Genomic DNA, 57,671 nt, shown 5'->3' on the forward strand with positions numbered 1-57,671 from the left:
TCAAGGGGGTCAATTTGGATTGGCGCAAAGGGGTCTTTTTCCTTTGGCGAACCTTATCAAATTAACTCGGCTAAGGGGAACTTTTTAGATTGGCGAAGAGGGGTCAATTTGAAGCGGTTTATCCAACATTATAGCGATTACACAGAAATTGAAGAAAAATTGAGATTAAAAGGGTTTTCGAATGATGTTGAATCTGGGGTGATTTGTAGATATAAAGTAAAGGGAGTTGTTGTTGATGTGATGCCAACTGCTGAAGATATTCTGGGCTTTGCAAATAAGTGGTATGTTGAAGGGTATAAGTATGCTATGGAGCATGTGATAAATGAAAACTATAAGATTAATATTTTTAGTCCTCCTTATTTTTTAGCAACGAAGCTGGAAGCATTTAAAGATAGAGGAAAAAATGATGGCAGGTGGAGTACTGATTTTGAAGATATTGTTTACGTTCTTAATGACAGAAGTAAAATTTGGTTGGAAATAGTAGGGGCGGAACACAATGTAAAATCATACCTTTTAAACGAGTTTAAGACCTTAGCTGAAAATAAATACATTGATGAGTGGATTAGCTCACATTTAGGCTATGGCGAGCAAGAAAGGACTTACCACATTATCGGCTCAATAAATGAACTCTTAGCGAAAAATTAAGCTGATTATGGAAGTCTACTATGTTTTATGAGATTTACGCTTAATATTTCAGGTTAAAAAATCTGCAAAATGGTAATAGCAATAAACCTTAAATTTTTTTTGTACCGAATTTGTATCTTAAATAATTTAACTAACTGATAATCAGTATTATTTTACTTTCTGTATCGGGAAATAAGTAGCCAAAAAAAATTAGGAGAAGTTTTGGCCATGGATCTGACTTGCCAAACTGGAACTTTGATCAGTAGCTGCTGTCGGGCATCGGGATCTCCATTGCAGGCAAACGGCAGTTCTGCCCCTGCGAAGGGGTATTTTTCGATAAGTTTGCTTACCGGTTCGTCCCAGATGAAGCTCGTAGAGCTTGTTCGTGTCAGTTCGATCCTTTCCATTGGTTTGCTGGCTAATGTTCCAAAACTGCAGAAATTAACTCAAATTTATCATGAATATTATATTGTTAACTGACAGTAAAGGGGGCAATTGACGAGGGGCGTGGGGAAATTTCCATATCACCTTAATTTCTTATGGTTGCTTTGGTTAGACTTTGCCGTGCTCTATCTTCATTTTTGCTGTAAGGTCATGAAAGTAAACGGGCGACCAGATTTCAAGTACTTGAGGATTTCTTATGAACCTGGAGATATGGGCCTTGACGAAATCCATTTTAACACTATCTACCTTTTCGGCAAGCGGTTTCCTGAATTCTTCTTCGGTCATGGTCCTTTTGCTCGAGTGTCCGCTATCTATCGCCCTTAGCAGAAAATGGTCGAGGTTAAGTGGATAGCCTTTTTTGATGTGCCATATTTAACATAGATTTTTTATCGACCCTTGGATACAATTGTTAAACTGGCAAGGATCAACGCTGCATTAGATTGCAATTCTACAAGGTTCAGTCGAATTTGTCCAGACTTTAGACATAACATGCAGTAAAAATAGAAAGCGTAAAAAACAGAATTAATGGTTTTTTCATTTTAGCAGGTTTTAGGTTTTTAAAATTAATAAATATCTGTTTTTCAATAAGAATAAATTCTTTCATGGTTCAAGCTGCCAGGCGAGTTTGATACCTAATCTCAGGATAGGGTCATAATTATTATGGAATATTAGAATTTGTTGCATCCTGTTTAAAACCTGAAATATGAAACGCATACAGTTATTACTGACTCAACCTTGTACTGAGCAATGGAGTGATATTGAACGAGCAGATGGGCTACATCATTGTGGCCGTTGTGAAAAAAATATTCTTGATCTTACCACTCAATCGGACGAGGAATTAATTGACTTCTTCCGACATAAAAATGATAATATTTGTGGACGGTTACTTGCTAGTCAGCTAAATAGAGCGCTTGTTTTACCTTCGGTTAAGATAAACTGGCATTGGCTAATGCCGTTGGCTTTTGGAGCATTTGTTGTTAATCCTAGTCAGGCACAAAATTTAAAACCCGTAGTGGTGCAGAATGACCAAGCGTCTAAATTTCCTTCAGCACCAATGGATTTAACAGATACACTGGCTCCTGTAAACATTGTCATCACCGGAAAGGTAGTGGATAATTTAAGTGGTAATTTATTGGTGGGCGTAAAAGTTAGGAGAAAAGGGTATGAAAATGTGCTGGCAATAACGGACTTGAATGGTAGATTTGAGTTCAGCACGACTGATAAGGATATGCTATCTAAGTTTATCTTTAGTTTAGGGGGCTATTCGAGCGTGGAGACAAATATAAATGACAAAATTATTGTTCAGTTAATCGCGGAGCGTAAGATAATGTTGGGCGGTATTTCTAGCGTGTCGTTAGATAGAAAGCCACTTTACCTGGTGTTTGCCGGTAATAAAAACTGTATTATTGATGCTTCCAGAATGAATGAAATCTCGCCTGACTGGATTGAGAACATAGAAGTTTTACAAGATGCAAAGGCTACGGCAATTTATGGTGCTAAGGGCGCTAATGGCGTAATAAAGATATCGCTAAAAAAAGTATTTAAAAACAAGTTCAAATTTTCAAAGTAGGTTAATTGATGATTTTAGTAACAAGGTGGATAAACCTGATTAGATTGACCTCGTCTTACCGGAAATAGATTTGTTGTAAATTTTTGATTGTCTGCATATTAATAAATTGGCGAGAAGGGGTCAAATGGATAGGTTTTTCTAATTAGGATCCTTTTATTCGTGAAGTACCAGAATGGCCTTGACCGATCGGTTCATGACCTGGTTTATCGTGCTGCTGGTAAAAAGCCTGTAAATGATGTTATGATGGTGTTTAACTAAACATAATATGTCCGTATGGTTATTCTTAATGAAATCCATAATTCCGTTTGGTGCACTATTGTCTCTGATATAATTAAACTCGATCTCCGTATGCGGTAAAAGTTCGCGGATTTTTTTCTCACCAGTTTGGATATGCAGATCATCCGATTTTTCGGTTACATAAAGCACCTGCATCTTTTTCGTTGCTGAGGCCTTAAGCATTTCGTTCAGTGCATTTACATCTTTTGCAGAGAGTTTGGTTTGATAATCCGTGGCAAGGGTAACTATCGGAGCGCTTGGGAAATTGCTTTCCATCGGAATAATCAGTGTAGGGATTCTAATTTTGGTAACTACCATACTGGCATTGCTACCTACAATGCCGCTAATTCCTGTTGAGCCGGTAATGCCCATAACCAGTAACTCTACGGGTTTTGCTTTTAAATATCTGCTGATTACTGTTTTTAAAAAGCCGACTTCGCATCGGGTCTCCACCTTAATATCTAAGAAACCCTCTTTTGTGACTATTTTCTCGGTCCACTCCTTTAACGCTTCTCTCTTATTTTTATAATATGATTCAATAAAAATAGCATTGTAGGTGCTGTTGTTTATGCCCTCCGTTGGATGGATTGCGTGAATGGCTACAACTTCCATTTTAAGTATTTTGGCTATGGAGAGTGCATAAGCCAATGCGTTGGATGCACTGGTAGAAAAATCTGTAGCAACGAGTATCTGTTTCATTTCGTGATAATAAATAAATCTAACAAAAACTATTTTAAACGAAGAGATGGAAAAGCATGAATAAAGCTATAGCCAAAATAATGGATACAGGAAGGGTGAGAACCCAAGCCAGCCCGATATTTTTTAAAGTATTATTATTGAGGTTTCCTCTTCCCCCTGATGCCACCATAGCCCCAGCAATGCCACTTGATAATACATGTGTGGTACTCACTGGAAGTCCGAAAGCTGTGCTTAGTCCAATTGTAGATGCTGCAACGATTTCGGAAGTGGCCCCTTGAGCATAATTTAGATGCTCATTTCCGATTTTTTCACCGATTGTAACCACTATTCGTTTCCATCCGATCATTGTGCCCAGGCCTAGTGATATCGAAATAAGCAGAATAACCCAGAGTGGAGCAAACTCAAAGAGCCTGGTGAGTTCCTGCCGATTTTTGGAAAGGAGCCGGGCATCATCTTTACTTAGAAATAGCGTATAGTCTTTTTCAACAATCCCTATCGAAGCCGTTACTTCCTCTATCTGCTTGCGGAATTTATAGGTTCCCTTCTTATCGGTCTCATTCTTTTTGGCCAAGTGGATTTTGGCCTGTTCTATCTTGCCGATCAGCACTGGGAGATCTGGTCTTTTTCCTTTTGCAGCAGCGGCTATGCGATTGATTAGCTGCTCTGTTTGGTTGAGCTGGAAAAGTATTTTGCTATCGGGTATACTGTGGTCGACGGCAAACCGTGCTGGTAAAAATGCAATCAGAATCAGCATGAGCAAACCGACACCTTTCTGCCCGTCATTGCTTCCGTGGAAAAAACTGACCAGTGTACAGGTGGTAATGAGTAGTCCCCTTATAAGCAGTGGGGGTCTGTCGTTTTCGCCATGTGGAATGTGGAAAAGGGCATGGTATTTTATTACATGCTTTAAAAAATACATGAGGAGTACGGCCAGGCCGAAGCCAATAATCGGAGAAAGTATTAGTGAAAGTCCAATTTCTTCGGCTTTCCCCCAGTTTACGCCTTTTCCACCATAATACCAGGTAAAGGCCAGTCCGGCACCAATCATTGCCCCGATCATGGTATGTGAACTGGAACAGGGAATGCCAAGATACCAGGTGCCCAAATTCCAGGCGATTGAAGCAAGCAACACAGCTAATACCATGCAGGCACCTACACCAATTGGAAGATTCATTAATGCATCTAAGGGAACAAGTTTTAATATACCCATCGCAACGGCAATTCCACCGGTAAATACCCCCATAAAATTCCAGAAACCAGACCAGGGAATAGCAATAACCGGTTTGAGTGCCTTAGTATAAATTACCGTTGCTACTGCATTAGCCGTATCGTGAAAACCATTTACAAATTCAAAGCCTACTACAGCGAGCAGGCAAACGAGAAATATGATTGTTAAAGGCATACTCAAGTCGGTACTGCCAATAAAAGGTAGTGATATACAAAAGGTGTGCATGTTTTTTTTGATCTCTGTTGCAGAAGTGATTTCTGAATTCCCCAAATAACAGGATAACTGCCTGATTAAAAGAGTTTTTTATGTTAAGTTATTGTTATGCTATTGTTCCTTCTTAATACCAGGCTGGAAAATATTCGAGAGTAAAATACAATAAACAGTTATTTTAAATGTAAAGTGGTACCATCTTACGCCAGTAATGCGGACGGTGTGCATTACTATCCCAGGTATGTAGGTGGTTTTGTACCCCCTTCTCCCAGAGCAAACGGCTTATATAATGATTTCCACTCAGAAACGGATCTGTTTCGCCTACTGCAAGAATAATTTCCATTTTTCTTAAATGATTTAGAAGATTATCGTCGTTTAGGTTTGCGAGAAATTGGGACGGCATGTTAAAATACGAATTCTCATCTCGAAATCCGTTCAGAAGATCCTTGAAATTCCCTGGTGCATCCGTCAGGTCATATCGGCCGCTAATTCCAACTGCTTTTTTAAATAGCCAGGGATATTTCATGGCTATGTTTATTGCGTGGTAAGCACCCATGCTGCAACCTGCAACTTCTATCTCGGCTATATTATTCTTTGAATGGACGAGTGGGATTACTTCATCGAGAATATATCTTTCATACTGAATGTGCCTTGCGATTCTGACCGACGGAAAAATATTTTCATTGTAAAAACTTTCTGCATCTATACTATCCAGACAGATCAGCTGAATCTCACCTGCGTCGATCCGCTGATGGATTGAGTCAACTATCCCCCAGTTCTCGTAATCGAAGAACCTTGCCATCCGTGTTGGAAAGAAAAGAACGGCTCTTCCGCTATATCCGAAAATCAGCAGCTCCATGTCCCGCTGGAGACTGCTGCTGAACCATTTATGGTACTCTCTGTGCATGGTTTAAACTTTGGAGAAAAGTACGGTTTAAATGTTAGCCCGGTATTAATTTTCCGTGATGATTAAACCAGTTTTGCCTCTATAATCGATTTCCATAACTGATACCCCGCCCGACTTAAGTGAAGTCCGTCAGGGTGATAATAAGCTGGATCGGGATGGCCAGACTTATCGAGCATTTTTTTAAATACATCTATAAACTTCCAGTTTCCGTTCAGTTTTATAATCTCATTTTCTATTAAATTGTTGGTGTACTTAAACTGGTCGGCCATTTGCCAGCGAGACAAACTTGGCTTGAGTGAAATAAAAAAACAGGGGATCTGTCCGAAACTCAGGGCAGCCTTTATCACCAGTTGCTGAAAGAATATAAAGATTTCTTCAGGGTTTCGGCCATCCCCCAAATCATTGTCGCCAGCATAAACAATTAGCATTTTGGGTTTGTAGCCGGCCATAATCCGCTCAAAAAACCACACGCAAGCCGCCAGCGTTGAGCCACCAAAAGCGAGGTTGGTTACCTTATGGTTCGAAAAATCTTCTTCGAGGGTATCCCAAAGCCGGAGAGATGAACTTCCATAAAAGATAATGCCTGGGCTGGATCTATCCATCTTGTTCCTTTTTTCAATCGATTTGACTTCTTCTTCGTACCAAAACATAACGCTAAGGTAAATAAGATATGGTTGTGTTAAAATCCCAGATGAATTAAGTTTTCATGATCTGGAAAATTTGGGCATATAATTGCACATACCAGGGATGTCTGCCTGTGTTTTCCAAACCGCATGGTGGGATATAGGTGCCTATTTTTAAGCTCCTGTTAATGTTAAGGCAACATTGTTTTCTTAGCTTTGATTAAATTTTACCATCAATGAAAATTACATCCTTTATCCTTCTGGCTATATTAACAATCTTTCCTTCGACTATCTGGGCGCAGAGCAAACCTGCTCCAATGGGCCATAGCCATAACGATTACCATCAGGATATTCCGCTGTTGCAGGCATACTATTCTGGAATGGGGTCAATTGAAGCGGATGTTTTTTTAAAGGATGGGGCACTTTTTGTAGCACATGAAAGTTCGGAGATTAGGGCTGGAAGAACATTAAGAGAGCTCTATTTATCTCCGCTAGTTTCCCTATTCGGACAGAACAATAAGCATGCTTTTAAAAATGCTGACCGAAAACTTCAGCTGGTTATCGATATCAAACAGGATCACATAAACGTTTTGAAGAAACTCATTGATGAGCTGAAAGACTTTGGTGATATTTTTGATGCGAGCAGTAATCCCAACGCGATTAAAATTGTAATCAGTGGCGATATGCCTGTTCCATCTAACTTTAAAAATTGGCCTGATTATATTTATTTCGATGGAAGGCCTGAAATAAAATATGCTCCTGATGAATTGAAGCATGTTGCGATGATTAGCCAGGATATAAAAAAATATTCAGTTTGGAATGGGAAAGGGGTGCCTACGCCGACGGATTTCACTAAGCTTAATAAAATTGTTAGTGATGCCCACAATTTAGGTAAGCCATTTAGGTTTTGGGCTACTGCAGACAACCCGAATACTTGGATTGTTTTGGAGCGCCTAGGTGTGGATTGGATCAATACAGATCACCCGACTCAGCTGGATGATTTTTTGGCCCATCGAAATAAGGTCAGCTATACCAATCCGGCCCCATACCAGGTTTATGTACCCAGTTACAAATCTGATGGGGTGCACAGGAAGGTGAAAAATGTGATTTTATTGATTGGTGATGGAATGGGACTTGCACAGATCCATGCGGCCTCGGTTGCCAACCATGGTGATTTGAACATCTGCAGGATTAAAAATATTGGTTTCTCTCAAACGGAAGCCGCCAATTCGGATAACACCGATTCGGCGGCTGGAGCTACGGCAATGTCGACAGGGGAGAAAACAAACAACCGTTATATCGGTATGGGAATAAACGGTAAAAAGAAGACCAATTTAGTTGATACGCTCTATGGTTTCGGGATAAAAAGCGGTGTGATTAGCGTTGGTGATATTACCGATGCAACCCCGGCGGCATTTTATGCACATCGGACAGAGCGTACCATGAGCAATGAGATCGCCGGCGATTTGCTGAATTCAAAGGTAGAAATTCTGGTTGGCTCCAATCAGGCCGCTTTTTTGAAAAACAAAAATACCGATCTTATAAAGTTGTTAAGACAGGCCGGATTTGCGTTGAGCGAAAACTTCGCTGATTTTTCAACGCATGGTTCTGGAAGACAGCTGGTTCTGCTACCAGATGAGGAGATGCGCCCGGTATTGAAAGGACGTGGAGATATTTTAAAACAGTCACTCTTAAAAACGATTGACATTCTGGATAAAAACAGCAAAGGTTTTTTCGTTATGGCCGAGGGTGCACAGATTGACTATGGTGGACATGCGGGCGATCTGCCATATGTTGTTACGGAAATGCATGATTTTGACAAAGTGATTGAATCTGCACTGCGCTTTGCAGACCAGGACGGGGAGACCCTTGTTATTATTACGGCAGACCACGAAACCGGCGGATTGACGCTTTTAGATGCCGAAACAAAAGCGGGAAAAATTACGGGGCATTTCAGTACTGATGACCATACCAACATCATGGTACCAGTGTTTGCCTATGGCCCACATGCTGATGAATTTCGTGGTGTGTACCCGAATACCGAAATCTTTAAAAAAATAATGAACATTCTACAGCTATAACAAGGCTATAATCAATACAAATCATGATAAAAGCAGGTGCTTTGGTTTACAATTAATGGCTTACCATTTTTTATTTTATCCTAGGTATTTGAGGCTGTATTATCAATACAAAATGTTACCCCAAGAGGTAATTTAGGCTGCTGCCGATTCCAAATACGATGCTGGTATATTTTTATTTGAAGCGCAATGGCTGGCAATCCTTCGGCAAGCTCCAGACCCGCTTTTGCTTCAAGTCCTCACTGCGTTGCGGGCTTTACGCGTCCATCGGGGGCTAAAATGTTCTGCTTACTACTTTTCGGTTGCTGCCGGGTACAAAAATTCAACCGTAAAATAAAAACCAGGACTGCTATAACCCTGATTTTTGATAATAATAAATAACCTCTTGAGATTTAGGCATTATTTTAAAACAAAAACTCGGCCGCTCGTTTTTCTCACACGCGATACGCGTGCGCCAGCGAGGGGTCTTTCAACTTTATTACATCACAAACATTGCTGCTTATCAGAAAATTAATATAAATTAGGTAACTATTTAAATAGAATATTTACATTGAAGCTACTGAGGCCAATAAGATTTGATGACTATATGCATAAGGGCGGTTCAACTAAACCCTGGAGTATTACCTGTATCGATGCATCAGTTTCAGCGCCAGATGAGATTCCTTGTGTTTTGAAATTATTTAAAGAAAAACATATTGTAGATAGTAATAGTATCGGAAAGGAATTTCTCTGCAATATGCTGGCAAGGGAATTCGATCTTGTTACGCCAGATGCGTATCTCGTAGATCCCTTCGATGTTCCGTTTGTCAGCACATTAAAGCCTGAAATTAACGCTGAGTTAAAAACGAAGCACAAAGGATTCACTTTTTGCAGCAGGTTGGTTAACGCTTCTATTGTAACTCCGGAAATTAAAAGTAGTGTGTTTGATATCGATGACTGCGCCATGATTTTTGCTTTCGATTGTATGATTATGAATCAAGATCGGGGTGGCTACAGAAAGAAATCAAACTTAATGATGGATGATGATGGCTTTATCCTGATTGACCACGAGCTTACCTTTCATTTTTTGGATGGCGATGCCCAACATGGATACAATGCAGTAATGGAGCCATACCATAACAGTTCATGGTTTCCAATCTACCTTAAGCATATTTTCTATGCTAAACTAAAAGAATACCGAGGGACTAAAAAAATGCTATTTGATACCTTTGAAGAGATTTTAAGCAGGCTTGATATTTCAAAAGTCGAATCTCTACTAAAGCAATTAGCAATTTATGACATTTATGTTGGTCAAAATGAACTGCTAATTCAGTATCTTTATACCCTCAAACAAAACGCGAACAAGTTCTCCAGGATTTTGTTAAATTTAATATCATGAATAAAGGAACCTTTACATATGCCTTATTGCAATACCATCATTCTCAATTATTAGGTGAGGTGTTAAATATCGGGCTGGTTATATATTTTCCTGATTTCAATCGATTAGAATTTATCTATCCTGAAAAATTAATCCGCTTGCGCTTTGCTTACCCTGATGTTCCGGAAAAAACAATCAAATCATATCATAAGTATTTTGCAGCGAGAACCAAAGAATTAAACCAACAGCCGGAAACGTTTGTCAATTACAGCTTGCAGAATTCCTTACAGCAGTTTTTGGACGAAGAATTTCTTGCTCCCGATTCGTCAGCATTGCAATTTGGAAATTTTAGAACAGCAGTTCTATATACAGAAAATTTACAACACATAACCAATCAGTTGTATAATCTTTATTTTTCGGTTTTCAGGCACAACGAAAATCCTTTAAGAAAAGTTGATGAATCCTCACTTCTTAAAAAGTATAAAGGATTTTTAGAAGAGTTTTTACCTGAACACAAAACATTAAAAGAAACTCAAAGACTGTTTATTGATTATGAAATCAAACCCAATGATAACTCTGCGCTAAAATTCGACATTGCATGGAAAGGAAAGAGTGATTTGCATTTGGTTAAACCACTCAGCTTTGATCTCCTAAAACCCGAATCCATACAAAGAAAAGCTTACCAGTACTTTGGCCAGTTTGAAGACTTGCAAGGCTATGCATCAGATAACAATTTTTTATTTGATGTTATTCTGGCAAAGCCTAAAAGCAGAGGTCTGTTTAAAGCCTATGATAATGCCATTCGTTTATTGGAGAAACCAACCAGGGTAAATCTTATTGAGCAAGCTGAATTAAAGGAATATTCGAAACAAACGATACAATCTACTTTGTTTTAGTATTTGGTGTAATCTTCCTTTTGAAGATATTTGATTTAAATACTGCATACTTAAGATAGATTGCGCAATGATAATTTAAAATTTACAACATCGCAAAATCAAGTAACTCACCTGAAGTGGAAAAGTTATATGTAAATCGTCCACAGTTGTATTTTTTTCTCCTTTTCTGCCGCACACCTTTCGCTTATGCATTTAAGCCAACAAAAACCATCAAAAATACCAATTTCAACAATTCAACTGGCTTATTGTGATTATACCAAAACAGGCATCCTTTTATATCGCTAATTTTAATCTTGCAGGCTCGAACCAGCTTAACGTAGACACATCTATTTGGTATAACATTGCAAAACTTACTATCTATATCTGCTTTATTTAGAATTTGTACTATCGCTCTTAATAATTTCTTTTTTTATTGCAATTCATTCACACGCGGTACGCGTGCGCCAGCGAAGGCGTGGACCAGCGAGGCCTAGTATTTTGAATATATTTTTAGTCATAAACGAGACGCTTGCGCCAGAGTAGACCATAGTGAAAATATACCATTTTAAGCTTTGTTTATTTTTCTTACTGGTTGGTATTTGGGTATTTTAATCTCAAAATCAAACAGTTCTTTTGGTTGTAATTCCAATGCACGACAGACGGCAACTAATCCGCTTACGGACATGTTATTTTTACCTCTTATAATTCTATATACCTGACTGTAGCTGAAACCAGTTCTATCTTCTACATCCTCCAAAGTAATTTTTTTTTCTTTTGAGACCGACCATAATCTTTCTCTAATAATAACTAATGTCTGTTCATCAATGTATTGCTCTGCCATGTAGGCAAAATCTCATTTTAGATAAAAATTTGTTATTCCAAATTTGGTATATTATTAAGTTTTATTATATTCGTTTATAATTAGGTATTAATAAGAGTCTTGCAACCACAAAAATCTGACGCCGTTGAAGCAAGACAGCAGATTGATACCCATAGCTTATTTGGATGTGCTATATTTGTGCATTGAAATAACTGTGGGTGCTGCTGTAATTCCATTTCAACGTAAGGCGTCAGAAACTTTAAGGTGGTTATGGTTTGCAGCCCCACAGGTATTAGCATTCATGTAAGACTCGTATTTACATACGAGTATGAAACAAAAGGTAAAACATGTACAATTATTAAAATTGCTTCATCCCGAAGTGGTATTTGCTTTTGTGTTCATTTTTCAACCCAAACATTCCTACCATGTTAGTCATCCCATTAGGTGTCCGTTTGATTTTTTGTATGCTTTAAAGCCTAAAAATCCGGTTTAGTTATTGGCAAGCCCTGTGTTACTCATTTATATTGAAAATTAAGGTTAATTAATAATGCTTATGAGGAAGCAGGGCTTTGCTTTTTTCTTTCGACACGCTTAATATGACAAAAGGTATCGTTTAGAATGCCCGTGCTTGAAGGAAATTGAAATTAACTAAACCCAACAAAAAAAATTTAAAGATATGATTAAAAAAATAACGGTTTTTGCCGTAATGGGATTGCTATGCTTAAACTTTCCGGTAAAAGCACAACATAAATTGCTAAATATCAGCCCTGTAAAAGTTGGTGCGCCAGTACCTGATTTACTTTGGAATACACCAATGTCATTTTACAAAAGTGGCAAATTTGTTAATGAAACATTAGAACAATACAAGGGGAGGGTAATTGTATTTGACTTCTGGGCATCATGGTGTGGAAGTTGTATAGAAGGATTTCCAAAATTGCGCCAGTTGCAAGATAGCTTGTTTGACGGTTTACAAATTGTATTAGTAAATAAGGCAAGTACACGTGATACCAGAGAAAACATTAAGGAGGTTTTTGCAAAAAATGATCTGCAGCTTGGGGATTTACCAACAGTTGTACAAGATAGTTTACTTGCTAAATTGTTCCTCACAACATCATTACCCAGCTATGTGGTTATTTCAGGTGATAAATATTTAGAAGGAATTACACAGCATACCATGTTCCATCCGGAAGATATAAAGACATTGGTGTTGGAGCGAAAGCGTCTTTTAGACCTCCGTAGGAAAATTAATGAGAAGAGGGGGGGACAATAACATGAGGATATATATTATACTGATTTTAATAGGATGTTTTCATGTAACCATAAAGGCACAAGACTTGAAAGGTACTGTTTTGAATGAACACGGTTTACCCATTAGTAGAGTTGCAATAAGTGCCAGCAACCTGCAAACAAAGGTAATAACAGATAATGAGGGCAATTACAATATAAAAATACCTGCCGGAAAATATCGTTTAAGTTTCAAATACGTGGGGTACAAAACTATTGATACCAATATCATATTGCCTACAAAAGAGGCTTTAAATATTATTATGTACACTTCATCAACGCAATTAGAGGAGGTAAATATAAATACAGGCTATCAAATTGTAGATAAGAGTCGTGCTTCCGGATCTTTTTATCAAGTACAGCAGGCACAACTTAATCAAAGTGTAAGGCCAGATATTTTAGGGCGATTGGAAAATATAACCAGTAGCTTACAAGTAGATAAGAGAGCTGGTGATGGTATAACTTACCAGATTAGAGGATTAGGTACTTTAGATCCGGTTAGCAGAATGCCTTTAATTGTTTTGGATAATTTTCCGTACGAAGGGAATATAAATAATATAAACCCTAATGATATTGAAAGTGTTACGGTACTGAAAGATGCAGCTGCGAGTGCTATCTGGGGTGCGCGAGCGGGTAATGGTGTTATCGTTTTAACCAGTAAAAAGGGGAAAATAGGGACAGGTTTACAGATTGATTTCAATGCAAGTATAAATGTGCAGGGCAAACCGGATATTTTTAAGGCCAGCCAGCTAAGCCCTAAGGCAACCGTTGACCTTGAGAAAATGCTATTCGATAATGGTTATTATGACGATCGTTTTTCAGATTTCCGTAATCCATTTATACCCGAAGTAGCCGAAGTATTGAACGATAGTAGGAGCGGCATTATCACAAATGATTTAGCACAACAAAAATTGGCAGAATTAAGCCAGCAAGATGTACGTGATGACATGTTGAAATACCTATACCAAAATGCTGTAGCGCAGCAGTATGCCTTAAGTTTAGCTGGAAATAGCGGAGCGCTAAATTACAGGCTATCAGGTGGGGTAGATAACAACTTAAATAGTTTAGTTGGAAACAAGGATAGACGCTACACCATGCGAAGTGACAATAACATTTCTTTGAATAAAAATTGGAAATTGCAGGCAGGGATATCATTAACCAGTAGCAATAGTGATAAGAATAGCCAAGGTGCTTATGGAGCCTTTAGAAGTTCTGATGGCAGCCTGGCGGCTTATGGAAGGCTTGCTGATGATGCAGGTAATGCTTTACCAGTTAATTTGTTTTATAGAGGCGGATTTACCGATACGGTTGGAAATGGGAGATTGTTGGATTGGAAATATCGGCCGTTAGAGGAATTGAATAATAGCGATAGGACTACTCAGTTATGGGATGTTTTGTTAAATCTTGGAAGTAATTATCGGATTAGTAAATGGTTAAGTGCAGATGTAAAATATCAATACCAGCAAAGTAATGAACAAGCACCACAATACAATAGTGAAGCCACATACTATACTCGAGATTTAATTAACCGTTTTACGGTACTTGGCAGTAACAACATAACATACAACTTGCCCCGTGGTGGAATATTCAGAACTGCGAATACCGATAAAAAAAGTTCTTCAATACGAGCACAATTAAATTTTAATCACAGTTGGGGTCAACATGACATTAGTGGAATTATAGGTGCCGAAAGAAGACAAATTAATCAGCGCACAGATAATATAATGCTCTATGGCTACAATCCTGAAACACTTAATAGTGTGCCTGTTGACAATGTTAATGCATACCCTACATACAGAAGTTTAAGTTCGAGCAGGTATATACCCGCTGCGGGAATACCATCTGAAACCCTTAATCGATACGTGTCTGTTTACGCCAATGCAGGCTATACTTATAAACAGCGATATACTTTAACCGGAAGTATCCGTAGGGATGCATCAAATTTATTTGGTGTTCAAACTAACCAGCGTTGGGTACCGCTTTGGTCGGTAGGAGGTATTTGGAAAATAGATTCTGAGCCGTTTTATGCTATGGATTGGCTTAATGCATTAAGCCTTCGTTTTTCTTATGGTTTTAGTGGTAATGTAAATAACAATACCTCAGCACTTACGAGAATCACATATAGTGCTGCAACTGGTTCACCAATTAATAAGGCATATGTAACTGTTAGCGCACCGCCTAACCCATATTTACGATGGGAACAAACCGAACAAACCAATATTGGTTTGGATTTTGGAATAAAAAAGAATCGGTTAACAGGGAGTGTAGATGTTTTTAATAAATATTCTTTTGACCTAATGAACACCGTTTATACAGATGCAACATCAGGATTTAGTTATGTCAATCTGAATTCTGCAGCAATAAAAGCGAAAGGCCTTGATTTAGTATTAAATAGCAGAAATGTTGAAGGGAACTTTAACTGGCAAAGTAGTTTGTTGTTGAGTTATGTGGATTATAAGGTAGTTGGTAATGAAAATCCATTTGGGACAGACGGCTTTGTAAGTGATGGAGCGATTGTATTTCCTGTGTTAGGTTATAACCCCTACGAAATTGTAAGCTATAAATGGGCAGGACTTGATCCAGCAAATGGAAATCCAAGAGGATATGTAAAAGGACAAGTTAGCACAGATTACAATGCGATAGCACTAAATCCTTTGACTGAACAGGTTGTGCATGGAACCGCGGTTCCACCCGTATTTGGTAACTTACGAAATACTTTCGGTTGGAAGAACCTGAGTTTAACATTAAACGTAAGGTATAAATTTGGCTACTATTTTAGGAGACCTTCTCTGAATTATACCGGTACATTCCAAAATAGCAACGGATTTGCTGAGTTTGAACAACGATGGCAGAAGCCTGGGGATGAATTAAAAACCAATGTTCCCTCGATGATTTATCCAGCGGATGCGATGCGTGATAATTTTTACAATCTTTCGGACATCAATGTTGAACGTGGCGACCATATTCGGTTAGAGGATGTATATCTAAGCTACCAATGGAAGCCGACCAAAATTCATATTATTAAACAGGCAACTTTTTATCTGTATTCCAACCAACTTAATTTAATTCTCTGGCGTGCCAACAAATTGAAATTGGACCCTGATGTAATTTATCAGGTTAGGAACCGTGTCAATTTTGCAGCAGGTATTAAAGCTAATTTTTAAAAAAAGACCAATCAATTATGATAAAAATTAAAATACTACCGATTATATTGATTCTACTTGCGATGTTTAATATAGCCTGCAAGAAGTATCTTGAAGAAAAGCCAAATAAGCGAATTTCTACACCAGATAAAATTACAGACCTGCAAGGGATACTTGACAACTATTCTGCTATGAATGCACAATATCCGGCACTTGGAGAGATTTGTGCGGATAATTATTATTTAAATGATGCAAGCTGGGCATCATCGCCAGATAAGCAACGAAGTTTTTATCTATGGCAAAAATATGATGAAGTATCAAGTGAGTGGAGTTTCCCTTACAAAATAATTTTTAATGCAAACCTCATCATTGAAACGCTTCCTACTTTAAATTTGGATGAAAAACTACAAGGAGATGCAGATATTTTGCATGGACAAGCTTTGTTTTTAAGATCATATTACCATTTAGCTGTAGCGCAACTTTTTGCACCTGTTTATAGTGTAAATACAGCTAAAGCGCTCGGCATCCCTTTAAAGTTAGTTACCAATGTAGAAGCAAAAAGTGTGAGAGCAAATGTTGGGGATACTTATCAGCAAATTTTAAATGATGCAATAAAGGCTTTGCCATTATTGCCTATCGTAGCAAAAGCAAAATATTTACCTTCAAAACCTGCTGGATATGCTTTGATATCAAGAATTAACCTTTTGATGGGTAATTATGACCAAAGCGCACTATATGCCGATTCTTGTCTTCAATTGTACAACTCTGTTTTAGATTATAATAAAATTTCTGCTACATCAGCAATTCCGTTTAGCCAATTTAATGATGAAGTATTGTATGATTGCCGTAGTGCTGTACCATCAATTTTAGCACAAACAAAGGCGAAAGTTGATGCGTCGTTATACGCAAGCTATTCTAATGATGATTTAAGAAAGGTTATCTTTTTTAAAAAGAATGCTGATAATACCTATGCATTCAAAGGAAATTATACAGGATTAAGTACGGCTGTGTTATTTAGTGGTATTGCACTCGACGAGGTATTGCTCAACAGAGCAGAATGTTTAATTCGAATGGGAAAATTAGCTGAGGGGGCAGCAGATTTAAACAGATTGTTGGCGCAAAGATTTAAAACTGGTTCTTATAAACCATTTATATTTTTAGACCAGGCACAAGCGTTGACCACCGTATTGTTGGAAAGAAGGAAGGAGTTGCTTTTCAGAAACTTAAGATGGGGAGATTTAAAACGTTTGAATTTGGATAGTGAGCGCGCCATTACGTTAAAAAGAACTATAAATGGGAACATTTATACACTCAGTCCAAACGATAAGCGATATGTTTTACCTATTGATAAAACTGTAATAATGCTAAGTGGGATGGAACAAAACCCATAAATAAAAGATATCGGCGATTTTAATCGCCGATATCTACACTTTTAGTTGCGCATAGCAATTTCAGATGAGGCCGGTGAATGAGCTTGTTGAGATAACCAAAGGTCATTCTTGATGTCGTTAAACTCTGATACATCTGGTTGTGACGAAATTCCATTATCCGTATCAAGATAAACACCACAAACATTTTGAATACCGGAACACGATTCTTCAGCACGTTCGTAATTGCTTGCTAACTTGATTTGGGATTCTGTGTAGGTGGTTAATTTATACTTGTAAAATGCGCCAAGTTTATGGCTTTCATTTTCTTTACCCGTTTGAGTAAATGCACTCATGCTTGTAATGCTAGCTACAGCAAGTAAAACAGTAGCCATCCCGAATGTTAATTTTTTTACATTCATAATTATTTGCTGCTTGTTTGCATTTGAAAAAGCAACTGAAAAAGTTTAAGGTTAATTAATAAGGATAAGGTGCCTTATCCTTTTAGCTAAGTTAGATTTGATTGTTTGTGTTTCTTTTGCTGTAGCCAAAGTTTGCTTTTCTGTAGGTGAAGATTAAAGAGCAAAGACTAAAGCTAAAGTAAACCATAAATTTAATGGTTCATTTTTCGTAGTCGGCTAAGTTTAGAGCCACTCATATTTAGAGAGGAGGCGATTGCTTCTGCTGAAATTAGATTGAATATTTTATTATAATTTTTTCTGAAATAAAGGTATCGATCTTCGTAGGTACTGGTGCAAATTAAAAATGTCCATTCCATATAATGGATTTGTTCATTTGCCACTATTTTCAAAATATTATTACAGAAATGAATGTGCTGGGTAATAATAGTTTGAAATTTATTAAATGAAATGCAGTTAAGTTTACATTCTTCTAATGCGACTATTTTTTCGATTAGGGGCTGATTATTAACCAGGCTATCTGTACAAAAAACAATCTGGTTTTCGAGCCAGAAGCGTGTTGCTATATTCTTTTCTTCCGAAGGCCTGTAAGCTGCTAACGAACCTGATTCTATGAAACAAAATTTGTGTGCGATTTTGCCCCGAGGGAAAAGTGTTTCACCCCGGTTTAGGTAAATGGTTTCTGTAGCATTGGTTATAAAAATTGTTGCTGCCGGTGATAGGGGGTGTAGTGCCGTTAAAAACTGGATGAAAGGAGTCATCTTAATTTAAATTGTATGTTTACAAGAGGCAGCAAAAAACGGATGTTCCTGCCTCTAAGAATTTATGCTGCTGTATGGTGGCACCGCCAAACTTCGCTAATTCATTAAATAATTTTCCAGGGAATTGATAAATTAATTAGTAGCTAATCTCTATGACTAGTACACCTTCTGCTTCATATTTATCGTGATAAGATGCAAGTTCATATACTTTGCTTACAGATCTAATTAATTTACTACCGTAACCAACAACAGGTTTAATTTCTGGTTTAAGGAGTTGAATCGATAATCTTTCCCGAATTGCGATAGCGGTTTGAGTGGAAAGTTGGTTGATTAGGTTTGGATTTAGCGATTTAAGGTGATTGATTTGCTGTTCATTAAGTTCGAAATGGTTATTCATCCAATCGATGAAATCGAAGTTAATTTGCTTAGCAGTTTCTGCCAATTGTAAATCTGTTTTTTTGTACAGTTCGGCTTGAAGACCTTCAAAGCCATTTGCTGATAATGGAAATTTTTGCATAATAAAGTTATTAAGGTTAATTGCCCAAAAGCGGACATAACCACAAACTTATTATGGGTTAATTGCTAATGTTTCCTTTCAGGAGGCCTTTTCTAACCAACGATACAAACATTTATAACGAGTGATATTTTCTGAACCTGTATTGAATGTTTTCCATTGTATTAAAGAATTATTTTAATTTTAGTAAAGTTTTTGATGCCTATGCAAAAGATTTCATCAGTTGAATTGGGAAATGGGCCCTATCCTAATTTTTATATCCGCTTGGTTATATGTTTAGTTATTGGTCATTTTATGGTTTCCTTTGGTGAACGTGAAAATATTTTTGAGTTGCTCCAGTTGAGTTATTATTATCCTGCATTAGGTTCGAGCTTTTTAATCACCACTATTATCTGCGAATTCATTCATTATTGTAACCAAAATTTAGATGCCAATTACTCTTGGCGAACGAAAACCAGAAAACGGCTTATTATGCAGATTTTGGTTTGTGGGATTATTGCTGTTGCATTGGCAGCCATTTTAGCCATGATATATTTTAAAGCGAATCATATTTCTATTACAGATACAAGCTATTTTAGATATGATTTTACTGTAATTATCTGCTTTGTTGCTATTTTAAATTTGTATTCTATTGTTGTTAATTTATATGAATTAAAAATTTTATCTCGGAAAAATTTATCGAATAAGTATCGTACGGGTGGGAAAAACATCATAGATACATCAATGCCCGCTATAATTTATAGTGTGAATCGGGTTTGTTTTGATTTAAAATTTGATGGCGAGAAACTTGGTACCTATAAATCGCTAAAAGAGGCTTTAGCATCACTTCCATCATCAGATTATTTTTTAGTAAATAGGTCGTTAATTGTACATCGACTTTGCATTAACGATTATGTGCCTAGTGATTCGAATACGCTAAAACTAAATATGAAAGATCCTTTTGAGGGTATGTCATATTATGTAAGTCAAAGAAATGCGGTTGCCTTTAAGCGGTGGTTTAATGGAAATGAAGAAATTGGTTAGGCTTAAATTGTGTGGAAGTATTGATTGAAATCGATTATTTGTAATGATTTTAGTTTGAACGCAAATGCAAACGTGACTCTTGTGCGCCACTGGTGTGCCAAGATTTGCAAGATGTGGCAAAGGACGCGATGATGGAAAAGATGGGGGAGAACCCTCTGCAATCTTCTTCAAAAAAGATAAATTTAGATTGCTGAAAAGTGGTGATTTCTGGTTATCTGAGACAACAGATTTGCCAGGGAAAGGTTGGGATGACAGGTGTTTTATTTACGAGAGATTTGAATGGTGGTAGAGATTGCTAATGGTACAAAACTATTGCTACATCAGAAGTATTGGCTGATGTTAATAGCCGAGTTAAATTTCCATACGCAAATAATTCATCTTCGAACGGTTTTAGAACAGCTAAAGGTCAATCCGTTATTGACATATCTTTATGAGTAAGCAATTTACTGCAAGCAGATGGGGGTATTTTAACAGATACTTTTTTGGTAAATTTCCATCTGATAATTTCCTGGTTTTAGCAGAAGTAGAACTGAAATAAGAAGACCTGATTTCGACTTTGGTAACATATATTAAGAATCTCTTTAAAAATATTTTAAGAGATTCTTAATGTATTTTTGAATAGTTATTTAGTATCGATATTGCTTTAAAATTTCTTTTTGAGCAGCTAGGCTATTGGCTTTATTTAATTACATTACTTTACAAGACAGAATTAGTATGGTGATATAACTTGCTCAAAAGGTAGTTTAATTTGAGCTTAATTGGCTGAAACAAGGTTTGAGCTCCCATTGTAGCTTAGTACTTTGCAACTAATAGTTATTGTGAGTGTAAAAAAATTATCCTCATCCGTAAAATATTCTAAAGATGAATTGTTGCCGTAAGTAAAAGCCAATCGATTTTTAATGTTGTTTAAGCCAGCGTTAAGACCATAATTAGGTTTAGTTAAACTAGTTTTGTTTCGGCTTGATATAATGAGCTCGTTTTTATTTACAAAAATATCAAGACTCGCACTATTGGCCGGGCTGGTTAGATTACCATGTTTAAACATATTTTCTAATACCGTAATAAGGATAAGTGGTATAATCTTTATTTTATTAATGTCTGTGGCATATGCTAAATTAATATAGGTATTCGTATTTGTTAATTTGTATAAAAGAATTAAGTTTTCGCATTGCTGGATTTCTTCTGCCAGGCTTATAAATTCGCCAGTATCTTCTGTTGAAGCTGCATAACGCATTATATCTGCTAGGTGTAGTATTGCTTCTGCATCTTTTGGCGAATGGTACTTAAATCTTTGGTATACAAACTCTAATGTATTAAATAATAGATGTGGATTAATTTGCGCTTTTAAAAAGGCATTTTTGGAAAGTGCCAGTTCTTTTTCCATTTTCTCCTTTTCGAGAAGTATTTTGAAACGTTGCTTATCAACCCTTTCTTTCTCTAATTTGATGCTAAGAAAACGGATTAGGAAATAATAGCCTGTTCCAAAAAATATAAAAAATAAGCATCTCCACAATACTGTTAAAACTTGTTGAAAAGGATTGCCAATGGCGTGGCTAATTACTTGTGTATATTTTATGAGCAAGGAATCCATGCCATAGATAAAACTCACATAAACCACCGTTTCAGAAATAATGAATAGCGGCAACTTCCAAAAAGCTTGCTTAGGGTTTTTGAATCCTTGTTGCAGCACATAAGCATGCAGATAAAAAATACAAATATTTACAGCGTAATGGATTGCATAATTACTGAAATTTCCAAATCTGCCATAAATTAATCCAATAATAACCGACTCCCAAAATATGAAAGCCGTCCAGGCGATTATATGTACCTGGTAATTTTTGAGCATTTTTTTTAACGTGGGAATTTTCCCAATTAAACTATCCATAAAGAAAATTATACCATCTGTGTAAACTATAATTCTTCAGCTGCGATTTGCTTCTACTTTTCGAAAAAAAAGAAAATTATGAAGACTAACAAGCTTATCAAAAGAACAGTTTTTACATTCAAAAAAAAATCACTAATCAGTTTATTTAAAACTGACCCTACCAGTACAGGAGCAACTTTAACGTCCACATCTAGTGTACCTGGTTTTGTAAAATAGCGCAATGCAAGCAGCTGCTATTTTTTGCGGCTGCTTATTATAACTCTTTCATTAAAAAATTCTTTAAACTCATTAAGATAAACATTGCCTACGGTAAAACTTATATGATTTGAAAGTGTAATTCTTTGCCCTTCTATGTGCAGGATATGTGGTATTGAAATAATATAAGCTCTGTGGAACTGAGCAAATTGTTTGCTTATGTTTAACTGTTCTCTTACATCTTTCAAACTTAAATATGCTATGATTACTTTTTTATCTGTATGAATTTTAACGTAATTATGAAAGCTTTCAAATGCAATAATATCTGTATATTTTATCATAATTGCACGGTAATCTTCTTCCTTATTTTTTACCAGAAAACTGTCTGTTTGCTCCAAACTATTTTCAAAAGCTTCGTTCTGATCTGCAAAAAGACGATTAACTGTAACTAAGAATTTAGCGTAGCTATATGGCTTTGGCAAGAAAGCATCGCCTTCAGCTTCATACGCTTCGAAGGCATATTCTTTATGCGCAGAAGTAAATATTAGCTTTTTTGATTTCCCCTTTAGTGCTTGTGCAAGCTCAATACCCGAAATTTGCGGCATATTTATATCCATAAATATAAGATCTACAGGCTCTTCCCTAGATAATTCCTTTAAAGCCAATACCGGATCGGTAAAAGATTTAACAAGCCTCATATTTGGAGTTTCCAAGATATACTTTTCCAGTCCTTCTAGAGAAGTCAATTGATCATCTATGGCAATACATCTTATCATTTAATTATTTAGTGGAAGATTAATTTCATCACGAAATTACACCTTTTCGTAACGAAAACCGAAGCCTTTATAACGAATTTAAAAACTATAGCTACTAAAAGCATCCGGACTTGTAATTTTGAAGCTTTGATTATTAAAGTTTATGTTGATAAATGCTAATCGGATTGTTATTATCCATAAACCAAATTTTATATTTCAATAAAAATTGTTGAAAGATTCGATTTATCAGGCTTTATACCTATTGCAGCAAAACCGGAATCTAAACAGCTATTTTGATGCTATAAATTTTCATATCATAACGAAAAACCACCTGTTTATAACGCAAAACAACCGTTCTATGTAATCGCTGTAATATTTGTACAAAATGCTTTCTAAATTTGATTTTTAACATGCAGTAATTAATGTTTGGTTTTGTAATTTTTTCATCTAAATGCGCTCTCTAATTCGCAGATTTAATTAGAAAGATGAATAAGGCAGAGGATTTTTTTTTGGTATTACAGGTACAGGTAAATATAGCGGAGCAGCTAAGGAATGAGTTTGACCAGTTTTGGCGAACTGATGTGGGCAGCAGGAGCGAAGCTACTATAACTTATCTCATCAGGCACACGGCTTTGCTTTCTTCTTTTGAGAATTTGCTGTTTATGTTTTGCTCCCGCGAGGTTTGGACTTATGGTGGGATGGGTGCTAAAGCTTTGAAAAAGGGATTTGACGGCCCAATTTATTTATTATCTAATGGGGATGCCATAGATAAGATGAGAATGCTTTGTGGTCAGTTTGAGAAAGAAGTAAAGGATATTTTAGGCCTTTTTAGCTTGCCGGCAGAACTGGATTTTCTAGAAAACGAAATAAACCATATCAAGAAGGTTAACGCTCTCGCTCTCAACAATTTTGAAACAATTCACCGTGATTTTGTTTATGATGGTTTATAATTAATTTCTAATCATCTGTAAACATAAAATAATTAATAGCCATTTTACTTGTAAGGAATTGAAAAAATTAACGCTCTTGTTTTTGTTCCTAATGAATTTATGTTAAAAAATCAATTAGTATTTTTGTATGAATAGGTGTGAAATGATTAAACATAAAATTAACCACAGAAACTTTTTGTTTTAATGGTTAGGGCATCATAAATTTCTTTTGCTAAATCATTTTCTGTCATTTTAGTAATAATTGCATATACCGGGTTAATGATAATCGATACTAAATTTAAATTATCAGATTTGATTTTAAGCGATTTATGATCTGAACTGAGATGGGTTTCAACATCAAACATGTTAACAGAAATGACTTCCATTGCATTAAGATAGTTAAGTGCCGTTTTATTAAATGGGATGTATATATATTCTTTTATAAGCATAAATTAGACAACATAGAATTTTAAAAATAGTTTCGGAAAATGGAATCTATTTCTAAGCTTAAAATAGGAATCAGTATCTAATTTATGTTTAAAGAAGAATTTCCAACAGAATTTCAAATTTATATGTTGTTCAAACTGATATTAACTTAACTGAGCTGCGGGTTTTGCTTTATCCAGGTGTTTATGTTGATAAGAAAGCCTCTTAAATTGGCGCTGTATAAAATACCTCCAGAACAATACAATTAAATCCAAGCCGGTTTAATAAGGAAACAACAATATCGTTAACATCTTCAGATGAATCAATTCTTAAAATTTTATCACAATCTGAAAGGTCTATGTTCCAGCTTAAATCGGGAACCTGATGATTTAAATTTGATATAAGTTGATTCAAATCTATTTCTGAATGCACATTTGTTTTAAATACGGATATCATAAGTTCAGTTTTTAATTTCTGGAAATCATATTGCAGGAATTGAGTTTTTTGAGGTAGACGAATGAATAGAGAGATTACTTTAATATTTTTTAAAAAAAATAGATTTTCTTTTGTGCGTTCTGCCCGATTTAGAATAGATATTAAACTTTCGGTGTTTAATCTGGTCAAATTAATACACAAAGTATAAAACTTGATTTATTGTTTAATTAAAACATTTAGGTTATGAAAAGAATAGTTTATGTTATGCTATTATTTATAATGGCAATTAATTTTACTGGATGTGTAGTTAGAACAAGAGCACCGAAGGCACATTGGGTACCTGGACATTACAATGTTGGTCCTTATGGCGGCAGACATTGGGTTGCAGGACACTACCGCTAAACTGAGATTTGAATTGTTGCCATTGGTAGCATCCGATGGCAGCATTTACGTTTTATATTCTAAGCGTTTGCTTCTACGATTAGCTTTAAAGCTTTTAAACGCCAAATAAGCGGTTGGTTAACGCGACTAGTTGGATCAATTTTTAGTGGTGTGAAATGGCTTTCTAAAAAATGTTCGTAATTATTAATTATCGTTGCCTGATTTAGGTAGATAGGAGTGGCCTGTTTTTCGGCGTTCTTAAAAAATTCTTCAAGTTTATTTACTTCTTCTATCGTCATAATTCAAATTTAGTAAAAAGCAAGGCATATTACAGATTTGCTTTATAACTTTCGTTTAGTTTCCTGAAGCTCAGTAATATCATTTTTCGGTATAATTTTTAATGCATCAATTAGCCAAATTTTCATATTTATATTCAAAATAATAATTACCAGAACCAACCATTTCTTTTTTATTGTTTTTTGGAAGTAGGATAGTAGCACTTGTATTTGATGGAATAGTTATATCAAGTTTAAAAATGCCATTGTTTAACGTCCATGATGATTTTATTTTTCCATAACTTGTTTCAAGTTCAGCATCTGCGCTAGTTAATCCACCGCCGGGCTTAGGTGAAATTATGATGGCCTTATATCCCGGCTGTTCTGCAACTACATTAATTCCTGCTATGTTTTTATACATCCAATCGCCAATTGCGCCATAAGCATAATGATTGTAAGAATTCATATTAGGTGTTTGAAAACTACCATCTGGTTTTATACCATCCCATCGCTCCCAAATGGTTGTTGCACCCATTTTAACCGGATATAGCCATGAAGGATATTTTTCTTGCATTAGCAAATCATAAGCTATATTTTCGAACCCAAAACGGCTTAGCACATGGCATAAATAAGGCGTTCCTAAAAAGCCTGTTGTAAGGTGGTTGCCATAACTTTTTACGTTTTGAACCAATCTTTCTGCAGCCTGCAGCCTTAAATTTTGAGGAAGCATATCAAATTGTAGCGCAAGTACATAAGCAGTTTGCGTATTAGAAACAAGTTTTCCGTTTGGTGTCATATATTCTTTTAAGTAAGCTGTTTTAATGCGTTCTTGCAATGCCTCGTATAATTTAGCATCTTCATTTTTATTTAAAACCTTCGCTGAATTTATTAGCAGTTGTACAGAATGTGAGTAAAAAGTTTGTGCAATCATATACTTATCTGTAACTGCTGCACGGCCATCGTTATCATCATCGGGGCGATAGAAAAGCCAATCTCCAAAATGGAAGCCGCTATTCCATAAATCATTTTTTGCAACTGATGAAACATAATCAACCCATTTTTTCATACTTTCATATTGTGCTTCTAAAATACCTTTATCACCATATAAAACATACATGTCCCAGGGTATTATCGTTGCAACATCTGCCCAGCCGGCAGAACCATTAGCACCTTCATTAAGTACATTAGGCACTACATAAGGTATACTTCCATTGGGTAACTGATCTGCTTTTACATCCTTCAGCCATTTTGTAAAAAAACCAGAAACGTCCATGTTGTAAGCCGCAGTTTTTGAAAATGCCTGTGCATCACCTGTCCAGCCCAATCGCTCATCCCGTTGCGGGCAATCAGTAGGTACATCAACAAAATTGCCTTTTTGTCCCCATTCAATATTATGCTGTAGCTGATTTAAAAGTGGATTAGAGGTGCTAAACTTCCCTGTTACTTTCATATCCGAGTAAATCGCAACGGCTTTAAAGTTTTCTAAATTAATTGTTCCCGGATAACCTTCTACCTTTATATATCTAAATCCCTGAAAGGTAAAATGTGGTTCAAAAACCTGCTCATCGCTACCTTTCAAAATATAATTATTTTGCTGTTTGGCACTGCGTAAATTACTTGTGTAAAAATTACCTGCTTTATCCAAAACCTCGCTATGGCTTATTGTAATTTTAGTGCCCGATCGTCCTTTTGCTTTCAATATTACCCAACCAACAAGGTTTTGTCCAAAATCGATAATGGTTTCGTCTTTGGGTGTTTTAATAATTTTTATCGCTTTAAATTCCTCATGTTTTTTTACTGCAGGTCCGCTCATGCCAATTAGTTTTTCAGTTCCTTTATCTAAAATTCTTACTGCTTTCCACGAGCTATTTTCCTGATAACCAGCAGTTGTCCATCCTGGCAGTTCGAGCCTTGCATCGTAAGTTTCTCCATCATAAATACTCGATGCCAAAATAGGTCCATTATTGCTTTTCCAGCTTTCATCCGAACTAATAATTTCTTTTTCCCCATCTGTATACTCAATTTCGAGCTGTAGTAATAACGCTCTGGTATCTCCGTAAAATTTATTCTGATTATCAAATCCTATTCTACCTTTGTACCAGCCATCCCCGAGTGAAATGCCAATCGCATTTGCCCCATTTTTTATTGAGCCAGTAATATCATAAACCTGATATTGAAGATGATTTTTATAACTTGTCCAGCCGGGTGATAGATATTCATTCCCCAACCGCTTACCATTAATATTTGCTTCATATAAACCTTTAGCAGTAATGTATATCATTGCCGACTTAATTTTTTTATTGAGGTTAAACTCTTTTCTAAACAGAGGGCTAATTAAAGAAGTATCCTGATTTGGGGTGCAAATCCACTTCGCGGTCCAATCTGCCACACCCAAGCCTGTTTGAAAATACTGAATTGCTGACCAAGGAGAGGTGTTTCCATGATTATCTTTTACTTTAACTTGCCAATAATATTTAGTTTTAGACAAAAGGGCCGGACCTTCATAAGCTGTAAGCACAGAATGGTCATTTTTTTTAGCAATTTTTACTGAATTTCTATCTGTAATTAAAGGATTATTGCTAATTCTAATTTCATAGCTGGTTTGCATTGTATTTTGCAAATCGGAGTTGATTTTCCAACTAAACCGTAAGTGGGAATTATCGACACTGAGTGGATTTATTTGATGCTCTACCGTTAAATTATTAACAGAAAGTTTTTGAGCGAATGTATCCATATTGAAAATTATTATCATGAAAAACACTACTAATAAAAATGGGTTATTGATTAGCTTGCTCATAACGATTTTATTTGTTGGTTTATAAAAGTTTAAATTACTTTACTAAAACGATTTATCGAAATATTATAATGAAACTATTAAAAAAGTTACTTTAGTTTAAAGGAATATTAGCGCTAGTATTTTTTATATCCGAACATCTTTTAGTTAGAATGATGTGAAGGAAAATTGCATTAGTTAATTTGGTAATTAAGGTTCAGCTTTTACTTTTGCCGATGGAAAGCGGGTAAAGTGGACGAATGTGGAAGTCTTGAAAACTGTTGACTGTAATATGTCGGGGGGGATCGAATCCACCGCTTTCCGCTATATTCTTAGAAAGGCTATTAGTTTATCCTTTTTATTAAGTAGTCGCATTTATTTTTTCTGCTGCAAATTGAATATCTTCTTCAGATGCTTCCGAAACATTATTAAGCTTTTCTATTTGAGGATTATAATGCAAGTTAACACACATCGGAAAATGATCTGAACCACAACTTTTTAATCTTTGTATAGAATTTAAAGAAAAATCCGGTGAACAGAAAATATGATCGAGTGGAAAGCGAAGGAAGAAATATTTAGCGTTGAAGCTATTAAAAAAACCTCTTCCACGTCTTGGATCGAGCAAACCACTTATTTTGCCAAAAAGTTCAGTTGTATAACTCCATGCCACATCATTTAAATCGCCCATTACAACAACAGGAAGCTTGCTGTTTTTTGCTTTTTTAGCTACCAACAATATTTCCTTATCACGCTCGGTAGATCTTGGGTTTTCTTGAGGTACAGGAGGCTGCGGGTGAAGGCAGAAAAGTTTAACCATTTGGCCTGATTTTAACTTAACTTCTGTTTCTATTGATGGAATATCTTGCTCCACTAAATATTTTACAGTTCCGCCATTAAATTCAAGTTTAGAATATAATAGCATTCCATAGGTGTTTTCTAATGGGATTTTTATCTGATAAGGGTACTGACCTTCGAGCGAATCCATTTGTTTTTGCCACCAAATATTAGTTTCTACCAGCAATATTACATCTGGATTACAACTTGAAATTAATTTGTGATAATCATCCGATTTTTTGTTTTCCTGGTAAACATTAGCAATGAGCAGTTTAAGGCTGTTAGAATCTGTCGGTAATTTACTGCTCACAATCTGCTTTCTTCCTAATGGAGTAAAAGGAAGTACTAGGTAAATGAGGTAAACTAAATTAAGCAACAGTGCAATAAAAACTAGTATATCTGATAGCTTTTCCGGGTTTAAAAAAAACGTTAAACAAAATAAAAGTGCACCATTCAAAATCAATTTTTGGATTCTCGGGTATTCGAAAACCCTGAAAATCCAGAAATCATGCCGAATGAATGGAATAATTGTAGCGCATATTATAAAGATGCTTAAGTAAACAAATATATCTTGTATCAAACCCTTAAATTTATATAACTGTGTGCTAATTTTTTTCAGAAAGAGCAGGTTTTTTTCTTCTTAGGCGTTTAATTTGCCCCATGTGCTCAGTTGGTATAGTATCTCCAAGTAGCTTACCCCAAGGTTTTAACCCTTCAATTCGATCAAAAATTATCTTTAATACTGCAATAAACGGAATGGATAAAAACATACCTGGAACGCCCCAAAGCGCAGCGCCCAAGAGCACAATAACGATGGATATTAACGCATTTATTTGCACTTTAGAAGACACAATTCGCGGTACAAGAATGTTATTATCAATAAATTGTATCAATGCATAAGCGCCAACAATAAGCAGCTGTGTGGTAAAACCATCTGTTGTTAAAGTGGCCATAAGTACAGGAAGTAATATTGCAATAATTCCCCCGATGTATGGTAGCAGATTTAAAATAGCTCCAATTACACCAATTAAAATTGCATTTTGTACACCTAAAATTAATAGTGCACATGAATTCATAACGGCAACTATTGACGTTTCAATCAACAAGCCAATGATGTAACTTTGGATTGCAGATTTGGTCTCTGATAAAATTTCACCAACCTTTTTCTGGTTTTCTTCAGAAAAAACCTCATACAGGAAATTCAGTATTAAGGTTTTATAAAACATGATTAGAAAAGTATAAACAGGAATTAAAAATATAACACTTAATACCCCAAGTACGCCACTTAAAGTTTGTCCAATCATCGCTTTGCTACCTTTAGCGGCATCATTAAGTATTTCTACCTGCTTTTGAGTGGTTATGCCAAATGTTTCATGAAGCCATTTTTGTCCAATAATCAGCAATTCTGAAAACTTTTGTTTCATTTGATCAAGGTTATCGAAGAAATGTGCGATTTGTGAAGAAAGAAAATACATTAGTCCGAACAGAATTAATACTGCTATTATCATGGTTAGTAGTATGCTCAAAACCTTTGGCATTTTTCTACCGAGGCGGTTGGCTAATGGATTTAGTAAGATTGCAATAAGTGTTGCAAATGCAAGCGGAACCAGTACATCCCGAAGTACATTCAGTATAAATACAATTATAACAAGGCCTAAAAGTATAATCGGCGCCTTAATGTAGAATGGGAAATTTTTAACCATGGTTATTTAAATGATTATGTTTAACAATAAATATAAATAAATGTTTAACTATATACCCTCTTAAATTAATTTGCAATTAACAAATCAATAAGATACTTTTGAAATCTGGAAAAACGTAATAGAGGATAGCTTGCTATCGTATTAAGCGACTTTTTCCTTAACCTTTTTATAATGAGTTAGGGAGAATTAAAGCGTAACTAATACATCTCTTTATTCGTTAATCTAATTTAAAATTGTGGATTACAGGAATCAAAACATTTTCATGATCTTTTGAGTAATTGATTGTTTTGTGCACTAACCCCACGCCATTTAGCCTATCGTTTTGTTACGATAGGCTTTTTTATTTTCACTTAAGGTAATGACTTTTGTCAACTTGTTTTTTCTAACAATCGTTAATGCCATGCTTAACGCAAAAAACTTTGTTGCTATTTTTATTTTATCTAAGTTCTCCAATATGAAAGCAATAATTGAAAAGCAAAAGATAAGATCTTTTTTAAGAAAGATGGATCTGGAATGGCCGGGTAAAATCGAGCGTGTAAGCTTTAAATCAGAAGATTTGGTGTTTGTTCATTTACAGGATGATATTCCTCCTGTAGAATTTGCCGAGAGTTTATTGCCTAAAGTTAATGTATTTGTCGATTTCTCTACACCACTAAAAATATGTTTTTTAAATACAGATGGAGAAGGCAGCAGCAGTTTAGTTTTTAACTGGGTAGCATAATTTTATATTTTATTAATTTCGGGTGAATGCTATTTAGCAGTTGCTCGCTCTTTTTTTAAGCACTGTTTAAGTTAGTGTAATCAATTCCTCCTGCCTACGGCTTAATATGATTACATTAGGAGAAAACCATATTTTTATGAAAATTGCTGTATTCAGTACTTGTTCTTACGATAAAGATTTTCTTGAACTTTTAAATACAGGGCATGAATTATCTTATTTTACGGAAACCCTCAACCTGCAAAATGTTTTACTTACAAAAGGATTCGATGCGCTGTGTATTTTTGTGAATGATAAAGCAGACGCTGAAATATTACCAAAACTAGCTGAAAATGGTATAAAGTTAATATTGCTTCGTTGTGCAGGTTTTAATAATGTTAATCTGGAGGTGGCAGGAGAACTTGGAATTAAAGTACTTCACGTTCCTGCATATTCGCCAGAAGCTGTGGCAGAACATGCTATGGCAATGATATTAACATTAAATCGCAAAATACACAAAGCTTATAACCGGGTTCGTGAAGGAAACTTTTCATTGGAAAACCTAATGGGATTTAACATGCTTGGGTGTAAGGTTGCCTTGATAGGTACTGGAAATATTGGCAAAGCTTTTTATCGGATTCTAAAGGGATTTGGTTGCCAGGTTTCAGCTTTCGATCCCTCACCTGATGCAGAACTTCAATCGGAAGGCTTAAAATATGAAAACTTAAAAGATGTGTTAAATGATGCAGAAATCGTTTCATTGCATTGTCCTTTAAACGAAGATACCTTCCATATGATTAATGCAATAACTTTAAAACTCTTTAAAAAAGGCGCAATGCTTATCAATACCAGCAGAGGTGGTTTAATTGCAACGGCTGATGTAATTGATGCATTAAAATCCGGTCAGCTAGGTTATCTTGGACTTGATGTTTATGAGCAGGAAAGTAAACTTTTCTTTAAGGATTTATCTGCCAACATTATACAGGATGATCTTATTTCGAGGTTAATTTCGTTTCCAAATGTATTAATTACTGCCCACCAGGGTTTTTTTACAAAGGAAGCAATGTCTCAAATTGCAGCAGTTACATTTTCTAATGCAGATAATTTTTGTAAAGGACTTCCAATGAATAATGAATTATTGAATTAACGTAAGTCTTTGGTTATAAAAACAATAGCTTTAGAGAATATTAGTTGATTTTTTCTTGCTTGGGTCCCATTTTTTGTTAAAAAATGTGAAATGTGAACAAAATTTGCATTAAAGTTGTATGATTAGTAAGTAATTTTTTTAGTTTTGTGTTTATGGAACAACGCAAATCCGATCTAAAAGACTTTTTAAAGAAGGTAAAAGAATTACGTGGTTTTGGAGATATGAATTCTTATCAGGTTGTTAGAGATTTCAAGTATCTGGCGGAAGATGAGCCTGATGAGAAATTAGATGTAATTATAGAAGACCTCTCAAATCCTCAAACTTATAAAATCGGTAAAGAAAAACTTATTAAAAAAGTAGAACATAAATTAAAAGATTTATAACAAGGCTTTAATAAATTATTTTCTTCTTTTTCTTAAGTATTCAAAACTTACCCTCCTAAAGCTAAATCTCAGGATTTATTTATCGATACTGATGCTAGATGGTATTGGAGCCTTTGCCATTCAAGAACATTCAAAACCTTTTTCTGATCTATTTTCCTCCAGGTATCACCTTTATTTAAATAAATTTGAACTGTTGAAGGAAACGCCTGTGTAGAGTTTTTTACTGTACCATATTTCTTATTATTCAACAATTGAAATAAAGCGTAAATCTTAAAATATTTTTCACCAATTTGGCGATTTATTATTCCAGATAATAAAGTTTTTGTGATGGATGCTTTCTGTAGTTTGCTTTTTCCTCTAAATTTTGCGTTCCATTCATCAGGAGATTTAGGTATACAAATAATTTTAGCTGAACCTAGCTTTAGGTCGTTGTAAATTAACATTGGTACATTGCTAATGTATTTTCCTTCCTTTCCAGATTGAAGAAAACCGAGCCATGAAGCGGTGATTTTGTTTGGATTACTAAATAAATCTTTTTCTTTTATTACTGCACTTTTTGGTGGCTCAAATAATAGCAAACAGATGCTTAAGGATAAAAGTGGGATGTTCATTCAGTTAGAAATTTTGAGCGGATTATAACGCAATATAGGGCGTTGAAATACGTTTTGCGTTATCCGATTTCCAAAATGACATTTCATAAATTATTGCGTATGATTTGTCAGTTTACGTGCAGTTGACAGATCACTTACACTAATTTTTTTTTTGGTTGTATCTGTAGGCTTTTAACTCATTTAATAACTTAATAGAAAATACAATTATGTATATATTAAAGATTTAAATAGCCAATTATTTCAAACCGTTAGATGCTGCAGAATAGCAGTTACCCTTGGCGAAGTAATTTTTACTGTATGCGGTTTGTGCAAAGGAATTGCCATAAAATCACCCGGAAACATATTAAATTCCTCGTTATCGATTGTACAAACGCATGTTCCTTCGAGAATTAAAAAACTTTCTAACTCATTTTCATGTATTTCTTCCTCAATATCAATTTCTGATATAACCAGCATTTGCATCGTTTTCTCAGAGGAGGTTAACAGATGGGTGAATTTATCTTGAATGAGATCTTTTGGCATCAATTCTTTCAAAGAATTTAACCAAATTTTATAATTAGAGTTTGCTTCAATTAACGGAAGATTTTTTAAATCAAGGTTTAACTGTTTATTAATTTCAAAAAATAGAGAATCCATTTTTCTATCAATTTCAGAACTCGTTAGTAAAGAGTTTTCCATCGCATGTTTTTCCAAAAAGATTTCGATTTTATCTATTTCTTCTTTGATTTCAGGGTAAATTAAGCGCAGTTTTTCAACTTCGCATATTTCGTCTACTTCCAAAAGATTTAGCACGTAAAGTTCAAGTAATCCGCTTTCAATAATCTCAACAACACTTTTCATTTAATTACTGCTTAATTATTTTTTCAGTATGACTATCAAACCTAATTTATTGGCTTGTAGTGATATCTAATCAGTGATGAATATAATCCGATAAGGCGAATATATTCATTTAAGTTGTATTTATTTTGTTGTTAAAATATTTAATGGAGCATTTATGCAACAAGTTCTATGTGTTAATATTCAGTTCTATATTTTTAAAGTTTGTATTAAACTTTCTTTTTAGATTTTTTTGCTTCTGAATTTTCTCCCGTAAGTAAACCGGCCAATAGTTCAAACTTTTCTGGATGTTGGTTATATTCTTCTTCTATAGTTTGCCATTGCTGAAGATCTGCTTTTGCATTTTCTACTTCTGCTTTTAAAAATTCTATTTTGTTTTGCAATAACTTGCTTATGTTTTGATTTGCCATAAGGCAAAAATAAAAGCTTCTTTCTTTATTAATGACACCTTTTTCTTGTAAAAATATAAGTGCTTCTTTTTCAGTCTCTAAAAAAAAATGAATGTATCTTTCTTTCTGTTTGTTTGTAACGAAATTTTATCAAACAAAATCAAATACAACTTGTCTTTTTCATTATATAAATAAAAAATGATGAATACATTGGATTTTTCGAGCTATATACAACCGTCGAAGCGATTTAAAGAAACTACTAATTCGCAAATTGTTCAAGAAAATATACCTGATTTAATGCAAAAAAGGGAATTTTTATTAAAGGGTCTTTTAGAGCATTTGAATAAAGTAACTGATTCATTTGAGTAATTTATATCTATAAGCAGATAAAGCATGATGTATGTTATTTACAGTGCCTAAATAATGGATAATGACTAGCCTGTTTTTAATAAATTAACTTTAATTTCAGGAAATTTATTTTCAAGCCAATCGGCCATAAATTTAGCTCCCCATTTTTCGCTGGCAATGTGACCAAGTGCAATTAACGAAAGTTTTTTTTCCGCTGTTTCTTGCATCTCTAACATATTCTGCAGTTTCCCATTCAGATATTTAGATGGTTACCAACACATCTGGCTTAAATCCTCCAATAGCTTCAATTTGACTTTTTCCACCTGCTGCTCCAACCATAAGTAATTTTCTTCGTTTAAATATGAGCCTGTTTAAAATTTATCTAATAATTTGTTTATGCTTCTTTTCGGCTGCAACATCGTTAAATATTTCAAGATAGGCTGGCTATCTCTGCAACATTTGCCTTGTTTCGCTCAAAAAATAAGCTACAACATTTTCACAATATTAATTTAAACAGGCTCTATGTTTTTATCTGTTTTATTTTTCATAGGAGTCTATAAAAATGAATTCCATATTAAATAATATTTATTTCAGCATTATTAAATTAATCAATTTTAACTTATAATACTGAATTTTTTAATTGTTGTTTTTAATAATCTCTTTCGCCCGAAAAAGATTATCTGTTGATTGCAAAATTTTATCTTTCAGTTTTGGATTATAATTAGGATGATTATTTAAAAAATCTGTAACAACTTTTTCAGCTTCTGGTGTTTGATAGTTGCCAAATATTGCTGATAGCCATGATTGAGGGAAAAATATATCTCCTGTTTTCTGTATCTCCGTTAAAAGTGTAAGGCTTTCGGGCAAATATTTAATGGATTTAGTTTGCCTTAGCGGATGATGCAGGTAAGAAAGTGCTGTTGTTACAAAAGCTTCTTTCTGACGGTTTTTTCTTTCTCTCAAACTATAGAAAAAGCTATCTCTTTCTGCCTGAACGGAAGAAAGTGCGGGCATTAAAAATACCAAACGGTTTTTACGATCGATATTTGTAATTCTTTGCAGTTGTTGTTTTAAAACATTTTTTGCTGTATCAGATTTCAAGGCGATTGATAATGCGAGTCCTGTGTAATCATCATCAATTAATTTTATGCCTGCTGGCGGATTTTGATTTTGCCAAATGGTGTAAATATTATTTGCTGCTTCGGTAGTTAAATAGATGTTTTGATACGTACTGAAAAGGATTTTCTTATTATTTGCCCTGGTTTGCTGCTCAATTGATTGCCATAATGCTTTTTCAAGATTTGGAGCCATTGCTAAACGATTTTTTGGTGTTGTAAAAGTCCAGTATAAACTGCTGATGTAACCTGTTATTAGCCTTAAGTTCATTTCATTCTTTTCTATGGTTAAACCTTTGGTTAGTAATAGTAAAAGTTCTTCAGCGTTTAAATATTTGCCTGCAAGTGTATTTTCATAAGCATTTATATAGGCAGAAGCTCGTTCCAAAGGATTTTCTAATAGAAAAACACTTTCCAACATCAATTGCTCTATCGGAAATAATCCGTAACCTGCACCATCTGCGTTAAACAAAATAAATTCAGGCTTTTCTAAATTTTTGGCTTCGTTTAAAACTGTAGAAGCATTCTTAATGTTAACGGATATGGTTTTATTATGATTTGGGTAGAATAGTTTAACGCTAAATGCTTGCGGCCACACTCTTGGATTCCCTCTTTCTGGTTTTTGAGAGATGCTGAAATTGCTAATTTTATTTCCGCTATAGCTAATTTTAGATTCAAATACCGGTCTGCCAGGTTGATTTACCCAAACCTTATTCCATTGATATAAATCTGTTTCAGTGTATTTGCTTAAAATGGCAATTAAATCGTTCCAATCGGCATTGCTGTATCCAAACTTTTTTAAATATTCACGAATTCCTTTTTGAAAGTTTTCTTTTCCCATAAGTTGTTCCAATTGCTTCATCATAATTGGAGCTTTGTGGTAAATAATATTGCCATACATGGAGCCTGCATCCTGTAAATTATCCAACTGTTGCCGAATCGGATTTGAGCCTTCGGTTCTATCAATACTGTATGCAGCAGGGTAGTGGTCTAGAAGGAATTTAAGATCGAAAGTATTTTTTCCCATCAATTTCTCAGTCACCTTATCAGCCATAAAATTGGCAAAAACTTCTTTCATCCAAACGTCGTTAAACCATTTCATAGTTACCAAATCTCCAAACCACATGTGAGCGGTTTCGTGTGAGATTAAATTTGAGCGGGAAATAAATTGGTCGCGAGTTGCGCCTTCATCCAAAAATAAAGCCGAAGATTTGTATTGCACTTCACCTGGATGCTCCATTCCACCAAACTGAAAATCTGGAATGGCCATGAAACCTACTTTTTGAAAAGGGAAGGGAATGCTGGTCCATTTTTCTAAAAAATCGATGGCATCTTTATGTGCGATAAAAACCGAATCCACACTAAGACTTATCTTTTTTGTATCCGTTTCGCGATGAAGAAATTCCATAGAACGGTTGCCTAATTTTTTTTTTAGTGTATTGAATTTACCAGCTGCAAAAGAGAAAAGATAAGTTGATAATTTATTTGAATTAGCGAAATGATAAGTTGTATTTGTGGCACTAACAACAGAATCTTTTTTTATTCCGTTGGCTAAAACTTTCCAATCTTTCGGCACGGTTAAAGTAAGTTCGAATATTGCTTTAAGATCTGGTTGATCGAAACATGGAAAAACTGTTCTGGCATGATCTGGAACAAAAAGCGCATACAGATAATCGGTATTTCGATTTAGCGATTCATTACCTGCAATAAATTGTATTTCGATTTTATTTAAACCCTTTAAAAGATTTTTTTTATCAAAAAGTAAGTGTTCATTCTGAAGGTTCACTAAAATTACTTTTCCATTAACTGAAATACTTTTTATGTTCCTAGCATCCTGTTTAAAGTCTAATTGGAGTATTGATGGCAAATCTTTTAACTCAAAATTAATTTCCTCAGCAGCTACAATTTCTGACCCTTTATCAGCAGGGATATTAAAATTGAATTTGTAAAAGATATTATCGATAATCGCTTTGCGTGACTTTGCCAAAGAAAAAGATACACCCGTTTCTATTGGTGGTTTTAGGGTGCTTTGAGCAAATAAACCAGAATTAAGAAGCATTAATAAGAAAATAATTTTTAGTGAAGATTTCATTATAGCTTAATAATTTAACGTAAAGTGCAGATTTTATTTTGTAGTAATTAATAAATAGATATGGAAATATAGCTTTAAAGCCTGAATATATAAAATTGGATTCTTTTTACAGCTAGGTAAGTATTCAACAACTCGTACATTACACTTTATCGTTGCAGAAAGTCTGTATTGCATGTAATACTTAATTATTTTAAAGATTTCCCATAAAATAGAAATAGTGATATGTTAAATTTTATTTTGCTAATCAACAGTCATTTACCTTTACCGCTTTAAAATTCTGTTTCAAATATTTGCATGCTAAAAATATTAGTATAATTTTGCGTTTGTTTCAACAAACAATTAGCTCTTTTTGTTGTGTGTGAAGGATTAATTTGAATATATTTTTATGACGGTTACGGTACTTGCTATTACAGAAACTGATTTTGTTCCTGATGTTTCACTTTCCAGAATCATGAATGAACGTTTAAAACGGGCCGCGGCTGAGTTGCAGGATATCCATTTACAGCCAATGCTCGCCGTTGGACAGCGTAACGATGATTTAGTGGTGTATATTAGCTATAACCCGAAATATACCATCAGGTTTCGCGTTGTTAACGATGTGCCACAGGATGTTGAAAATTTCGTTGCCAATACTTGCGGTAATCTGGGCTACATAAAATGGAAAACCAACGTTGTGAACATTTTTAAAGGAAATGATTAGTGGCGAAAATCAACATATTATAAACGATAGCTTAATCTCGCAGCAAGCTGAATTAAATTTACCTCCGCTTTGGGTACCAGAAAAATACCATAAAGAAAGCATTTGGCATAGAAACTGGAAAAAGGCTTTCCCGGAAAGTTACCGGGAAAAAAGTTTTTGTTGTGAAAAAACAGGGGAGCTGCATAGGGCAGATGTTTTTACGCCCTGCCTAACTGCAATAGAATTCCAAAATTCACCTATTAGTTTAGCAGAAATGCAAAGCAGAGAAGCCTTTTATCCAAATATGATTTGGATACTTAATGGCAAAAAATTTAAAGGTTTCAAAATATTAAAGAACTTGCCGCATCCTGATGATTTAAAATTAGTTGACTACGAATTTTGCAACAGCGACCATTTATCTATGGTTCGCAAAGCTGACGTTTTAGCTGGATTTATAAAACCCAAAGTTTTAAACTTTTATCATCCTGAAATAAAATGCGTAGCCATATCCTCTAACTTTTATCATTTCTGTTGGAAAAAACCACATGCCGTTTGGTTTTCTGCCAAAGCGCCAATAATAGTCGATTTGGGTGGGTATTTTCTTTATAAAATGCGAATTAGAAAACAACTTTCAGGCGATTTCCCTTACCTAGAAATGATAAACCGAAAAACTTTTATTGAAAAATATTTGTGCTTTGGATGAAATGAGCAACAACAATTGGGTAATATTTCCTTCCAACTGTTTCCTAACCGTCATTTGTTACCATATAAGCTTCGATTGAATTTTTAAAGGATATTTTTGTGCTTTAGTTTTTAATTAACACATTGTTATGCCTGTTAGCAACTTAAAAAATATACCATATTCCGTTCTCGATCTTGCTACTGTTTTAGATGGACACACACCATCCGATACTTTTAAAACCAGTTTGGAAATTGCACAACAATCTGAAGTTTTGGGTTATAAGCGATATTGGTTTGCAGAGCACCATAACATGGCTGGAGTTGCAAGTTCGGCACCTTCAGTGCTTATCGGTTTTATTGCTGGAGGCACAAAAACCATACGTGTTGGTTCTGGTGGTATTATGTTGCCGAACCATGCGCCATTAATCGTTGCCGAGCAGTTTGGTACATTGGCTTCATTGTATCCGAACCGAATAGATTTAGGTTTAGGCAGAGCACCTGGCACAGATCAGGTTACTGCAATGGCGATAAGAGGAGAAAATTTTAATGCTGCGCATAATTTTCCTAGAGATGTAGAAAAATTACAGCAATTATTTTCTGCCGGAAACCGTACATCAAATGTTCGTGCTATTCCAGGAGAGGGGCTAGATGTACCAATATGGATTTTGGGTTCAAGTACCGATAGTGCAAGGCTTGCTGCCGAAAAAGGTTTACCTTATGCTTTTGCAAGTCATTTTGCACCGGCATATTTTGAACAGGCAATTTCTATTTATCGTAACAATTTTAAGCCATCTATTTACTTACAAGAACCTTATGTAATGGCTTGTGTAAATGTTGTAGCTGCCGATACGGATGCAGAAGCTGAAGTATTGTCAAGCTCTGTTAAAAGAATGTTCTTAGGCGTAATAACCGGAAGGAGAGAAATGCTGAAACCTCCTGTAGCAAACATGAATGCACATTGGGACCAGTTAGAAAAAGAAGCTGTTGAGCAAATGCTATATTATTCTTTTATAGGCAGTGCCGAAACGATACATGAAAATTTGGAAGGCTTTATCTCAAAATATGGTGTTAATGAAATTATGGCTACATCTCATATTTACGATCAAAAGGCAAAGCTGCATTCTAACAAACTTTTTGCCGGTGTGTTTAGTCAAACATTTGAAATGAGTTTTTAAAGAAGGCTTTATAATTCAAATTCATTGCTGATTTAATTATTTATTATAAGCATTACAGTAATTAAAATCAAAACAAGCAATACAATTGTAGAAAGTTTAATTGTAACTAAGCTCATTCTGTTTATAATTAATTTTATGACTTCAACTTTTTGGATATTACCATTAAGTATTCTTGTAGCAACATCCATAGGAACCATTTTTAGGTTATTTAAGCAAATTTTATAAAAGTTAATAATCTAGCAGCAAATTTATCTTTTTTAAAACCAATAGTCTTTTTACTATGTTGAGTTTAAGAATAATTTGGAATGTTATGATGAAAACAAATACAAGGAAAATTGAGCTGAATGATTTATTAATTGATGGTTTACAAGCTGCAGGAGGTGCTATGGGGTTTCATGCAAGTAAGCGCAGAATTGGCGGAAGAGTGGCTAAAAATATTGGTATCGTAGATCAGCTAATGAAATTTGCATTTACAAGAAAGGGAAACTCTCCTAATAAATTACAGAAAGATATTGAGTTGGGAGGATTAGGGGTCATTGCAGCTTACAATTTATATAAAGGAATTAAGCGTAAACGCAAATCACTACTTTTGCAAGGTGCATTTTTAACGGTATCTCTTGCCATTGTAGTTTTCGGAACAATCAAAAAGAAGCCAGCTGGTGAAAGGCCTAATGCATTAAATAGAAAATGATTTAATTTGATTGGTGAGAAGATAGATTTTGAGGGAAACCATTAGTTCTTAAACTAAAATCATATCTACGGTATTCATAATCCATAGCGATACGACTTAAATTTTTAAGTTCTTCAAACTCTGAAGTTTTATAAGCTTGCATTGATGATAGGGCGGCGATGCGACGAATAATTTGTTTGTATTCTGTATCGGTTAATATAGATTCCATAATTTATATTGTTGTTAAGAATTTATGTTGCTCAAAAATCAAATATGGAACAATAGTTTGCATTCAAAAGTTTTACACTATTGTTAATAAATTTTTATGATTTAGTTTGGAGCATACTTTTCTACCCGGCTTGCGAAATCATTTAAATCGAATGGTTTATTAATAAAATCTTCTGCAGTGCATTTAGATTTAACATAGTTAAGGTGGTTATTTGCAGACATCATCATTACAGGAATGGCATAAGTATTTACGTTATGTTTTAGTTCTGTACAAATATCAATTCCGTTTCCATCAGGCAACATAATATCAAGAATTATCATGTCTGGTTTATGATTTTTCATTTGTAACCAAAAGCTTTTAGTATCACTACAAGTTTTAACTTCATATAGTTCTTCCGTTAATAAATATTCGATAATCTCTCTGATAGCCGGATTATCTTCTACAATATATATGCACTTTTTCATCAGATTTTAATTTACTTTTGGTTGTATAACCATTATGAATTTCAGTTGTTTATAGTGTTTTTTCACAATTAAGTACTTATTAACTTTTTGCATTATAAAGGAGTAGATATAAATTTAAAGAATACCGTAAAACAGGTATTTCTTTGAGTAGATTTTTATTGCAGATTTACATAGTGTATTTGTATATTTACATAACAGGATCTTAAAATTAAGATTATAAAGGGTTTTCTTCTAATCTAAGCCCCAGCGGTGGAATCCTTCCTGTTATTTTGCTCAATTCATTTTTGGCGGCATTTACACGATTGTTTCTTTTCATTGCGTTTTAATTTTTAATTGGCATTTATGCCATAATTAATCCTGAAATGGCTAAATCTATCTCCTTAAAGAACCGTTTAAACCTGGTTCATGATTTAAAGGTTCAACCTGAAGTAAATGCTGAAAAAATAAGTGTTTTACTAAATCAGCTTAAAAAATCTGATGTATCTCCTTTAAGCGTCCGACCGCTAAAAACGGAAAGTATTACTCAGGTTACAGAGAATATTCGAAATAATGAATTACTTACGGCGTTTTCTGAGCTAAAAATACCAAAAATAGAAAATGACCAATTTGTTGTGCGGAGAGAAACTCCGTTCTCTGCTTTAACCAATATTACGCTTCCTGCAAGTTTAGCCTCTTCAAACAATGCGCTTACAGCACTTGGCGGATTAAGTTCTGTTGCCGCGGCATCTAAAACATTAGGTCCCTTTACTTCAAATGATGGTCGTTTAGTTTGGTACGATTTCTTTAATTATGAGAAACTTATACCCATATATCTAAACGGAGATGCAAAACCCCTAATGCTAATTCCTATAAAATCATCGCTAATAAGCAGACCAACAGGCACATACTCGTTAACTAAAGGAAGTATTTGGATTCGTGCAGATTTATTTGCGCCTGCGGCAGGTAATGCAAAGTATACAGGTTTTAAAATTACATCAGGAAAAATAATTTTTTCAAAAGTAACTCCTATCGTTTCAGATTCAATAAAATTTGCGCCAGAAATAACTTTTACCCTAGAGCTTAATCTCGACAATTCTTTTACTCCAAAAAATGAGGGCGCTTTCGGTTTGGATTCGAGAAATGCAGATGTAAAACCTCCTGATTTAATAACTCTGAGCTATACCGCTAAAAAACTAAGCATTACACGAATCGGACCTGCAAGCTGGCAATTATATGGTGATGGAAGAAGCTTTAATTATACGAATAAGCCAATAAATTTTAGTGCACCATTTGATAAAATATTAATTCCGCTACAAACAGACAGTGTTATTTTTAAACCAGTTGATGTAAAGTCAACGTTTTTTAAGCTTGATGGAGAAGCAGCAATTAAAACTTCTTATTGGTCGCTCTCCTTAAATGAACTTGATGTTACCAAACCTTTTTCCATTCGGAACAATGGTGCGCTCGCTTTATTTTGCAGTCAGGGTTTAAATTGTAGCTGGCAGGGTTTAGATAAGCGTTTGCCGATTGAATTAATAAGTCCATACATCTTTGCCGAACAAGGTTTATTCCTTATTCATGAATTAAAGGCCGATTTTAAAACTTTAGAAGAAAACTTTAAACTTTGGGATATCTCTGCTGAAACAGGTATAAAAGCAGGTTTGAAATTAAGCTTCAACCGGAAGAGAAAATTTGATTATACCTGCCAGGAAGAAGGTATTGAAGGTATTGTTGCAACCGCAGATGCTTATATAGATGCTGATAAACCGTTACAAGCTGATGGAACTGCGGTTGCACCTAAAACGAAAGATAGTATTTATCTCAAATATGCATCCGCTTCTTCATCGCAGATAATAGTCATTGATCAGGATATGCTTTCTGAGCAAAATATTGTTGTTGAAGCTAGTGGGGACCTAATATCTGCCGAAAAGTTTAAAGAAATTAAAAAAACAGATTCACGTTATCGCTTTGCATTGGAGAATGCTTACTTACTTTCTACGCCACCTGCTGCACTTATGCTTGCAGCAAGCTGGAATTCTGAAAATTTATTAACTAAAGGTAAGCTAACTATTTTATATGGTTTAACGGATTTGATTCCTACTTTACCTCATCCCTACACAACAGAAGCCTTATACAAACCCAGCAGAGCAGCTACTACTTTTCGTGATGTAGCAAGTTATAATCAAAGTATGGCAGGTTTATTAACTTCTATTTGCGATTGGGAAGAAAATGAAGCAGGACTTGCTATGGTAAAAGTTGATTTTAAGTTAACTTATAATACCAACCAGGTTATACCGGCAATGATTCAAACGCCTTCAAACGATAGTGAAAATACAAATGTTCAGGCATTTTCAGCAATGGTTGCAACAGGGCATGGAACTTACGACAGAATGAAAGATTCATCTATGTTAAGAACACCACATGTATTTTCACTGCTCGATTTAAGTACCAATTACGACTTGCTTGGAATTTCGATGTCTTTTAACCAGGTAAGGATGGTTACAGATGGTTATGCAAAAATAAAGCAAACTGCCGAGCAAGTTGTTACTATAGAAAAGATGAACCTCCGTTCTCCAATGGCGATGTTAAACGGTTTTACTTTACCCCATATTACCTGGGAGCCTTTAATTAATCTTACACCCCCTGACGATAGTACGTATCCAAAAATGGGTATATTAGGTTTTAGCGATCAGGGTCCGGCAACTGTATTTACACAATTGGATAGCCGGGCAATTGATATCGATCCGTTAAAATACATGCAACGTTTCAGGCGAAATCTTAAACCTGATGATGTAGTTGCAGGAGCTCAACCTGTCGCGGTTAATCCGATAGAAAAAGATGGTAATTTAAGGAGTTCAATTCTATTTGGTTTGCCTAATGGTAAATTTTCAATCGCTAATCTTATTCCTTTTAATCCACAGCAAGCAACATTAAATAACAGGCATTTAGATTTTATCATTCCCGAATTCGAATTACAACAACTTAAACTAAAAGGTGGTATGCAATTTCGATTAGCAGCTAATAAGCCTCTAGAATCATCAAATCCTCCTGAATTGCAAGGCCTCACCGTTCAAATGAAAAATTTGATTGATGAATGGAGCGGGCCTTTACCGCAAAGTATTTTAGGAGAGAGTGTTCATAAGATGTTTAATGGGAGGTTTGCCGAATCAGGAAGTATGTCTACTGGCATTCCGCTCACACACATTGATTTTTCGGGATATGGTGCCAGTATGTTTAGTAATTGGCTAGCGCCACTTGCTAAATTTGCATCTATTTCTCAAGTTAAATTTGATGTAATGAGAGGTCGTTTATCGCATGAAATTGTCCAGGCGGTAAGTATGCTTTATCCATGGGGAATTTGTGTGGTTAGAACGATTACTTTTTTTAGAAGAAATAATGCAATTATTTATAGAGAAGATAGTGGCTGGCAGGCAAAGAGCGAAGGTATTTTCGATTTTTCTTTCGAAACTAAATCAAACCCTGCCGGTAATAACGCCAAATTTGAAAATCCTTATTATTTCTATCCCGGATTAGTGGGTGGTTTATATAATGTTCATAATATTAAAGAAGTTACCGGCGACATTATAAAAGTTGATTATACGCCACAAGAAGGCGAATATTGGAAAACAAATCCTTCTGATTATGTTCATCGTACAGGATCAGGAACGCCCGTTCATGCAGAGTTCATAGGGGTAACTTTCGATGCGGATGCAAATCTTGATGTTGAGGGCAAAGGAGTTAAATATGTTAAACATACTGGAAAGCAATTTAAAGGTTATCTTCAATTAAGCCCTGAAGGTGTTCCGGTTCCTCAGCGAGTATTTAGAGAATTGATGATAAAAGCGCAGAATTCTGTTGGCGGAAATGTAGATTGTATTTTAAATCTGGGAGCAAGTACACAAACTATTCAGGTTAACCGTGTCGATGTTTCTGCTTCATACAAAAACAACAATCCAAGTGAGATAATTTTTGTGGCTGCTGCAAAAGGCTCTGTACAATTACCTGCTGATGGAAGTTGGAGTGTAGTCGAACTAGATAAAATATCTGGCGATGTGTTACCTGTAGCCAATAAAGAAAGTGTTCCGGTTATAAGAGATGGTTTACGAGATAGATATGAAATGGCGTTTAAAGTTGCCCCGTCATTAAATATTTCTAAAATAACTTTTCCTGATGCATTGCTGAATACTGTATCCAGTTTTGCAAAAAGATACGGTTTTGTTCAGAATACAGGAACGCAGAAACTTTTAATGGTCGATCCGAAATATGACATCACCAAAATCGGCTCTTTATTAACCGAAGCACCTTTACTTGCAGATAGTTTCAGGCTACTAAATAGCAAAGGTCCATTTCCAAATATGGGTAATGCCATAAAAATTGAAGATGTTACTACAGCTGTTACCAAAATTCTTCCCAACGGGTTATCGAAAGTAATTAATGGTTTTAAAGTACCTGATAACTTTACCTTCGATGTTATAGGTTCTGAAGGTTCGCCATTTAGAATGTACATTAAATACAAAAGTGATCCTAAAACAGGGCCAAGCTCAAACACATTAGTAGATTATGTTACGGATTCGGCAGCAGCTACTGATAAATGGAAAAATGAATTAGGCAATATGAGTATTGTGGTAGATTTGGCTTCATTTAAATCGTTGATGACCATTAGCGGAGATTTCAAAGCCAAAGTATCCGTTAATCCAGGTTTCGAATCAGGAAAAGCACCACAACTTAAACTTGCCGAACCGTTAGAAAAAATATATCAGATTTTAGAATTTTTGGATAATCTCGATCCAACCCAACCCGTAGAAGTGGTTAAAAAAGGTTTGAAAATTGCCATGAGCAATTCTGCTGATAGCTGGGATTATAAATTCAAGGCTTCAAAAGAAATTCCATTTGTAAAATTTCCATTCGACCCAATAAATTATAATTCACCAACAACACCTTTAAAGCTCGATGCTTATTTCAAAATCGGCTGTTATTTTAATCAGCCTATAAAAATTCCTAAAACAATTGATCAGGTAATGCCTTCTGCAGGAGCATTTTTAGAGTTGGGTGCCGATTTAAGGGTAATGTGTGTTTCGCTCGCTGCGGCAACAATTTATGCTACTGGAAGGGCAGAAGTTGGCTTAGCTGCAGATTTAAAAAACCCGCCAACATTATACTTCAAATTTGGTTTTGGCGTAGAATTATGTGTCGGTTTACCGGTTATAGGCAGTGTTGCCGTAATGTATATGGTTGGCGTAGATATGTCGCTCAATACTGAAGAACTAATAGTTGGTGCCTTTATTTATTTCAGGGGCAGGGCAGAAATTTTTGGTGGCATTGTAACGATAACCATCCAAATTGAAGCTGCAGGTAAAATTCAAAAACAATTAAATGGCGGGCCAACAAGTTGTATCGCTATCTGCACTTTCGCATTGGATATCAGTATCTTCTGGGTTATTGATATCAGCTTCTCCGAAACTTGGGAAGAAACACGTCAAATTGCTTAATCCTTAATTAACATAGTTATGGAACCAAATCTTTGTATTCTAACATTCCCTCAGTATTATCAAAACGGTAGAATTACTTTTAATATCGTAGTCATTCCGAGAAATTTAAATCCTTTATTGCCATTGCAAACCAGTTTGCCGGCTTTCGCAGATGCAAGGATTTTATTTAAAGCAATGGTTATCAACAGTCTGGATGGTTTGCCACTTTCAGGCAGTGCAATTCAATCTTCATCACTTATTATTGAAAATCAAATTATTTCAAGTCGTGAAGTTTGGGAAGCTTTAAAAGTTCAGATGGAAGCGAGCGATGGTATGAAAATTAACGATGCTGAATCGAGTAAACCAGAACAAAGATCTGCACATGCAATTGATAAATATAAAGCTGTCTCTATCAAAAAATATTTGCCTGAAAGCTATCGATCGGCATTTAATTATGTAAGAGCCAGAAGTAAATATGCAGTTACTAGTGATGAGTATAGTTGTGCCGTAAAAAATAGAAACGCAGAACCAACGGATAAAAATACTCAAAGAGATGTACTTTCCTGGGGTAAGGTTATTGCTTTATGTTTGAGAAATCCTGCATTGGCGGAAAAAGCAGGATTAATTTATAAGGCTTCGATAGCAGTTACTGAACCTACAAATCTTTTTGAAAAGGGAGGTTGGCTTTACACAGGTTTTGCAGCTGGAAGCGCTTTTGCAGGTTTGGATGGAATGCAATATGCCGCCCGAATTCCTGCTTTGAAAGGATTAAATGAACGTGTTCTGTTTTCTGCTGTTCAATTTCCTGTTACAAGTGTTGCTAACAATAATGCAGGCTACGATGAAGTTTTAAGGGATGCGATTGTTTATGATGATGGCTTTGCTAAAATTGTTCATGCCAATCAGCCAATAAATCAAGACTTGCTACAGGAAAAAGATAAATCAAATCCACCGCTAAAAGATATTGGGATTCGATTGGGTTGGGATGACGAACAAATTTCCATTTGGTGTAATCGCCAGATGCTAAAAAAAGAAGAACAAAGCGATTTGCCAGTAGATACACCACTTGGCGTTTTTGGTTACAAAGTTGATGTTAGAAAAAAAGGAGAGGAGCAATGGCTATCACAAAATAGTTTGGTTCTTCAACAAAACACAGCATTAAAAAATGGTGAAATATTAATTTCACGTGCAGGAGAAACTATTGAACCAGGTATTGAAATTCATCCGGCTGCACATGGAGATTCTAAAGGTGAAGGATTTTGGTTGCCCATGTATTTTAGCAGCTGGATGGGAAAACCAGTTTCCATAGCTGATAAAGACGCAGAAGATATTAATATGCTTCGTCCTGATAAAATGATTAAACCTCGCCCGGATATAGAAAATACAATTAACTCTATTCCTAAGCAAACATTTCATCCTTATGTTGCAGATCCTGCAAATACTCTTCCTTTAGTTTACGGCAATGATTACCAGTTTCGTGTAAGGCTAATGGACATTTCTGGCGGCGGACCAACTGTAAATTCAAAAGCCTTAAATGGTGGAGAAAAGCCTGTGGCAGAGTTGCATTTTAAAAGGCATGTAGCCGCTGGTGCATTAAAAATTATTAATATAAATGATGTTTATGATAACCTTCCTGCAAAGGAAGTTGCGGATATTAAGGACACAAGTCTACTTCAAAATCTAATAACTATTGATAATCCAGTCCTTAAAATCAGAAGACCACTTTTAGGTTATCCAGCGGTGGTTTTTACAGGAAAATATTCTAATGTTATAGACAGACTTAAATCTATTTTAAATGATTTGCCTGATGGCGATAGAACAGCTGTTGATATCGGTCTTTCAGATCCAAATGTAGATTTCTTTAAAGTTCGTGTCGAAATTAAAAGTTTGGAAATGGATAACGGTAGATCAGAAAACGGCAAAGAATCTTTTATTGTTTTATATGAAAAAGAATATGCTTTTGAAGCTGCCGATAACAATTACGACCAGGAATTTCCATTAAGAATTGTTTATTCGGATATAAATCAACTGGATTTTATTAACGGTTTTGACGATACTGGTACTGAAAATGAATTAGTTTTGCCAACATCAAGACATATTCGTTTAACTTTTGTCCCGATAATTAAAGAAGCAAATAATGATTATGCCGATTTGAGTATTTTGGAAGGTAAAAAACTTACTTTAACAGCTTACCAGGCATCAAGCAATGAAGCCGGTTTATTATCTCCAATAGATGGCGGTTTTAAAGCAATATACCTTCAACCCGAACATGCTGTAGATCAAAATACCGTAAAAACATATAAAAATTTAGTCACCTTAAACTTGATAAAAAGTAGTACACCAGTAGAACTGAGCAGACTTGCAGATGCTTTTAATGTTACTTCGCATAACCTCACATTAGAAGGCGAAAAAGGTAAACGGCTACAGTTTGCTTGTTCGAAAATGATGCGACATTCTTTAGCACCTGATTCTTCTTCGGTTTCACTTTCTTCGATGGCAGAATTATTTAACCATTGGATAATTGGTGTAAATTATACATTGGCCAGAGATTGGGCCTGGGATGGATTAGAAAAGGAAAGTTTTTCTATTTACAGAAAATGGAAACGAGAAGGTGACACAGATTTTGGTGATGAAATTCTCGCAGGTACTTTAAATGTTTCAAACACGGTAGCCATAAATGCTTTAAATGAACCCGAAAGAGGTTATTCCAGATTATTATTTTTAGATGCCTTTGACCCCAAAGAGGCAGCTTCGGTTTTTCCTTCAGAAATTATTTTGAGTTATCGTATTGAAACGCATTTCAAAAAAGATGGTATTCCTGCAATTTCTGATAGGCCGATAGCAGATAAGGAAATTCATTTACCGGTAACAATAATTCCTGCTCAGGTTCCGAAATTGGTTTCTGCCGGTATTGCACTATCGCCTTATGTAGCTGATGAAGATAAATATGCCTCAACCGAGCTAAGACAAAGATTTTTATGGTTTGAAATGGATTCAGAACCTAAAGATCCAAATGATACTTACTTTGCAAGGGTTTTATCTAATGCGCCAGATCCATTACTCAGCCTAATTACCCGTAAACTAAAAACTTACGATCCTGTCGATCCGCCTTTAAATATCAATGAAGAAAAAATAAGAACTATAATACCAGGAATGGATAATGATTTTGCAGGTATGGGTGCTATGCAAGAAATGCTTAAAGGTGATGATGCTTCAGGTAAATCTAATTTTTATATGCTTCCATTGCCACCCGGATTACATGCAGATAGTGATGAGTTATTTGGTTTTTTTAGCTATGAAATAAGGATAGGACATAAAAAAGAACTTTGGAGCACTGCACAGGCAAGGTATGGACGGCCGCTAAAAGTAAATGGTGTACAGCATCCTGCTCCTAATTTAAGTTGCAATGTTTTTAGAAGGAAAATTCCTATAATTTCACAGTTTTCAAAAGTTGAGATGCTAGCCAGCAGGACTCAAAAATTAGGAAAAGTAAAGGGAGAATTAACTAAGACTATTCCTGTTAAAATAACTTTTCTAAATGAAATTATAATTACAGCACCATTTGCAACAGCCGTTTTAAATGGTGAAAATATTACAGCCAATCCACCTCAAACAAGTTTATGGTATATGCTTTATACTCAAGTACGTCAGGCAGATGGGTTATCTTACAGAAACCTTTTATTAAACTCAGGTTATATGCCTTATGCACCGCCAAAGCGCAGAGTATTAGGTAAAAATGAACTTGGTTTAAAGGAAGAAGGAACTAAATTGGGAACCGCTATTTTAAAGGTAGAAGATGTTCAAAAAAGGTTACTCGAATTAGGCCTTCCCGCAGAAAGTAGCTTAAGTGTACTCTGTGTAGAAATGTTCCCTTTGGAAAACATGTGGCGAACTGATGACGAAAAAAATAGGGCATTAGCCGAACGTGCTATTGTTGAACCACCAAATCCATTAACAACAGGATTGGGATCTTATCGTATTTACCGAACCTCTGCTTTGGTGCCAGTTGCAGATGTATGTTGCGATGACTGTTAATCTAAAATTGACTGTATTATAAATCATTTATCACGATGATTTTAAACTTTGCTGTATTCGTCGAAACACTTGTTATTGGGTAATCTTTATAAAACTTTTTACAATAACGAACTGTTTTAGAGATAAAAATCAGCGATAATGAGCGTGGAAAAATACGTTTCCAAAAGGGATTTCTCCAAAACAAAGGAACCTAAATCGGGAAAAAGTAATGATAAAGATAAACTGAATTTTGTTATTCAAAAGCATAATGCTTCTCGTTTACATTATGATTTCAGATTGGAAATGATGGGGGTTTTAAAAAGTTGGGCAGTTCCAAAAGGTCCATCAACTGATCCTAAAACGAAGCGCCTTGCAATGATGGTTGAAGATCATCCTTATGATTATAAAGATTTTGAAGGTGTTATTCCGAAAGGAGAATATGGCGGAGGAACTGTAATTGTTTGGGATAAAGGAACTTATGAGCCTATAGAAGAAATTAATGGGAAGAAGGCGCAGGAAAAATATTTAATTCATCAATTAAAAGAAGGTTCTCTAAAAATAAAACTTCAGGGAGAAAAACTGAAAGGAGAATTTGCATTGGTTAAAACCAATGGAATGGGCGAAAATGGCTGGCTTTTAATTAAACATAAGGATGAGTTTGCTTCAGTAAAAGATATTACCAAGCAAGATGAGTCAGTTCTATCAGGAAAAACGATAGAAAAAATGGAAAAAACTTCTGACAAAGTTTTGAAAGAAGGCTGCGAAGAAACACTAAGTACTGAAAAAAAAACTACTGAAGAAAAGCTGGGAAAAAATATAAAAGAACAAAAACCTGATGAATTAAACATTAAGGCAATACTAAAAAAAGCAAATAAAACAGCCATTCCTAACGGCATTAAACCTATGCTTGCTACATTGGTTGATGAGCCTTTTGATGATCCTGATTGGCATTACGAAGTTAAATGGGATGGTTACAGAGCGATAGCAAAAGTTAACAAGGGCGAAGTTGAGCTACTTTCCAGAAATAATAAATCATTTAATCAAAAGTTTTATCCAATTTATGATTTATTAAACAGTTGGAAAATTAATGCAGTTTTAGATGGTGAAATTTTAGTGCTTAATGATAAAGGTATCTCAAATTTTGGGTCGCTGCAAAATTGGCGTAGCGAGGCTGATGGTGAGCTTGTATTTTACGTTTTCGATTTGCTTTGGTATGATGGTAAAAATTTAATGGATTTGCCATTATTCCAACGTCAGGCAATACTTGCAGATATTTTGCCAATAAGTGATGATAGGGTTAGGCTAAGTAAGGTTTTCAAAGCGAGTGGAATCGATTTTTTTGAGGCCGCGGATAGAATGGGTCTTGAGGGAATTATTGCTAAGAAATCAGATGGTTTATATAGTCCTGATCGGCGTTCAAAAGAATGGCTTAAAATAAAAGTTCATAAGCGACAGGAAGTTGTTATTGCAGGTTTTACCAAGAATGAAGATACTTCTAAATTATTTAGTTCGCTACTGTTAGGTGTTTACGAAAGTGGGAATCTTGAGTATGTGGGTAAAGTAGGAACAGGTTTTTCTGATAAGTTTCAGAAAAAAATTATGGAGCAATTTGTAAATCTGGTTATTGAAAGTAGCCCATTTGATATTATTCCAGACGTTAACAAACCATCGAGATTTAGAACAAACTCTCCAAAAACAAAAGTAACCTGGTTAAAACCTGAGGTGGTTTGCGAGGTAGCATTTACAGAAATAACTGATGATGGAGTTTTTCGACATCCTTCTTTTATGGGTATCCGTGAGGATAAAAAAGCTGAAGAAGTTATTCGGGAGAAAGAAGAAGCTACAGGTGAAATTATTGAAACTAAAGCGGTAAAATCTAAAAAAGTTGATAAGCATTCTGCTGCAATAAAACCTCCAAAAGTTAAAGAGCCTAAAACCTTGCTTAATCCTACCGATGAAACTCAAGTGAGAAAACTTAAAGGTCATGAGTTAAAGTTTACCAATCTGAATAAGATATACTGGCCTGAAAATAAGGTTACTAAGCGTGATATGTTTAATTATTACTATCAGGTTGCAGATTATATTTTGCCGTACCTTAAAGATAGACCTCAATCACTCAATCGTTTTCCAGGCGGTATTTATGGGCCAAGTTTTTATCAAAAAGATGTAAAAGGTAAGGCACCCGACTGGGTAAAAACTTTTCCTTATGAGAATGGTGAAGGTGAGAAAAAAGAATATCTGGTTGGTGCCGATGTTGATAGTTTATTATGGATGGCTTCTTTAGGTTGTATAGAAATCAATCCCTGGTTTAGCAGAATTCAAAATCCTGATAATCCGGATTATTGTGTAATTGATTTAGACCCCAATAAACATCCTTTCGACATGGTTGTTGAAGCGGCGATAGAAGTTAAAAAAGTTTTAGATGCTATTAATGTACCTTGTTATCCTAAAACATCGGGATCAACGGGAATGCATATCTACATTCCCTTAAATGCGAAATACAGCTATGACCAAAGTCAAATGTTTGCTAAAATAATTGTGAGTTTAGTTAATAAACAGATTCCTTCATTTACATCCTTAGAGCGAATGGTATCTGCCAGGAAAGGTAAAATGTATTTAGATTTTTTGCAAAACAGGCCTGGAGCAACAATTGCTGGTCCTTACTCTTTGCGGCCGAAAATAGGAGCAACTGTATCTATGCCATTGCATTGGGATGAAGTTAAAGCTGGATTAAAAATGAAGGACTTTAATATATTTAACACAATGGAGCGTTTAAAAGTACAAGGAGATTTATTTAAAGGTGTTTTGGGTAAAGGTATTGATTTAAAGAAAGCAATAGAAAAGGCGAAAAGTATTTTCGGATAAAGAAAATTTAATCCATACCAAGAAAAACTTTATTTTCCATAACGTATTTTACCAATGTAGCGGTGTTGTTAAGACCAAGTTTATAGAGAATGTTTTTACGGTGTGTATCTACTGTTCTTACGCTTAAAAATAATATATCAGCGATTTCTGAATTAGTATTGCCATCCATAATCAGCTTCGCAATTTCGATTTCCCTTAATGAAAGTAGTTTTTGACTGTTCTTTTTAGAATTATCTCTCTGGCCAATTATAAATTCTTCCAGTACGTTTTCTATCTCATTACTTACATAATATTTCCCATTGATAACTTCATCAATTGCTATAAAAAGTGTTTTGTCGTCTGTATTTTTAAATAGATAAGAATTTGCACCAGCTTCCAGCATATTGAGCACACTTTTTCTATCGGCAGACATTGATAAAACGATTATTTTAACTTCCGGAAAATCAGATTTAAGTATTTGTAAGGTTTGATAACCATTTAACAGCGGCATATTAATATCAAGCAGAATTACATCGGGCTTATCTTTCTTAATAATATCAATAGCTTCTAAACCATTATTTGCAGTTGCATAAACATTAAAATCTTTACGAACTGCTAAAATAAGTTTTAAGCCCTTTATCATCATGTTATGATCATCCACAATAAGTATCTTAACCATTAATTTAGCGTTTTAGTTTTTGCCTTAAAATTTATAGTAATAGTAGCTGCCAAGCCTCTGCCAGGCAACGTATCGATATTAATATCTGCTTTTATTGCCTGTATATGTGCTTCGATATTTGATAATCCATAACCTCTTTTTATTGTTGCATAATCAAAACCTTTTCCGTCATCTTCATAAAGTAATATTACCTTATTATCCCTGTTTACAATAGAAATGTATATGTTTTCGGCCTCTGCATGTTTTATCGAATTATTTATAAGCTCCTGGCATATTCTATATAATGCGTATTGCTGTGTATTTTTCAAAATTGTATTAAATCCGACATTGTCTAAATGAATTTTGATGATTTTTAACTTATTAATATTATCAACTAAATCGTGTAGGGCAAATACTAATCCGTTTTCATCCAGCGTCTTAGGGCTTAAGTTAATCAAAGTATTCCTTAAAACGTGTAAAGCCTGGTCTATATATTGTGCAGATAATTTTCTGAGCTCTCCACTTTGAATCATTTTGTTAATATCACCTGCAAGCAAATAGTGTTTTAACGATGATAGCTTCAAACCTAAATCATCGTGCAAATCATCTGCAATTCGCTTTCTATCTTCTTTTTGAAAGGTAATCATTTGCCGTATTTGTAATGCCTGCAAGTGTTTAATCCATCGTAAATATAAAATGAGCATTAGAATTCCGGTTAAAATTAAACCAATTATGATAATAGCAATAAACCACCATTTTTGCCAAAAAGGGGCATTAATTATGATAGTCATCACTATTTTGTTGCTACTAACTAAATCTGTAAGTTCAAAATTATAAGTTCCCGAAGGTATGTTTGGAAATCTTAATTCGCTATTCCCCATCACAGTAACTTCTTTATTGTCATAACCAATCATTTTATACTTTATTTTCCTTTGAATTGGGTTAATATAGTCCATTGAGCTGTAGCCAATGGTTATGGTATTTTCATTGTGATTGAGGTTTAATTTTTTTATTGTAACAGAATTGCCAGCTTTGTGATAAGGCTTATCATTAATTTGTATGGAAACAATTTTAGGGCAGCCACTGCTTTTATAAGGAATGGTTTTATTAGGGTTAAAGAGGTTTATTCCGTTTATGCCACCTATAGCAACCTGATCATCTTTAAGCATAGCGATACTTTCAGGATTAAAGACCATGCTTTGCAAACCATCGGAAGTGGTGTATTTAACGGAGTTATTTTTATTAGTATCAAAAAAATATAATCCGTTACTTGTACCTACCCAAAGATTTTTATTTTTATCTGCAGTTATGCTTGAGCAATTGGCATCAATTAAAATTTCTTCTCTAAACGAAATGTTTTTAGTGTTAAATTTTAGAAGCCCCGAAGTAGTAGCTAAATATAAATTTCCGTTTAAAATTATGTTACCGTTTATTGCGTAAGGTGTTCTGCCGATTTCTTTAATGTAGTTAAATTTGCCATTATTAAATCGATATAAATACATTGCTGTATAATACGTTTGAATTAATAATTCTTTATTAGAAATTTGAATTATTTGTTGAGTGTTGTTCCAGGGCAATGAACGGTTAACATCATTAATCAAATCGAAAAATATTTCATTCCGCTCAGTGAACGTAACCTTCGCTACACCAAATTCTGTTGCAGCAAGTAAATTTCCATTGCAATATACAATTTGATGAATATCTATTTTACCTTTAAATTTATTAGGGAAAGCCACTTTTAATTGATAGAATTTGTTTTTAATAGTTTTGTATAAATAAAATGAGCCGTTATTTATTTCTACTAATACATCTTTATTCTTTAAATGAATTAACTTACTTATTCCTAAACCCTTAAACATGCTTTTTAATAATTCAGATAAATCCTTATTGTAAATTTTAAGTCCCGAACTTTTTGTGCCAAACCAAACCTGATTATCGTTCAACTTTAAAATTCTGCTAATATCATTATCAATAGTTTCTGCCTTAGTTATATATCTAGGGAATATCACCTGATTTAAATTTGTATAATCAAGCCCATAACGGTCGATACCTAAGAACAAATTATTCTTTTTATCAATATAAATCCTCCTTATGTAATTTGCTGAAATACTAAAAGGATCACCATCTAAATGTTTGTATTGAGTAATAAACCGCTCTGTTATTAAATCGAAAAGTAATAAGCCGCTTCCATTTGTACCAACTAACAGCCATGGTTTATCTGGATATTTAGCTATAGATGTTCCAATAAAAGGTTTGGTTTTATAATAACTAAAAATTTTATAAGTGTTTTTAACAGGGTTTAGCTTAATTATGCCTTTTTCTCCTGCAAGCCAAATTGATGTATCTGAAGAAATATAAGCATCCTCTACATGACTTAT

At 34.9% G+C, this 57,671-nt stretch carries 48 protein-coding genes (1 of these 48 running past the window's edge); 22 read left to right on the forward strand and 26 right to left on the reverse strand.

The window, feature by feature from the left end; translation table 11 throughout:
- Positions 1-645, forward strand: a 645-nt coding sequence (locus IEV50_RS18205; RefSeq protein WP_188417103.1) for a hypothetical protein, incomplete at its 5' end; no start/stop codon positions are given.
- A 531-nt stretch (positions 646-1,176) separates the two neighbouring features.
- Here the strand turns inward: IEV50_RS18205 and IEV50_RS18210 are convergent.
- Positions 1,177-1,353, reverse strand: a complete 177-nt coding sequence (locus IEV50_RS18210; RefSeq protein ID WP_188417104.1) for a hypothetical protein — start codon at positions 1,351-1,353, stop codon at positions 1,177-1,179.
- A 418-nt stretch (positions 1,354-1,771) separates the two neighbouring features.
- Between IEV50_RS18210 and IEV50_RS18215 the strand changes: the two genes are divergently transcribed.
- On the forward strand, positions 1,772-2,638 hold the full coding sequence (locus IEV50_RS18215) for a hypothetical protein (RefSeq protein WP_188417106.1): 867 nt from the start codon (positions 1,772-1,774) through the stop codon (positions 2,636-2,638).
- Positions 2,639-2,791: 153 nt separating this feature from the next.
- Here the strand turns inward: IEV50_RS18215 and IEV50_RS18220 are convergent, their stop codons facing one another.
- The 4 genes from IEV50_RS18220 to IEV50_RS18235 form a co-directional block, all read right to left on the reverse strand.
- Complete coding sequence (locus tag IEV50_RS18220; RefSeq protein WP_188417107.1) at positions 2,792-3,613, reverse strand: universal stress protein; 822 nt, start codon at positions 3,611-3,613, stop codon at positions 2,792-2,794.
- 34 nt (positions 3,614-3,647) lie between these two features.
- Positions 3,648-5,111 (reverse strand): inorganic phosphate transporter, encoded by a 1,464-nt coding sequence (locus IEV50_RS18225; RefSeq protein WP_229746790.1) that lies wholly within the window; start codon positions 5,109-5,111, stop codon positions 3,648-3,650.
- 118 nt (positions 5,112-5,229) lie between these two features.
- Positions 5,230-5,958, reverse strand: coding sequence for an esterase family protein (locus IEV50_RS18230; RefSeq protein WP_188417109.1), 729 nt, complete (start codon positions 5,956-5,958; stop codon positions 5,230-5,232).
- Positions 5,959-6,020: 62 nt separating this feature from the next.
- On the reverse strand, positions 6,021-6,560 hold the full coding sequence (locus IEV50_RS18235) for a GDSL-type esterase/lipase family protein (protein ID WP_229746791.1): 540 nt from the start codon (positions 6,558-6,560) through the stop codon (positions 6,021-6,023).
- Between the two features lie 257 nt (positions 6,561-6,817).
- Between IEV50_RS18235 and IEV50_RS18240 the strand changes: the two genes are divergently transcribed.
- From IEV50_RS18240 to IEV50_RS18250, 3 genes are all read left to right on the forward strand, one after another.
- On the forward strand, positions 6,818-8,662 hold the full coding sequence (locus IEV50_RS18240) for an alkaline phosphatase (protein ID WP_229746792.1): 1,845 nt from the start codon (positions 6,818-6,820) through the stop codon (positions 8,660-8,662).
- Between the two features lie 547 nt (positions 8,663-9,209).
- Positions 9,210-10,037 carry a HipA family kinase gene (locus IEV50_RS18245; RefSeq protein WP_188417114.1) on the forward strand — a complete coding sequence of 276 codons (828 nt, stop codon included), beginning with the start codon at positions 9,210-9,212 and terminating at the stop codon, positions 10,035-10,037.
- Complete coding sequence (locus tag IEV50_RS18250; RefSeq protein ID WP_188417116.1) at positions 10,034-10,912, forward strand: DUF3037 domain-containing protein; 879 nt, start codon at positions 10,034-10,036, stop codon at positions 10,910-10,912. The genes IEV50_RS18245 and IEV50_RS18250 overlap by 4 nt, the downstream gene beginning before the upstream one ends.
- Positions 10,913-11,456: 544 nt before the next feature.
- Here the strand turns inward: IEV50_RS18250 and IEV50_RS18255 are convergent.
- Entirely contained in the window at positions 11,457-11,732 is a 276-nt protein-coding gene (locus tag IEV50_RS18255; RefSeq protein WP_188417118.1) for a helix-turn-helix domain-containing protein, read from the reverse strand.
- Between the two features lie 655 nt (positions 11,733-12,387).
- Between IEV50_RS18255 and IEV50_RS18260 the strand changes: the two genes are divergently transcribed.
- From IEV50_RS18260 to IEV50_RS18270, 3 genes are read left to right on the forward strand one after another with little or no spacing between them, the layout of a single operon-like run.
- A complete protein-coding gene (locus IEV50_RS18260) occupies positions 12,388-12,981 on the forward strand; it encodes a TlpA family protein disulfide reductase (protein WP_229746793.1) in 594 nt (197 codons plus the stop codon).
- Between the two features lies 1 nt (position 12,982).
- On the forward strand, positions 12,983-16,159 hold the full coding sequence (locus IEV50_RS18265) for a SusC/RagA family TonB-linked outer membrane protein (RefSeq protein ID WP_188417127.1): 3,177 nt from the start codon (positions 12,983-12,985) through the stop codon (positions 16,157-16,159).
- 17 nt (positions 16,160-16,176) lie between these two features.
- Complete coding sequence (locus IEV50_RS18270) at positions 16,177-17,529, forward strand: RagB/SusD family nutrient uptake outer membrane protein (protein WP_188417129.1); 1,353 nt, start codon at positions 16,177-16,179, stop codon at positions 17,527-17,529.
- Positions 17,530-17,570: 41 nt separating this feature from the next.
- On the opposite strand, the gene IEV50_RS18275 is transcribed toward IEV50_RS18270, so the two are convergent.
- The 3 genes from IEV50_RS18275 to IEV50_RS18285 all read right to left on the reverse strand — a co-directional run bounded on the left by IEV50_RS18275 (position 17,571) and on the right by IEV50_RS18285 (position 19,202).
- The gene (locus tag IEV50_RS18275) at positions 17,571-17,861 is read right to left on the reverse strand and encodes a hypothetical protein (protein ID WP_188417131.1); all 291 of its coding nucleotides are present in this window, start codon (positions 17,859-17,861) and stop codon (positions 17,571-17,573) included.
- 257 nt (positions 17,862-18,118) lie between these two features.
- Positions 18,119-18,685 (reverse strand): Crp/Fnr family transcriptional regulator, encoded by a 567-nt coding sequence (locus tag IEV50_RS18280; protein WP_188417133.1) that lies wholly within the window; start codon positions 18,683-18,685, stop codon positions 18,119-18,121.
- A 136-nt stretch (positions 18,686-18,821) separates the two neighbouring features.
- Positions 18,822-19,202 (reverse strand): hypothetical protein, encoded by a 381-nt coding sequence (locus IEV50_RS18285; RefSeq protein WP_188417135.1) that lies wholly within the window; start codon positions 19,200-19,202, stop codon positions 18,822-18,824.
- 201 nt (positions 19,203-19,403) lie between these two features.
- Between IEV50_RS18285 and IEV50_RS18290 the strand changes: the two genes are divergently transcribed.
- Positions 19,404-20,222 (forward strand): LytTR family DNA-binding domain-containing protein, encoded by an 819-nt coding sequence (locus IEV50_RS18290; protein ID WP_188417137.1) that lies wholly within the window; start codon positions 19,404-19,406, stop codon positions 20,220-20,222.
- A gap of 94 nt (positions 20,223-20,316) precedes the next feature.
- Entirely contained in the window at positions 20,317-20,511 is a 195-nt protein-coding gene (locus IEV50_RS18295; protein ID WP_229746794.1) for an exonuclease/endonuclease/phosphatase family protein, read from the forward strand.
- Positions 20,512-20,976: 465 nt separating this feature from the next.
- On the opposite strand, the gene IEV50_RS18300 is transcribed toward IEV50_RS18295, so the two are convergent.
- Both IEV50_RS18300 and IEV50_RS18305 read right to left on the reverse strand, forming a co-directional pair.
- The gene (locus IEV50_RS18300) at positions 20,977-22,068 is read right to left on the reverse strand and encodes a histidine kinase (protein WP_188417139.1); all 1,092 of its coding nucleotides are present in this window, start codon (positions 22,066-22,068) and stop codon (positions 20,977-20,979) included.
- A 272-nt stretch (positions 22,069-22,340) separates the two neighbouring features.
- Complete coding sequence (locus tag IEV50_RS18305; RefSeq protein WP_188417141.1) at positions 22,341-23,078, reverse strand: LytR/AlgR family response regulator transcription factor; 738 nt, start codon at positions 23,076-23,078, stop codon at positions 22,341-22,343.
- Positions 23,079-23,542: 464 nt separating this feature from the next.
- Between IEV50_RS18305 and IEV50_RS18310 the strand changes: the two genes are divergently transcribed.
- Entirely contained in the window at positions 23,543-24,007 is a 465-nt protein-coding gene (locus IEV50_RS18310; RefSeq protein WP_188417143.1) for a hypothetical protein, read from the forward strand.
- Positions 24,008-24,165: 158 nt separating this feature from the next.
- Here IEV50_RS18310 and IEV50_RS18315 read toward each other — a convergent pair whose 3' ends face one another.
- Both IEV50_RS18315 and IEV50_RS18320 read right to left on the reverse strand, forming a co-directional pair.
- Positions 24,166-24,435 carry a hypothetical protein gene (locus tag IEV50_RS18315; RefSeq protein WP_188417145.1) on the reverse strand — a complete coding sequence of 90 codons (270 nt, stop codon included), beginning with the start codon at positions 24,433-24,435 and terminating at the stop codon, positions 24,166-24,168.
- Positions 24,436-24,637: 202 nt separating this feature from the next.
- On the reverse strand, positions 24,638-24,868 hold the full coding sequence (locus IEV50_RS18320; protein WP_188417147.1) for a hypothetical protein: 231 nt from the start codon (positions 24,866-24,868) through the stop codon (positions 24,638-24,640).
- A gap of 222 nt (positions 24,869-25,090) precedes the next feature.
- Here IEV50_RS18320 and IEV50_RS18325 point away from each other — a divergent pair, with 222 nt between their 5' ends.
- A complete protein-coding gene (locus IEV50_RS18325) occupies positions 25,091-25,249 on the forward strand; it encodes a hypothetical protein (RefSeq protein ID WP_188417236.1) in 159 nt (52 codons plus the stop codon).
- A gap of 59 nt (positions 25,250-25,308) precedes the next feature.
- Here the strand turns inward: IEV50_RS18325 and IEV50_RS18330 are convergent, their stop codons facing one another.
- The 4 genes from IEV50_RS18330 to IEV50_RS18345 all read right to left on the reverse strand — a co-directional run bounded on the left by IEV50_RS18330 (position 25,309) and on the right by IEV50_RS18345 (position 30,813).
- A complete protein-coding gene (locus IEV50_RS18330) occupies positions 25,309-25,527 on the reverse strand; it encodes a DUF6965 family protein (protein ID WP_188417149.1) in 219 nt (72 codons plus the stop codon).
- 106 nt (positions 25,528-25,633) lie between these two features.
- Complete coding sequence (locus IEV50_RS18335; protein WP_188417151.1) at positions 25,634-28,300, reverse strand: family 78 glycoside hydrolase catalytic domain; 2,667 nt, start codon at positions 28,298-28,300, stop codon at positions 25,634-25,636.
- A 337-nt stretch (positions 28,301-28,637) separates the two neighbouring features.
- Positions 28,638-29,420 carry an endonuclease/exonuclease/phosphatase family protein gene (locus IEV50_RS18340; protein ID WP_229746795.1) on the reverse strand — a complete coding sequence of 261 codons (783 nt, stop codon included), beginning with the start codon at positions 29,418-29,420 and terminating at the stop codon, positions 28,638-28,640.
- Positions 29,421-29,715: 295 nt separating this feature from the next.
- The gene (locus tag IEV50_RS18345) at positions 29,716-30,813 is read right to left on the reverse strand and encodes an AI-2E family transporter (protein ID WP_188417155.1); all 1,098 of its coding nucleotides are present in this window, start codon (positions 30,811-30,813) and stop codon (positions 29,716-29,718) included.
- 454 nt (positions 30,814-31,267) lie between these two features.
- On the opposite strand from IEV50_RS18345, the gene IEV50_RS18350 reads away from it, so the two are divergent.
- From IEV50_RS18350 to IEV50_RS18360, 3 genes are all read left to right on the forward strand, one after another.
- On the forward strand, positions 31,268-31,534 hold the full coding sequence (locus IEV50_RS18350; protein ID WP_188417157.1) for a hypothetical protein: 267 nt from the start codon (positions 31,268-31,270) through the stop codon (positions 31,532-31,534).
- A 106-nt stretch (positions 31,535-31,640) separates the two neighbouring features.
- Positions 31,641-32,657: a 2-hydroxyacid dehydrogenase gene (locus tag IEV50_RS18355; RefSeq protein ID WP_229746796.1), complete on the forward strand. Its 1,017-nt coding sequence runs from the start codon at positions 31,641-31,643 to the stop codon at positions 32,655-32,657.
- Positions 32,658-32,809: 152 nt separating this feature from the next.
- Complete coding sequence (locus IEV50_RS18360) at positions 32,810-33,040, forward strand: hypothetical protein (protein WP_188417159.1); 231 nt, start codon at positions 32,810-32,812, stop codon at positions 33,038-33,040.
- A 68-nt stretch (positions 33,041-33,108) separates the two neighbouring features.
- Here the strand turns inward: IEV50_RS18360 and IEV50_RS18365 are convergent, their stop codons facing one another.
- The 5 genes from IEV50_RS18365 to IEV50_RS18385 form a co-directional block, all read right to left on the reverse strand.
- Positions 33,109-33,651 carry a hypothetical protein gene (locus tag IEV50_RS18365; protein WP_188417161.1) on the reverse strand — a complete coding sequence of 181 codons (543 nt, stop codon included), beginning with the start codon at positions 33,649-33,651 and terminating at the stop codon, positions 33,109-33,111.
- A 240-nt stretch (positions 33,652-33,891) separates the two neighbouring features.
- Positions 33,892-34,491, reverse strand: coding sequence for a cupin domain-containing protein (locus tag IEV50_RS18370; RefSeq protein ID WP_188417163.1), 600 nt, complete (start codon positions 34,489-34,491; stop codon positions 33,892-33,894).
- Positions 34,492-34,697: 206 nt separating this feature from the next.
- On the reverse strand, positions 34,698-34,898 hold the full coding sequence (locus IEV50_RS18375) for a hypothetical protein (protein ID WP_188417165.1): 201 nt from the start codon (positions 34,896-34,898) through the stop codon (positions 34,698-34,700).
- Between the two features lie 413 nt (positions 34,899-35,311).
- The gene (locus tag IEV50_RS18380) at positions 35,312-35,461 is read right to left on the reverse strand and encodes a hypothetical protein (RefSeq protein WP_188417166.1); all 150 of its coding nucleotides are present in this window, start codon (positions 35,459-35,461) and stop codon (positions 35,312-35,314) included.
- A gap of 400 nt (positions 35,462-35,861) precedes the next feature.
- Positions 35,862-38,432: a M1 family aminopeptidase gene (locus tag IEV50_RS18385; RefSeq protein WP_188417168.1), complete on the reverse strand. Its 2,571-nt coding sequence runs from the start codon at positions 38,430-38,432 to the stop codon at positions 35,862-35,864.
- 385 nt (positions 38,433-38,817) lie between these two features.
- On the opposite strand from IEV50_RS18385, the gene IEV50_RS18390 reads away from it, so the two are divergent.
- From IEV50_RS18390 to IEV50_RS18405, 4 genes are all read left to right on the forward strand, one after another.
- Positions 38,818-39,132 carry a hypothetical protein gene (locus IEV50_RS18390; RefSeq protein WP_188417170.1) on the forward strand — a complete coding sequence of 105 codons (315 nt, stop codon included), beginning with the start codon at positions 38,818-38,820 and terminating at the stop codon, positions 39,130-39,132.
- A complete protein-coding gene (locus IEV50_RS18395) occupies positions 39,125-39,814 on the forward strand; it encodes a competence protein CoiA family protein (protein ID WP_229746797.1) in 690 nt (229 codons plus the stop codon). Before IEV50_RS18390 ends, IEV50_RS18395 begins: the two co-directional genes overlap by 8 nt.
- 127 nt (positions 39,815-39,941) lie before the next feature.
- Positions 39,942-40,967: an LLM class flavin-dependent oxidoreductase gene (locus IEV50_RS18400; protein WP_188417172.1), complete on the forward strand. Its 1,026-nt coding sequence runs from the start codon at positions 39,942-39,944 to the stop codon at positions 40,965-40,967.
- 310 nt (positions 40,968-41,277) lie between these two features.
- Positions 41,278-41,658 carry a hypothetical protein gene (locus tag IEV50_RS18405; protein WP_188417174.1) on the forward strand — a complete coding sequence of 127 codons (381 nt, stop codon included), beginning with the start codon at positions 41,278-41,280 and terminating at the stop codon, positions 41,656-41,658.
- A 1-nt stretch (position 41,659) separates the two neighbouring features.
- Here IEV50_RS18405 and IEV50_RS18410 read toward each other — a convergent pair whose 3' ends face one another.
- Complete coding sequence (locus IEV50_RS18410) at positions 41,660-41,866, reverse strand: hypothetical protein (RefSeq protein ID WP_188417175.1); 207 nt, start codon at positions 41,864-41,866, stop codon at positions 41,660-41,662.
- Between the two features lie 101 nt (positions 41,867-41,967).
- Positions 41,968-42,330: a response regulator transcription factor gene (locus tag IEV50_RS18415; RefSeq protein WP_188417177.1), complete on the reverse strand. Its 363-nt coding sequence runs from the start codon at positions 42,328-42,330 to the stop codon at positions 41,968-41,970.
- 362 nt (positions 42,331-42,692) lie between these two features.
- On the opposite strand from IEV50_RS18415, the gene IEV50_RS18420 reads away from it, so the two are divergent.
- From IEV50_RS18420 to ligD, 3 genes are all read left to right on the forward strand, one after another.
- The gene (locus tag IEV50_RS18420) at positions 42,693-47,798 is read left to right on the forward strand and encodes a hypothetical protein (RefSeq protein ID WP_188417179.1); all 5,106 of its coding nucleotides are present in this window, start codon (positions 42,693-42,695) and stop codon (positions 47,796-47,798) included.
- Positions 47,799-47,816: 18 nt separating this feature from the next.
- Positions 47,817-51,812 carry a hypothetical protein gene (locus IEV50_RS18425; protein WP_188417181.1) on the forward strand — a complete coding sequence of 1,332 codons (3,996 nt, stop codon included), beginning with the start codon at positions 47,817-47,819 and terminating at the stop codon, positions 51,810-51,812.
- A gap of 138 nt (positions 51,813-51,950) precedes the next feature.
- Positions 51,951-54,656, forward strand: coding sequence for a DNA ligase D (ligD, locus tag IEV50_RS18430; RefSeq protein WP_188417183.1), 2,706 nt, complete (start codon positions 51,951-51,953; stop codon positions 54,654-54,656).
- A gap of 7 nt (positions 54,657-54,663) precedes the next feature.
- Here ligD and IEV50_RS18435 read toward each other — a convergent pair whose 3' ends face one another.
- Positions 54,664-55,314, reverse strand: coding sequence for a response regulator (locus tag IEV50_RS18435; protein ID WP_188417186.1), 651 nt, complete (start codon positions 55,312-55,314; stop codon positions 54,664-54,666).
- On the reverse strand, positions 55,314-57,671 hold the 3' portion of the coding sequence (locus IEV50_RS18440; protein WP_188417188.1) for a ligand-binding sensor domain-containing protein. Its footprint extends 684 nt past the window's final position; 2,358 of the gene's 3,042 nt are visible here — the last part of the coding sequence; its start codon lies off the right edge, out of view; it ends in the stop codon at positions 55,314-55,316. The genes IEV50_RS18435 and IEV50_RS18440 overlap by 1 nt, the downstream gene beginning before the upstream one ends.

This window comes from Pedobacter mendelii, assembly GCF_014635725.1.
GTDB classification, from domain to species: Bacteria; Bacteroidota; Bacteroidia; order Sphingobacteriales; family Sphingobacteriaceae; genus Pedobacter; species Pedobacter mendelii.

Coding starts and splice junctions, on each gene's coding strand:
- IEV50_RS18270 (WP_188417129.1), top strand. CDS start 16,177: ATGATAAAAATTAAAATACTACCGATTATATTGATTCTACTTGCGATG.
- IEV50_RS18320 (WP_188417147.1), bottom strand. CDS start 24,868: ATGATATCCGTATTTAAAACAAATGTGCATTCAGAAATAGATTTGAAT.
- IEV50_RS18385 (WP_188417168.1), bottom strand. CDS start 38,432: ATGAAATCTTCACTAAAAATTATTTTCTTATTAATGCTTCTTAATTCT.
- IEV50_RS18280 (WP_188417133.1), bottom strand. CDS start 18,685: ATGACTCCTTTCATCCAGTTTTTAACGGCACTACACCCCCTATCACCG.
- IEV50_RS18330 (WP_188417149.1), bottom strand. CDS start 25,527: ATGACGATAGAAGAAGTAAATAAACTTGAAGAATTTTTTAAGAACGCC.
- ligD (WP_188417183.1), top strand. CDS start 51,951: ATGAGCGTGGAAAAATACGTTTCCAAAAGGGATTTCTCCAAAACAAAG.
- IEV50_RS18425 (WP_188417181.1), top strand. CDS start 47,817: ATGGAACCAAATCTTTGTATTCTAACATTCCCTCAGTATTATCAAAAC.
- IEV50_RS18365 (WP_188417161.1), bottom strand. CDS start 33,651: ATGAACATCCCACTTTTATCCTTAAGCATCTGTTTGCTATTATTTGAG.
- IEV50_RS18310 (WP_188417143.1), top strand. CDS start 23,543: ATGAATAAGGCAGAGGATTTTTTTTTGGTATTACAGGTACAGGTAAAT.
- IEV50_RS18315 (WP_188417145.1), bottom strand. CDS start 24,435: ATGCTTATAAAAGAATATATATACATCCCATTTAATAAAACGGCACTT.
- IEV50_RS18325 (WP_188417236.1), top strand. CDS start 25,091: ATGAAAAGAATAGTTTATGTTATGCTATTATTTATAATGGCAATTAAT.
- IEV50_RS18250 (WP_188417116.1), top strand. CDS start 10,034: ATGAATAAAGGAACCTTTACATATGCCTTATTGCAATACCATCATTCT.
- IEV50_RS18290 (WP_188417137.1), top strand. CDS start 19,404: ATGCAAAAGATTTCATCAGTTGAATTGGGAAATGGGCCCTATCCTAAT.
- IEV50_RS18220 (WP_188417107.1), bottom strand. CDS start 3,613: ATGAAACAGATACTCGTTGCTACAGATTTTTCTACCAGTGCATCCAAC.
- IEV50_RS18395 (WP_229746797.1), top strand. CDS start 39,125: ATGATTAGTGGCGAAAATCAACATATTATAAACGATAGCTTAATCTCG.
- IEV50_RS18410 (WP_188417175.1), bottom strand. CDS start 41,866: ATGGAATCTATATTAACCGATACAGAATACAAACAAATTATTCGTCGC.
- IEV50_RS18255 (WP_188417118.1), bottom strand. CDS start 11,732: ATGGCAGAGCAATACATTGATGAACAGACATTAGTTATTATTAGAGAA.
- IEV50_RS18215 (WP_188417106.1), top strand. CDS start 1,772: ATGAAACGCATACAGTTATTACTGACTCAACCTTGTACTGAGCAATGG.
- IEV50_RS18400 (WP_188417172.1), top strand. CDS start 39,942: ATGCCTGTTAGCAACTTAAAAAATATACCATATTCCGTTCTCGATCTT.
- IEV50_RS18375 (WP_188417165.1), bottom strand. CDS start 34,898: ATGGCAAATCAAAACATAAGCAAGTTATTGCAAAACAAAATAGAATTT.
- IEV50_RS18265 (WP_188417127.1), top strand. CDS start 12,983: ATGAGGATATATATTATACTGATTTTAATAGGATGTTTTCATGTAACC.
- IEV50_RS18240 (WP_229746792.1), top strand. CDS start 6,818: ATGAAAATTACATCCTTTATCCTTCTGGCTATATTAACAATCTTTCCT.
- IEV50_RS18275 (WP_188417131.1), bottom strand. CDS start 17,861: ATGAGTGCATTTACTCAAACGGGTAAAGAAAATGAAAGCCATAAACTT.
- IEV50_RS18210 (WP_188417104.1), bottom strand. CDS start 1,353: ATGACCGAAGAAGAATTCAGGAAACCGCTTGCCGAAAAGGTAGATAGT.
- IEV50_RS18405 (WP_188417174.1), top strand. CDS start 41,278: ATGATGAAAACAAATACAAGGAAAATTGAGCTGAATGATTTATTAATT.
- IEV50_RS18305 (WP_188417141.1), bottom strand. CDS start 23,078: ATGATAAGATGTATTGCCATAGATGATCAATTGACTTCTCTAGAAGGA.
- IEV50_RS18345 (WP_188417155.1), bottom strand. CDS start 30,813: ATGGTTAAAAATTTCCCATTCTACATTAAGGCGCCGATTATACTTTTA.
- IEV50_RS18335 (WP_188417151.1), bottom strand. CDS start 28,300: ATGAGCAAGCTAATCAATAACCCATTTTTATTAGTAGTGTTTTTCATG.
- IEV50_RS18390 (WP_188417170.1), top strand. CDS start 38,818: ATGACGGTTACGGTACTTGCTATTACAGAAACTGATTTTGTTCCTGAT.
- IEV50_RS18370 (WP_188417163.1), bottom strand. CDS start 34,491: ATGAAAAGTGTTGTTGAGATTATTGAAAGCGGATTACTTGAACTTTAC.
- IEV50_RS18435 (WP_188417186.1), bottom strand. CDS start 55,314: ATGGTTAAGATACTTATTGTGGATGATCATAACATGATGATAAAGGGC.
- IEV50_RS18235 (WP_229746791.1), bottom strand. CDS start 6,560: ATGGATAGATCCAGCCCAGGCATTATCTTTTATGGAAGTTCATCTCTC.
- IEV50_RS18360 (WP_188417159.1), top strand. CDS start 32,810: ATGGAACAACGCAAATCCGATCTAAAAGACTTTTTAAAGAAGGTAAAA.
- IEV50_RS18380 (WP_188417166.1), bottom strand. CDS start 35,461: ATGTTAGAGATGCAAGAAACAGCGGAAAAAAAACTTTCGTTAATTGCA.
- IEV50_RS18230 (WP_188417109.1), bottom strand. CDS start 5,958: ATGCACAGAGAGTACCATAAATGGTTCAGCAGCAGTCTCCAGCGGGAC.
- IEV50_RS18420 (WP_188417179.1), top strand. CDS start 42,693: ATGGCTAAATCTATCTCCTTAAAGAACCGTTTAAACCTGGTTCATGAT.
- IEV50_RS18415 (WP_188417177.1), bottom strand. CDS start 42,330: ATGAAAAAGTGCATATATATTGTAGAAGATAATCCGGCTATCAGAGAG.
- IEV50_RS18350 (WP_188417157.1), top strand. CDS start 31,268: ATGAAAGCAATAATTGAAAAGCAAAAGATAAGATCTTTTTTAAGAAAG.
- IEV50_RS18355 (WP_229746796.1), top strand. CDS start 31,641: ATGATTACATTAGGAGAAAACCATATTTTTATGAAAATTGCTGTATTC.
- IEV50_RS18300 (WP_188417139.1), bottom strand. CDS start 22,068: ATGCTCAAAAATTACCAGGTACATATAATCGCCTGGACGGCTTTCATA.
- IEV50_RS18260 (WP_229746793.1), top strand. CDS start 12,388: ATGATTAAAAAAATAACGGTTTTTGCCGTAATGGGATTGCTATGCTTA.
- IEV50_RS18285 (WP_188417135.1), bottom strand. CDS start 19,202: ATGCAAAAATTTCCATTATCAGCAAATGGCTTTGAAGGTCTTCAAGCC.